The sequence below is a fragment of the Stenotrophomonas sp. PS02297 genome (assembly GCF_029959705.1).
Lineage (GTDB): Bacteria > Pseudomonadota > Gammaproteobacteria > Xanthomonadales > Xanthomonadaceae > Stenotrophomonas > Stenotrophomonas nitritireducens.
This window is the reverse complement of record NZ_JASCOS010000021.1, coordinates 1-44,484: the sequence shown is the minus strand read 5'-3', so window position 1 is coordinate 44,484 and position 44,484 is coordinate 1. Positions and strand designations below refer to the sequence as shown.

The 44,484-nt window shown below is 70.1% G+C and carries 40 protein-coding genes; 18 read left to right on the top strand and 22 right to left on the bottom strand.

Annotated features, from left to right (window positions below; translation table 11 throughout):
• Nucleotides 1-62: 62 nt before the first annotated feature.
• The 6 genes from QMX80_RS06995 to leuE form a co-directional block, all read right to left on the bottom strand.
• Nucleotides 63-1,538 carry an esterase-like activity of phytase family protein gene (locus QMX80_RS06995; protein ID WP_282276122.1) on the bottom strand — a complete coding sequence of 492 codons (1,476 nt, stop codon included), beginning with the start codon at nucleotides 1,536-1,538 and terminating at the stop codon, nucleotides 63-65.
• A gap of 16 nt (nucleotides 1,539-1,554) precedes the next feature.
• Nucleotides 1,555-3,864, bottom strand: a complete 2,310-nt coding sequence (locus QMX80_RS06990; RefSeq protein WP_273083704.1) for a TonB-dependent receptor — start codon at nucleotides 3,862-3,864, stop codon at nucleotides 1,555-1,557.
• Between the two features lie 221 nt (nucleotides 3,865-4,085).
• Nucleotides 4,086-4,490: an arsenate reductase ArsC gene (locus tag QMX80_RS06985; protein ID WP_282276120.1), complete on the bottom strand. Its 405-nt coding sequence runs from the start codon at nucleotides 4,488-4,490 to the stop codon at nucleotides 4,086-4,088.
• A gap of 22 nt (nucleotides 4,491-4,512) precedes the next feature.
• Entirely contained in the window at nucleotides 4,513-5,952 is a 1,440-nt protein-coding gene (locus QMX80_RS06980) for an amino acid permease (RefSeq protein WP_282276119.1), read from the bottom strand.
• A 365-nt stretch (nucleotides 5,953-6,317) separates the two neighbouring features.
• Entirely contained in the window at nucleotides 6,318-6,677 is a 360-nt protein-coding gene (locus QMX80_RS06975) for a DUF488 family protein (protein ID WP_282276118.1), read from the bottom strand.
• A 26-nt stretch (nucleotides 6,678-6,703) separates the two neighbouring features.
• Nucleotides 6,704-7,318: a leucine efflux protein LeuE gene (gene leuE / locus QMX80_RS06970; RefSeq protein WP_282276117.1), complete on the bottom strand. Its 615-nt coding sequence runs from the start codon at nucleotides 7,316-7,318 to the stop codon at nucleotides 6,704-6,706.
• Nucleotides 7,319-7,576: 258 nt separating this feature from the next.
• On the opposite strand from leuE, the gene rmuC reads away from it, so the two are divergent.
• From rmuC to QMX80_RS06955, 3 genes are all read left to right on the top strand, one after another.
• Nucleotides 7,577-9,124, top strand: a complete 1,548-nt coding sequence (gene rmuC, locus QMX80_RS06965) for a DNA recombination protein RmuC (RefSeq protein ID WP_282276116.1) — start codon at nucleotides 7,577-7,579, stop codon at nucleotides 9,122-9,124.
• 51 nt (nucleotides 9,125-9,175) lie between these two features.
• Entirely contained in the window at nucleotides 9,176-9,721 is a 546-nt protein-coding gene (locus QMX80_RS06960; protein ID WP_282276115.1) for a glutathione peroxidase, read from the top strand.
• A 103-nt stretch (nucleotides 9,722-9,824) separates the two neighbouring features.
• On the top strand, nucleotides 9,825-10,007 hold the full coding sequence (locus QMX80_RS06955; protein ID WP_282276114.1) for a hypothetical protein: 183 nt from the start codon (nucleotides 9,825-9,827) through the stop codon (nucleotides 10,005-10,007).
• A gap of 80 nt (nucleotides 10,008-10,087) precedes the next feature.
• Here QMX80_RS06955 and QMX80_RS06950 read toward each other — a convergent pair whose 3' ends face one another.
• The 6 genes from QMX80_RS06950 to QMX80_RS06925 form a co-directional block, all read right to left on the bottom strand.
• Nucleotides 10,088-11,101 (bottom strand): VacJ family lipoprotein, encoded by a 1,014-nt coding sequence (locus QMX80_RS06950; RefSeq protein WP_282276112.1) that lies wholly within the window; start codon nucleotides 11,099-11,101, stop codon nucleotides 10,088-10,090.
• Nucleotide 11,102: 1 nt separating this feature from the next.
• Nucleotides 11,103-11,411 (bottom strand): STAS domain-containing protein, encoded by a 309-nt coding sequence (locus QMX80_RS06945; protein WP_282276110.1) that lies wholly within the window; start codon nucleotides 11,409-11,411, stop codon nucleotides 11,103-11,105.
• The gene (locus QMX80_RS06940; RefSeq protein ID WP_282276108.1) at nucleotides 11,401-12,069 is read right to left on the bottom strand and encodes an ABC transporter substrate-binding protein; all 669 of its coding nucleotides are present in this window, start codon (nucleotides 12,067-12,069) and stop codon (nucleotides 11,401-11,403) included. Before QMX80_RS06940 ends, QMX80_RS06945 begins: the two co-directional genes overlap by 11 nt.
• 2 nt (nucleotides 12,070-12,071) lie before the next feature.
• Nucleotides 12,072-12,590: an outer membrane lipid asymmetry maintenance protein MlaD gene (gene mlaD, locus QMX80_RS06935; protein WP_055768744.1), complete on the bottom strand. Its 519-nt coding sequence runs from the start codon at nucleotides 12,588-12,590 to the stop codon at nucleotides 12,072-12,074.
• Between the two features lie 107 nt (nucleotides 12,591-12,697).
• Nucleotides 12,698-13,447, bottom strand: a complete 750-nt coding sequence (locus QMX80_RS06930) for an MlaE family lipid ABC transporter permease subunit (RefSeq protein ID WP_055768747.1) — start codon at nucleotides 13,445-13,447, stop codon at nucleotides 12,698-12,700.
• Nucleotides 13,447-14,235: an ABC transporter ATP-binding protein gene (locus tag QMX80_RS06925; protein WP_055768750.1), complete on the bottom strand. Its 789-nt coding sequence runs from the start codon at nucleotides 14,233-14,235 to the stop codon at nucleotides 13,447-13,449. The genes QMX80_RS06930 and QMX80_RS06925 overlap by 1 nt, the downstream gene beginning before the upstream one ends.
• Nucleotides 14,236-14,532: 297 nt before the next feature.
• Here QMX80_RS06925 and QMX80_RS06920 point away from each other — a divergent pair, with 297 nt between their 5' ends.
• From QMX80_RS06920 to QMX80_RS06895, 6 genes are all read left to right on the top strand, one after another.
• Nucleotides 14,533-15,726 carry an AAA family ATPase gene (locus QMX80_RS06920; protein ID WP_282276101.1) on the top strand — a complete coding sequence of 398 codons (1,194 nt, stop codon included), beginning with the start codon at nucleotides 14,533-14,535 and terminating at the stop codon, nucleotides 15,724-15,726.
• Nucleotides 15,723-16,298 carry a DUF4276 family protein gene (locus QMX80_RS06915; RefSeq protein WP_282276099.1) on the top strand — a complete coding sequence of 192 codons (576 nt, stop codon included), beginning with the start codon at nucleotides 15,723-15,725 and terminating at the stop codon, nucleotides 16,296-16,298. The genes QMX80_RS06920 and QMX80_RS06915 overlap by 4 nt, the downstream gene beginning before the upstream one ends.
• A 199-nt stretch (nucleotides 16,299-16,497) precedes the next feature.
• Complete coding sequence (recC, locus tag QMX80_RS06910) at nucleotides 16,498-19,854, top strand: exodeoxyribonuclease V subunit gamma (RefSeq protein WP_282276097.1); 3,357 nt, start codon at nucleotides 16,498-16,500, stop codon at nucleotides 19,852-19,854.
• Complete coding sequence (locus QMX80_RS06905; protein ID WP_282276096.1) at nucleotides 19,851-23,477, top strand: exodeoxyribonuclease V subunit beta; 3,627 nt, start codon at nucleotides 19,851-19,853, stop codon at nucleotides 23,475-23,477. The genes recC and QMX80_RS06905 overlap by 4 nt, the downstream gene beginning before the upstream one ends.
• Nucleotides 23,474-25,402, top strand: coding sequence for an exodeoxyribonuclease V subunit alpha (gene recD / locus QMX80_RS06900; protein WP_282276095.1), 1,929 nt, complete (start codon nucleotides 23,474-23,476; stop codon nucleotides 25,400-25,402). Before QMX80_RS06905 ends, recD begins: the two co-directional genes overlap by 4 nt.
• 51 nt (nucleotides 25,403-25,453) lie before the next feature.
• The gene (locus tag QMX80_RS06895) at nucleotides 25,454-25,780 is read left to right on the top strand and encodes a hypothetical protein (protein WP_282276094.1); all 327 of its coding nucleotides are present in this window, start codon (nucleotides 25,454-25,456) and stop codon (nucleotides 25,778-25,780) included.
• A gap of 22 nt (nucleotides 25,781-25,802) precedes the next feature.
• Here the strand turns inward: QMX80_RS06895 and QMX80_RS06890 are convergent, their stop codons facing one another.
• Together QMX80_RS06890 and QMX80_RS06885 are read right to left on the bottom strand one after the other, a co-directional pair.
• Nucleotides 25,803-26,453: a hypothetical protein gene (locus QMX80_RS06890; RefSeq protein WP_282276093.1), complete on the bottom strand. Its 651-nt coding sequence runs from the start codon at nucleotides 26,451-26,453 to the stop codon at nucleotides 25,803-25,805.
• Nucleotides 26,454-26,485: 32 nt separating this feature from the next.
• The gene (locus tag QMX80_RS06885; protein ID WP_282276092.1) at nucleotides 26,486-27,415 is read right to left on the bottom strand and encodes a LysR family transcriptional regulator; all 930 of its coding nucleotides are present in this window, start codon (nucleotides 27,413-27,415) and stop codon (nucleotides 26,486-26,488) included.
• Between the two features lie 132 nt (nucleotides 27,416-27,547).
• Here QMX80_RS06885 and QMX80_RS06880 point away from each other — a divergent pair, with 132 nt between their 5' ends.
• The 3 genes from QMX80_RS06880 (at nucleotide 27,548) to QMX80_RS06870 (ending at nucleotide 29,525) form a co-directional block, all read left to right on the top strand.
• On the top strand, nucleotides 27,548-28,252 hold the full coding sequence (locus QMX80_RS06880; RefSeq protein WP_273083729.1) for a pirin family protein: 705 nt from the start codon (nucleotides 27,548-27,550) through the stop codon (nucleotides 28,250-28,252).
• A 377-nt stretch (nucleotides 28,253-28,629) separates the two neighbouring features.
• Nucleotides 28,630-28,986, top strand: a complete 357-nt coding sequence (locus QMX80_RS06875) for a hypothetical protein (RefSeq protein ID WP_282276091.1) — start codon at nucleotides 28,630-28,632, stop codon at nucleotides 28,984-28,986.
• 143 nt (nucleotides 28,987-29,129) lie between these two features.
• Nucleotides 29,130-29,525 (top strand): DUF3224 domain-containing protein, encoded by a 396-nt coding sequence (locus tag QMX80_RS06870; RefSeq protein ID WP_282276090.1) that lies wholly within the window; start codon nucleotides 29,130-29,132, stop codon nucleotides 29,523-29,525.
• A 138-nt stretch (nucleotides 29,526-29,663) separates the two neighbouring features.
• Here QMX80_RS06870 and QMX80_RS06865 read toward each other — a convergent pair whose 3' ends face one another.
• The 5 genes from QMX80_RS06865 to QMX80_RS06845 form a co-directional block, all read right to left on the bottom strand.
• Nucleotides 29,664-31,157: a serine hydrolase domain-containing protein gene (locus QMX80_RS06865; RefSeq protein WP_282276089.1), complete on the bottom strand. Its 1,494-nt coding sequence runs from the start codon at nucleotides 31,155-31,157 to the stop codon at nucleotides 29,664-29,666.
• A gap of 107 nt (nucleotides 31,158-31,264) precedes the next feature.
• Nucleotides 31,265-31,927, bottom strand: a complete 663-nt coding sequence (locus tag QMX80_RS06860) for a DUF2894 domain-containing protein (protein ID WP_282276088.1) — start codon at nucleotides 31,925-31,927, stop codon at nucleotides 31,265-31,267.
• On the bottom strand, nucleotides 31,917-32,576 hold the full coding sequence (locus tag QMX80_RS06855) for an OmpA family protein (RefSeq protein ID WP_282276087.1): 660 nt from the start codon (nucleotides 32,574-32,576) through the stop codon (nucleotides 31,917-31,919). The genes QMX80_RS06860 and QMX80_RS06855 overlap by 11 nt, the downstream gene beginning before the upstream one ends.
• Complete coding sequence (locus tag QMX80_RS06850) at nucleotides 32,573-34,969, bottom strand: DUF802 domain-containing protein (RefSeq protein ID WP_282276086.1); 2,397 nt, start codon at nucleotides 34,967-34,969, stop codon at nucleotides 32,573-32,575. The genes QMX80_RS06855 and QMX80_RS06850 overlap by 4 nt, the downstream gene beginning before the upstream one ends.
• A gap of 10 nt (nucleotides 34,970-34,979) precedes the next feature.
• Entirely contained in the window at nucleotides 34,980-35,711 is a 732-nt protein-coding gene (locus tag QMX80_RS06845; RefSeq protein ID WP_282276085.1) for a DUF3348 domain-containing protein, read from the bottom strand.
• A 178-nt stretch (nucleotides 35,712-35,889) separates the two neighbouring features.
• On the opposite strand from QMX80_RS06845, the gene QMX80_RS06840 reads away from it, so the two are divergent.
• From QMX80_RS06840 to QMX80_RS06825, 4 genes are all read left to right on the top strand, one after another.
• Nucleotides 35,890-38,154, top strand: coding sequence for a TonB-dependent siderophore receptor (locus QMX80_RS06840; RefSeq protein ID WP_282276084.1), 2,265 nt, complete (start codon nucleotides 35,890-35,892; stop codon nucleotides 38,152-38,154).
• A 69-nt stretch (nucleotides 38,155-38,223) separates the two neighbouring features.
• Complete coding sequence (locus QMX80_RS06835; protein WP_055768791.1) at nucleotides 38,224-38,511, top strand: hypothetical protein; 288 nt, start codon at nucleotides 38,224-38,226, stop codon at nucleotides 38,509-38,511.
• Entirely contained in the window at nucleotides 38,508-38,807 is a 300-nt protein-coding gene (locus QMX80_RS06830; protein WP_055770239.1) for a hypothetical protein, read from the top strand. The genes QMX80_RS06835 and QMX80_RS06830 overlap by 4 nt, the downstream gene beginning before the upstream one ends.
• Before the next feature lie 7 nt (nucleotides 38,808-38,814).
• Nucleotides 38,815-40,401, top strand: coding sequence for a PepSY-associated TM helix domain-containing protein (locus tag QMX80_RS06825; protein ID WP_282276082.1), 1,587 nt, complete (start codon nucleotides 38,815-38,817; stop codon nucleotides 40,399-40,401).
• A gap of 48 nt (nucleotides 40,402-40,449) precedes the next feature.
• On the opposite strand, the gene QMX80_RS06820 is transcribed toward QMX80_RS06825, so the two are convergent.
• Nucleotides 40,450-40,722, bottom strand: a complete 273-nt coding sequence (locus QMX80_RS06820; RefSeq protein ID WP_282276081.1) for a metal/formaldehyde-sensitive transcriptional repressor — start codon at nucleotides 40,720-40,722, stop codon at nucleotides 40,450-40,452.
• Between the two features lie 46 nt (nucleotides 40,723-40,768).
• Between QMX80_RS06820 and dmeF the strand changes: the two genes are divergently transcribed.
• Nucleotides 40,769-41,716 carry a CDF family Co(II)/Ni(II) efflux transporter DmeF gene (gene dmeF, locus QMX80_RS06815; protein WP_282276080.1) on the top strand — a complete coding sequence of 316 codons (948 nt, stop codon included), beginning with the start codon at nucleotides 40,769-40,771 and terminating at the stop codon, nucleotides 41,714-41,716.
• Nucleotides 41,717-41,797: 81 nt separating this feature from the next.
• On the opposite strand, the gene QMX80_RS06810 is transcribed toward dmeF, so the two are convergent.
• Both QMX80_RS06810 and QMX80_RS06805 read right to left on the bottom strand, forming a co-directional pair.
• On the bottom strand, nucleotides 41,798-42,433 hold the full coding sequence (locus QMX80_RS06810) for a response regulator transcription factor (RefSeq protein ID WP_282276078.1): 636 nt from the start codon (nucleotides 42,431-42,433) through the stop codon (nucleotides 41,798-41,800).
• Entirely contained in the window at nucleotides 42,430-43,536 is a 1,107-nt protein-coding gene (locus tag QMX80_RS06805; protein WP_282276076.1) for a histidine kinase, read from the bottom strand. The genes QMX80_RS06810 and QMX80_RS06805 overlap by 4 nt, the downstream gene beginning before the upstream one ends.
• Before the next feature lie 163 nt (nucleotides 43,537-43,699).
• Between QMX80_RS06805 and QMX80_RS06800 the strand changes: the two genes are divergently transcribed.
• Nucleotides 43,700-44,413, top strand: coding sequence for a hypothetical protein (locus QMX80_RS06800; RefSeq protein WP_282276074.1), 714 nt, complete (start codon nucleotides 43,700-43,702; stop codon nucleotides 44,411-44,413).
• The last annotated feature ends 71 nt before the right edge of the window (nucleotides 44,414-44,484 follow it).

Genomic DNA, 44,484 nt, shown 5'->3' with positions numbered 1-44,484 from the left:
CGATGGGGCTTTACCAGGAACCAGGCTTTGCTGGTAAAGCCCCATCGCGGCTGAAGCCGCTCCTACGGGCGCGGCAGGGTCAGCCGGTAGACCAGCACCCGGTTGTCGTTGTCCAGCGGCGAATCGCAGGCCTCGCCCTGCATCACGCAGCGGCGGGCGATGAAATCGTTGTCGTTGCCGACCAGCAGCAGCCAGTCGTCCGGATGCGCCGGGTCGAGCGCAGGCAGCAGGTCCATCGCCTCCCACTTTTCCGACAGGCGCTGCGGATCGTCCGCGGCGACACCGTCCAGGCGCAGGCCCGCGCGTGCCAGCTGTGCCGGGTCCAGCAGGTTCAGCAGCTCGCTCCAGCGCGCCGGGACGATGCCCGGCTTGAGCGCGGTGGCGGCCGGGTCGGCCAGCACGCTCCCGGTACCGGTCTCGTAGCGGCTGCCGGCCAGGTTGCTGGCGCCAGTGGTGTCCACCAGCAGCACGCTCTTGAACACCGGTGCGGCCGCATTGCCGCCCAGGCCGTTGCCATCGCGCGCCAGCAGCAGAAAACGATGGTCGTCCAATGCGCGCAGCTCACTCTGCGCGGCGGTGCGGTCGGCCTTGCCGCCATCGCCGGCGAGGGCATAAGCCGGCAGCTGTACGACATGATGGCCGATGGGGTGCTTCGGCACCGGCTCGCGGGAGACGTCGTAGACCAGCACGCGGGTATTGATGCGGCCGCTGGCGTCGCCCCTGGCGCTGTCCTGCACCAGCGCGCTCTGCAGTGCGACGAACAGGCGCGTGCCGTCGGGCGAGAGCGCCATGCCTTCCACGCCCTGGTTGTTGCGGCGGCCGCTGTGCGGTGCCTTGAGCGAACTGAAGTACGGCCTGCCGTCGCGCATCGGCAGGATGGCCGGTGGGGGCACCAGCACGCCCTGCAGGCGGCCGCCGGCGTCGAAGTAGTAGATGTGCGCGGCGTACTCGTCGCCGACGTAGAAATGCCCATCGGCGGTGAACTGCAGCGATTCGGCATCCAGCGAGATCCTGCCGGCGCCGGTGGCGCCTTCGCGCGGTACCGGCAGGGCGATGCCGCCGCGGACCGCCACGCCATCGTCCGGGTCGGCGCCGGTGAACGGCTGGCCATCGGCATCGCGCAGTTCCAGCCCGCCATCCACGGTGAGCGTCACCTGCCCGATGGCTCCGGCAGTGGCCGGCGCGATGCTCATGCGCAACCGTTCCAGCCGCGCCGGGTAGTCGTAGAACAGCCCGGCCTCGGGATCGTTGCGGCCGCGGTCGGGCAGAGTCCACAGCACGCCCTCGTAGCCGCCGTCGGCGGTGCGCCGCCAGCTGCCCGGCGCCACCGCGAACGAGGAGAACGAGCCCAGCGTATCGCCGAGGAAATCGACGCTCGCCGCCGGCAGCATGCCCGCCGCGACCAGGCCCTGGTCGACGTAGCGCCGTCCTTCGATCTCGTGCACGCGCGGTGGCGCGTCGGTGACCCGATGCGGCGTGGTCCAGGCCACGCCGCCGCCCAGTGCGGCGGCGAGCAGTGCGGCGGCGAGCAGGTTCATCGCTGGCGCCCCGGGCTCAGAAACGCGCATCCAGCGACAGGAACACCTGCCGTGGTGCCGAGGCATGGAACACGTACAGCTTGCCGGCCGGGTCGGTCGGGGCGAACACGCTCGAGTCCAGGTTGCTGGCGTAGCGCTTGTTGGTCAGGTTGGTCACGTTGAAGGACAGCTTGAACTTCTGCAGCACGCCAAGCTGGCCGAAGTCGTAGCCGGCGCCGGCGTCGAACACGGTGAAGCCGCCGAAGCCCTGGTCGTTGGTGTAGGTGTAGTAGCGCTTGCCGGTGTACTTGCCGCGCAGGTCCAGCGACCACGGGCCGCTGTGCCATTTCAGTTCGCTGGCGAGCAGGGTCTTGGGCGTATCGGTCTGGGTCTTGCCCTTGGTCGGCACCAGCACGCCGTTCTGCATGTAGTCCGAGCCGTAGGTGGAATCGTTGAACGAGGCCGAGTTGTACCAGCTCAGGTGCGCGGTCGGGGTCCACAGCACGGTCAGTTCGGCGCCGCGGCTGTCCACGCTGCCGACGTTGTAGAAGCGGTTGCCGCACTCCGGGCCCACCGGCTGGCGCGAGTCGCAGGGGTTGTACTGCAGCAGGCGGTTGTCGAAGCGCACGTCGTAGCCGGCCAGCGACAGCTGCACGCTGTCGCCGATCCAGCGGTAGCCCAGTTCGAAGGTGCGCGACTGCTCGGGCTTGAGCGTGGCCTGGCTGTCCCAGGTGGCCTGGCTCACCGCCTGCGGGCCGAGCTTGAAGCCGCCCTGGAACATGGCGATGTTCTCCGCATAGCTGGCGAACAGTTCCTGGCGCGCGTCGAGCTGGAAGTACACGCCGGCGCTGGGCAGGAACGCATCGCGCGCGCGCAGGTTGCCGGTGGCGAACTGGTTGTTGGAGGTCGGCGCGATCGGGGTCTTGGCGATGCCGGGCAGGGCGCGTGCGCGCGACTGCGCGTTCACCGCCTTGAAGCCGCCTTCCAGGCGCAGCCGGTCGCCGAGCAGGTGCACGGTGTCCTGCAGGTGGAACTGGCGGGTCTTCCACTCGGTTTCCTGGGCGAACACGCCCACGTCCGGCTGGCCCTTGGCCAGCCCGCTGAAATCGCGCGGGCCGTCCACCGCGCTCTGGTAGCGCGAGGCGCTGCTGGTGTTCTCTTCGTACCAGCCGCCGGCCTGCAGGCGGTGCGCGCCCAGCTGCCATTCCGCGCCGAAGGTGCCGCCGCGGCGGTCGATGCTGTACAGCGTGTTGCGGAAGATGATCGGCAGTTCCTGCGCGGTGCCCTTGTTCGACCACGCGCCGCTGTTCCAGTTGTGGCCCTCGCCATCGTCCTGGTGGCGGTAGCCGAGCACGCGCAGGGTCAGCGTGTCGGTCGGGAAGAATTCGCCGGACAGGTAGTACAGGTCGTCGTTGCGCAGGATCTGGCCGGCGGTGAAGGCACCGTCGGCGTCGGTGTCCGGGCCGCTGGCGTCACAGCGTGCGGCCACGTAGGTGCCCTTGTTGCAGTAGGCCTTGGCCACGGCCTTGGCCCAGTCCGGCGCATAGCCGCCCCAGTCCCAGCCCAGCCCGCGCGCCATGCTGTCCTTGGACAGGTAGAAGTAGTTGGCCTGGGTGGTGCGCGAGGCGTCGGCGAAGCCGGTCAGGCGCATCCACTGATTCTCGTACATCGCCTTGGTGTTGAACTGGCGGGTGGACGAATCGTTGTAGGCGGCCTGGTCGTTCCACAGGTCCGAACCGGCGTTCATGCCCGACACGTACATCGAGAAGCCGTTGTACTCGCCGGTGTCGAAACGGGCGAAGCTGCGGCGGTTGGCGTCGCTGCCGAAGGTCTGCACCACGCGTCCGCCCATCTCCTTCAGCGGCGCGTTGGAGAAGTAGGCGATGGCGCCGCCCAGGTTGCTGGTGGACGGCGTGGACAGGTTGCCGATGCCCTGCGCCAGTTCGACCATGCCCAGGTTCTCGGAGAGCAGGGCGCGGTTGATGCTCAGGCCGTTGTAGTTGTTGTAGGCGCTGTCGCCCAGCGGCACGCCGTCCAGGGTGTGGCCGAGCTTGGTGCCGGTGAAGCCGCGCAGGCTCACGGTCATCGACTGCTCGTTGGTGCCCAGCGCATCGGTGGACTGCGCGTTCACGCCCGGCAGCAGGTTCAGCACCTTCTGCGGGCTGGTGCCCGGCGGCAGCACGGTCAGGTTCTCCGGGGTGATGCGCTGCACCTGGCGCAGTTCGCCGCTGCCGATCACCGATACCGCATCCAGTTCGGTGGCCGAGGCGGGGGCGGCGGTTTCGCCGGCGTATGCGGAGGAAGCCATCGCCATGGCGACGGCCAGGGCAAGCAGGGAATGATTCATCGGGATCGGAGCCTGTCGTGGGGGACAGGCCGCCCCCCAAGGTGTCGGCCCGTCCACGGATCGTGGGAGGAACGAGCCAGACGCAAGGGACCGGAACTACGGCGATGCGGCCCCGGCGTCATCGTCGCGGCCGGCAGTCTTCCAGCAGGTGATGACAGGCGTATTGCGGCGCGCATCCGTCGCCGCCGTTGCGGCGGCGATGGGTTCGATGGGGGCGCGGATCAGGACAGGAGCGGAACGCCCAGTGCGGCGAGCATCGCTGCGACCCGTGCGCGGATGTCGTCGCGCACGCCGCGGTACTGCTCCGGCGCCATGTCGCGCGGGTCGGGCAGGGCCCAGTCCGCGCGCTGGCGGGCAAGGATGAGAGGGCAGGCGTCGCCGCAGCCCATGGTCGCCACGAAGTCGAATTCGACGTCCGGCAACTCGTCCAGCGATCTGGAATGGTGGGCGGCGAGGTCGTAGCCCAGTTCGGCCATCGCCGCGATGGCCCTGGGATTGATGACGCCGGAAGGACGCGACCCGGCGCTGTAGGCTTCCACCGCCGCGCCGCCGAGCATGCGCGCGAAGGCCTCGGCCATCTGGCTGCGGTTGGAGTTCTCCACGCACACGAAGAGAACCCGCTTCACCGGCGCGGCCATGTCGCCTGGGTCAGGCCGTGCGCTTGCCCAGCACCGCGTTGCGGCGGCTGTACAGCACGTAGACCACCAGGCCGAAGACGTTCCACAGCGCGAACCACACCTGGGTGCGGGTGGGCAGGCTGAAGAACAGGTAGATGCAGCCCAGGATCGCGATCGGGCCGACCACCCAGGCCAGCGGCGTGCGGAAGGTGCGCGGGCGTCCCGGCTCGCGCTTGCGCAGCACCAGCAGGCACAGGCCGACCGCGGTGAACGCGGCCAGCGTGCCGGCATTGGCCAGCGCGGCGATCTCGTCCAGGCGCGCCACGCCGGCCAGCGCGGCCACCAGCACCGCGGTGAACAGGGTGATGGTCACCGGCGTGCCGGTGCGCTTGTTCACCAGCGACAACCCGCGCGGCAGCAGGCCGTCGCGCGACATCACGAAGAAGATGCGGCTCTGGCCGTAGAAGAAGGCCAGCAGCACGGTCGGCAGGGCGATGATGGCGACGATGCCGATCACCAGCGCGGCGGTGCCGTGGCCCAGCTCGCGCATGATCAGCGCCAGCGGCTCGGCGCTCTTGCCGAACACCGTGTAGCTCATAGCGCCGACCGCGGCCAGCGCCACCAGCAGGTAGATGATGGTGCAGCCGACCATCGAGCCGACGATGCCGATCGACAGGTCGCGCTTGGGGTTCTTGGTTTCCTCGGCGGCGGTGGAGATCGCGTCGAAGCCGTAGAAGGCGAAGAAGATGATCGCCGCGGCCGCCATCACCCCGCGTTCCACGCCATCGGCGCTGACCGACTTGGGGAAGCCATAGGGCATGAACGGCTGCAGGTTGGCCGGGTCGAACGCCGGCAGCGCCACCGCCACGAACACCGCCAGCGCGATCAGCTTGAACACCACCAGCACCGCGTTGACCGTGGCGCTCTCGCGGGTGCCGGCGATCAGCATGCCGGCGACCAGGAAGGTGATGACGATGGCCGGCACGTTGAGGAAGCCGCCTTCCACGTGCGGGCCGGCGGAAAGCGCATGCGGCAGCATCACGTTCCAGCCGAACGAGGTATGCAGCCACTCCAGGAAGCCGGTGAAATAGCCCGACCAGCCCACCGCCACGGTACTCACCACCAGCGAGTATTCGAGGATCAGGCTCCAGCCCACCACCCAGGCGATGGTCTCGCCCAGCGCGCTGTAACTGTAGGTGTAGGCGCTGCCGGCGGCCGGCATCATCGTCGACAGCTCGGCGTAGGCCAGCGCCGCGCAGGCGCAGACGATGCCGGCGACGATGAAGGAGATCAGCACCGCCGGGCCCGCCTTGTCCGCGCCCACGCCGATCAGGGTGTAGATGCCGGTGCCGACGATGGCGCCGATGCCCAGCGCGACCAGGTGGGGCCAGCTCAGCGAAGGAATCAGCCGGCGGCCTTCCTCGTGCTGGGTGAGCTGGTCGATGGATTTGCGCCGGAGCCAGGACTGCATGCGGACCTCGCGGTTCGTGGGTATTCGGGAAAGGGGCCGAGTTTCGCCGAACGCAGCGCAGCAAAGCCAGAAATTCCGCCTGCTTTCATGGGGTTTGGCGATGGGCGGTAGCCCGGATGACGGATCCGGCACAAAAAGCCGCCCGCAGCGGCGTTTGTGCGCACGCTGGCGGCCCGCAGCGGTTCCCGCCATCGAAGGCGGGACCGGAACATGCTGCCCCGCGGCCCCGCGGACGATGCCGCAGGTAGCGTGCCTAAGGGGTTCGCGGCGATGCACGCTGCAGACCAGCCTTGTATCCAGGCGGCAACGGAGGACGCAGGCGTGGGGCTTGCCCCACCCAGGGCCTTCCCGTTGAAGCGCCGTGCCTACGCGGCGCGGCGCGGATGCGCCAGCAGATAGTCGCGCAGGGCCACGGCCTGGTTGTGCCCGGTATCGCGGGCGCCATACACCAGCGTCACCGGCCCGGCCGCCAGCGCGTCGCGCAGCGGCGCCAGCAACTGCGGCTGGGCGGCCAGTTCCCGCCAGTAGCGTTGCCGGAATTCGTCCCAGCGCTCGGCGCGGTGGTCGAACCACTGCCGCAGTTCGTTGCTGGGCGCCACTTCCTTGAGCCATTGCGCCTGCAGGCGCTCGTGGCTGACCCCGCGCGGCCACAGTCGATCGACCAGGAAACGCTGGCCGTCGTCGGCCATGGCGGGTTCGTAAGCGCGTTTGCAGTGGATGAGCATGCCGACCTCCGCAGCGCCGGAGCGTTTCAGCTTTCCAGCCCCAGCCGTATCCCGAACGCGACCAAGCATACGCCCACCGCCCGCCGCAGCCACACGCCCACGCGCGGGTAGCCGGCCAGGCGCCGGGCGATGAACTGGCCGCCGAAGATCAGTACCGAGCACCAGCCCACGCTCAGCACGGCGATCAGGCCCGCCATCAGCGCCAGGGTCAGCGCGCCGCGCTGCGTGGCCGGGTCGATGAACAGCGGGAAGAAGGCCATGTAGAACAGGATCGCCTTGGGGTTGAGCACGCCCACCAGCAGGGCTTGCCGGAACCAGCGCCGGCCGTGCTGCAGCGGCGCCGCGGCGCCGGCGGCCGCGGGTTCGCGCAGCAGCTGCACGCCGACCCAGACCACGTAGGCCGCGCCGACATAGCGCAGCCCGGCGAACAGCAGCGGGTGCGCCTTCAGCAGTGCGGCCACGCCGGTGGCGGCGATGGCGATCAGGATCTGGTCGCCCAGCATCAGCCCGGCCAGCGTCGCGTAACCGGCGCGCACGCCGCCGCGCGCGGTGGCGGTGAGCAGGGTGAAGGTGCCCGGCCCGGGCAGCATCAGGAACAGGATGACGGCCACCACGAAGGTGCCCAGGTCGTTGATGCCCATCCACGGCATGGCGATCTTCCCGAGGGCTCAGTGCGCGCGCTGCGCGGCCGGATGCGCCAACGCCCCGCCGTCGCGGCGAGCGTCGGCAGCGTCGGCAGCGGCACCTGCGGCGAGGGTCCACGAAGTCGCCGCAGCGAACGGCGGCCGGGGCAGGAGACGGGAAGGCGAGGGCTTCATGGCGGAACGGAACACGCGTGGGGAGCACATGATCGCAGAAGCGGCGCAGCCGTTGAGACGCGCGGGGCTACACTTCGTTCCATGCAAACCGAAACCCTGATCCTGGCCGGCCTGCTGCTGGTCATCATCGCGCTGCAACTGGCGCTGCTGCTGCGTCGTTCCGGCAATGCCGCGCTGGAAAACGCGCTGCGCGAGGAGCAACGCAACGGCCGCGGCGAACTGCGCGAGCAGCTGGAAGGCATGTCGCGCCAGCAGGATGCGCGCATGGACGGCTTCAGCCGCAACCTCACCGACCTGTCCACCCGTACCGACCAGCGCCTGGACCTGCTGCGCGACAGCCTCACCGACGACGCGCGCAAGGGCCGCGAGGAAAACGCCCATGCCCGCCAGCAGATGGCGCAGCTGCTCGATGCGCGCCTGCAGGACGTGCGCGGGCAGCTCGACGCCTTCGGCCAGCAGCAGCAGGCGCGCATGGAACTTTTCGCCAAGCAGCTGGCGGCGCTGCAACAGGCGCTGCTGGAGGAAACGCGCAACGGCCGCCAGGAGAGCGGCGATGCGCAGCAGCGCTTCGGCGAGATGCTGGGCCAGCGCCTGGCCGAGCTTACCCAGCGGAACGAACAGCGTATCGCCGAGATGCGGCAGACGCTGGAAGCGCGGCTCAAGGACCTGCAGGACGGCAACGACGGCAAGCTCGAGCTGATGCGCCAGACCGTGGACGAAAAGCTGCAGAGCACGCTCAACACGCGCCTGGACTCGTCGTTCAAGCTGGTTTCCGAGCGGCTTGAACAGGTGCAGCGCGGGCTGGGCGAGATGCAGCAGCTGGCCACCGGCGTGGGCGACCTCAAGCGCGTGCTGAGCAACGTCAAGAACCGCGGCGGCTGGGGCGAGGTGCAGCTGGACAACATCCTCGAGCAGACCCTCACCGCCGAGCAGTACGCGCGCGGGGTGAAGCTGCGCCCGGACGGCAACGAGATGGTGGATTTCGCCGTGCGCCTGCCTGGCCGCGGTGGCGACGAGGCGCCGGTATGGCTGCCGATCGATTCCAAGTTCCCGCGCGAGGACTACGAGCGCCTGCTCGACGCGCAGGAAGCCGGCGACCAGGAAGCGGTGCGCGCCAACGGCAACCAGCTCGAGCGCGCGCTGCGCGTGCAGGCCCGGTCGATCTGCGACAAATACATCGTGCCGCCGCACACCACCGATTTCGCGGTGATGTTCCTGCCTACCGAAGGGCTGTACGCCGAGGCGATCCGCCGCCCGGGGCTGATGGACGTCCTGCAGCGCGAACACCGCGTGGTCATCGCCGGCCCCACCACGGTCACCGCCCTGCTCAACAGCCTGCAGATGGGATTCCGCACCCTGGCCATCGAACAGCGCTCGTCGGAAGTGTGGAGCCTGCTCGGCGCGGTGAAGGGCGAGTTCGGCAAGTTCGCCGGCATCCTCGAGAAGGCCGAGAAGCAGATCAACACCGTCGGCAAGAGCCTGGGCGATGCCAGCCGCAAGACGCGCACCATCGAACGCAAGCTGCGCGGCGTGGAATCGCTGTCCGCCGACGCTTCGCAGGCGCTGCTCGGCGAACTCGGCGGCGATGACGAGGGCGAGGAACAAGGGACCGGGTCCGGCGACGCCTGACCGGCGTGATACCGGTTTATGCTGGCGCTCCCTTCCCCCTCAGGAACCACCATGACTGCTTCCGTGCGCGACATCCCGCTGACCACCATCGACGGCGCCCCGGCCACGCTCGGCGACCATGCCGGCAAGGTGCTGCTGCTGGTCAACGTCGCTTCCAAGTGCGGCCTCACCCCGCAGTACGAGGGGCTGGAAAAGCTCTATCGCGAAAAGAAGGGCGCCGGGCTGGAGGTGCTTGGTTTCCCGGCCAACAACTTCAACGGCCAGGAGCCGGGCAGCGAGGACGAGATCAGGCAGTTCTGCTCGCTCACTTACGACGTGACCTTCCCGATGTTCGCCAAGATCAGCGTCGCCGGCGCCGACGTGCACCCGCTGTACCAGCAGCTGATCGCCGCGCAGCCGGCCGCCAGCGGCGAAGGCCCGATGCGCGAGAAGCTGGCCGGCTTCGGCATCGAACCCAACCCGGCGCCGGGCATCCTGTGGAACTTCGAGAAGTTCCTGGTCGGCAAGGACGGGCAGGTGATCGGCCGGTTCTCGCCGGATACCACGGCCGATGACGCCGGCCTGCGTGCGGCGATTGATGCCGCGCTGGCGGCCTGAGCCCGCTCCGGGCAAAGGCCGGGGATGGAAGCCGCTGCCGCCAGGCAGCAGCGGCCGGTTCCAGGGCGCCATAACGGGCAACAGGCAGAGAGGTGATTGAAGGATGGCAACAGGCAATTCCGGCGGATTCGCGGTTGGTTGGTTCACCCTGGCGCTCATCAATGCCGGCCTCGCCCAGGGCAAGGGACGCAGCGGCATGAACTGGGGGCTGCTGTCGCTGATCCTCGGGCCGATCGCCACGCTTCTGCTGGTGCTGCAGCAGCCCAGGCGCCAGGAAGGCGGCTGACCCGCCCCAGGCTCCGGCGCCGATCCAGAAAAAAGCCCGGGTTTCCCCGGGCTTTTTTCCATCCATCGCTGGCAGTGCGCTCAACGCCCCCAGTCGGGCATCGGCATCGCATCGACCGGGATGGTGGTCTGCTCGTCGTCCTCGTGACGGCGGCGGTCGCGGCGCAGATCCTTCTCGATCTGGTAGTTGCGGCGCTGCAGCCAGGCGTCGCGGGTCAACGCGTACTCGTCCACCGCGCTGTCGCGGATGTCGTCCAGCGACAGCAGCTGCACGCGGGTGTCCACCAGTTGCAGGCCCTGCAGGCCGATGCGCAGCTTGTCCATCTCGATGCGCCGCAGCGGCGACAGCGGCGTGTCGCCGGCCAGGCCGAACACGTCGCGCACGGTGCGCGGGCCGAAGAACGGCAGTTCCACGTAGCGCGACTGGCGCCAGCCCCAGGTACCCAGGGTCTGCCCGAAGTCCTCGCTGCGGCGCGGCACCATGGCCTTGCTGGCTGGATCGAACAGGCCGCCGATGCCGAGGGTGGAGTTCATCAGGAAGCGGCCGAGCGTGTCCCAGGCGTCGTCGGCATGGCCCTGCAGCAGCTGGTTGACCATGGTCAGCGGCGAGCGCAGGTTGCTGAAGAAGTTGCTCACCCCGGTACGCGCCACGCGCGGCACCACGTGCACGTAGGCGGTGGCCAGCGGGCGGGCGATGCCGCGGTCCACCGCCAGGTTGAAGCGGTGCATCTGCCGGTTGTACTTCTCCCACGGATCGTAGGCCGGCGCCGTGCCGTTGCCCGCGCCGGGCTCGGCGGTCGGGCCGCCGTACAACGCGGCGAAGTCGTCTTCGGCGTCGGTGGGCGCGGCGGTGTCTGCAGTGCCGGCATCGGTCGCCTGCACCGGCGCGGGCGTCGCGGTTGCCGCGTCCGTGTCGTCGGCGACCTGCGGCACTTCCGGTACGGGCGCGGCGGGAAACGGTTCCTGCGCGGTCGCGGGCTGTTCCGTGGCGACGTGGGTAGCGGCCGGCGGCGCGGTCCCGCGCACGGGTTTGCCGGCGCAGGCGCCGAGCAGGAGCGCGGCGGCCAGGAGGGGGAGGGTGCGGAGGAGGTTCATGTCAGCGTTCCGCCGGGGAGGCGTTGAAATCCAGGTCCGGCGACAGCCGGTAGGCCGCCCGCAGTTCGTCCAGCCCCGCAGGCGTGCCGACGATGGTAGCGCCGCCATTGCCGCGCAGGCGTGCAGCCAGTTCGGCCAGCAGCGCCACGCCGGCGCTGTCCACGCGTTCGACGGCCTGCAGGTCGAGCCGGCGCGACTGGCCCGCCTGGCGGACCAGCTGCGGCCACAGCGCCACTACCGCGGCGCGGTCGAGCGTGCCGGCCAGGTGCAGCGCGTCGCCTTCGACGCGCGCGGTGGCGTCACTTGCCACGGGGCGCCGGGCCAGCGCTGGCCTGCATGCTGCCGCTGCGCAGTTCGGCCGCCACGTCCTTGATCGACTTCTGGCGCAGCGGGGCGTCGAACTGGTTCTTGAAGGTCTGCACGTAGGAGATGCCTTCGATCATCACGTCGAAGATCTTCCACTGGCCGCCGACGTCGCGCATCAGGTACTCGACCGGGGTCGGCTCGCTGCCGGCGCGCACCAGTTCGGTGGACACCTTCACGCCGCGGTTGCCCGGCAGCGCGGCCTCGCCCTTGTAGCGGAAGCTCGGCTTGCCCTGGATGTCGAGCAGGGTCGAGCCGTAGCGCGCCATCAGGTTGTCGGCCATCGCGTCGGCGAACAGCTTCACGTCGGCGTCCGCGGCGCCGCGGCCGTGCACGCCCAGCACCAGGCGGGCGGCGTAGTCGCGGTCGAAGCCGCGGCTCAGCTCGCTGTCGATGAAGCCGCGCAGCGCGGCCGGATTGGCGCGGAACTCGGCGCGGCGGGTCTCCAGCGCGGACAGGATGCGCGAGCTGGCGTCGAGCACGGTGCGCGCGGCGGCCGAGGGCTGCGCGGCGGTGGCCGCCGGGCGCGCCTGCGCCATGGCCAGCGTCGGGGCCGCGGCCAGCAGGGCCGAGGCGAGCACGGTGGTGAGCAGTCGGGTCTTCATGATTACGGCTCTTCCTTGGAGGGCGTGTCGTGGGTGCCCGGGGCGGGCTCGGAGGCGTTGTTGCCGCCACCGCTGAACATGTACTTGCCGACAAGCTGGATCAGGTCCACCGCCGGCTGGGTGAACACGATTTCGTCGCCGGACTTGAGCACGTCCGGATCGCCGCCGGGCTGCAGGCCGATATAGCTCTCGCCCAGCAGGCCGCTGGTGAAGATGCCGGCCGAGGTGTCGGCGGGCAGGTCCTTGAACTTGCCGTCCAGCGACAGGGTGACGATGGAGTCGTATTTAACGGGGTCCAGCTGAATATCGGCCACTTGGCCGATGGTCACCCCGCCGACCTTCACTGGCGCCTGCTTGCGCAGCTGGCCGATCTGGCTGAAACGCGCCTTCAGCACGTAGTCGCCGCCGCCCATGCCGAAACGCTGGTTGGTGGAAGCCACCGCCAATACCAGCAGTGAGGCCAGCGCCAGCAGCAGGAAGGCGCCGACGGAGAATTCGAGTCGAGGTCCACGGATGGCCATGTTTTTGTCTCACTCCTGATCCAGCAGATGCTTCGTCGGTTCGGGCGAAGCGGGTTGTTCGTCAGATCCCCGCACAGGGATGTGCGGGCTCTTGCGAGGGACTCGCATCAATGAAACATCAGTGCGGAAAGCACGAAGTTGAACATCAGCACCAGCAGCGAGGCGTTCACCACCGCGCGGGTGGTCGCCACCGAGGTGCCTTCGATGGTGGGTTCGGCGTGGAAGCCGACGTAGGCGGCGACCAGCGCCGCGGTGCCGCCGAAGATCGCCGACTTGAGCAGGGCCACGGCGAAGTCGTCCCAGAAGTCGACGCTGCCGCGCAGTCCCGACCAGAACGTGCCGTTGTCCTGACCCAGCACCTGCACCGCCTCGAACCAGCCGCCGGTGATGGCCAGCGAGCAGAAGATGCCGGTCAGCAGCGGCACGGTCAGCACCGCAGCCCAGAAGCGCGGCGCCACTGCCTTGGCCACCGGGTCGATGGCCATCAGTTCCAGCGCCTTGATCTGGTCGGTGGCGCGCATCAGGCCCAGTTCGGCGGCGATGGAGCTGCCGGCGCGGCCGATGAACAGCAGCGCGGTCAGCACCGGCGCCAGTTCGCGGTACAGCGACAGGCCGAGCAGGGTGGACAGCGCGTCGGCCGCGCCGAACGTGGTCAGCGTGCGGTAACCCTGCAGGGTCAGCACCAGGCCGACGAAGGCACCGCCGACGGCGATGATCGGCAGCGAACGTGCGCCGATCTTGTAGATCTCGCGGGTCAGCTCGGCCAGGAAGTCGCGGGTCGGCAGCGAGCCGCGCAGCACCGTCAGCGAGAACAGGCCGGCGCGGCCCAGCGAGCGGATGGAAGAAGCGAACGGCATCAGGCAACCCTCGCGCGCGGGGCGGCATCGAACGGGATCGGGCCATCGGGCTGGCCGTGCAGGAACTGCCGCACCAGCGGGTCGGTGCTGGCCTGCAGCTGTTCCGGCGTGCCGGAGAAGACGATGCCTTCGTTGGCGATGACCAGCGCCTGGTCGCAGATCGGCAGGGTCTCGTGCACATGGTGGCTGACGATGATGCTGGTCAGGCCGAGGCTGTCGTTCAGGCGCTTGATCAGGCTCATGATCACGCCCGAGGCGATCGGGTCCAGCCCTGTCAGCGGCTCGTCGTAGATCATCAGCGGCGGGTCCAGAGCCAGCGCGCGGGCCAGCGCCACGCGCCGCGCCATGCCGCCGGACAGCTCGCGCGGCCACGCGTCGGCCGCGGCCAGCAGGCCCACCGCGTGCAGCTTCATCCGCACCAGCCGCTGCAGCACCGGTTCGGGCAGGCGGGTATGGGTGCGCAGCGGCAGCGCCACGTTCTCGGCGACGGTGAGGTCGGTCAGCAGGCCGTTGCCCTGCAGCAGCACGCCGACGTTGCGGCGCATCTCCAGCAGCGCGCGGCTGCCGTGCGGGATGTCCTGCCCGAACAGGCGCACGTGGCCGGCGACCGGGCGCAGCTCGCCGGTCAGCGCCGCCAGCAGCGTGGACTTGCCGGTGCCCGAGGGGCCGAGCACGGCGGTGATGCTGCCGCGCGGCACGTCCAGCGAAACGTCGCGCAGGATCGTGCGCCCGCCGCGGTCGATGCGGACGTCGGACAACTGCACCAGGGGCGTCCGGGGAGGGGACATGGCGGCCTTTAACGGAAAACCAACGTAGCAGGATTATCGGGTCCGCCTGAACAAAAGAGAACTGGACCGTGCAGTATTGTCTCCGGACCGACCCCCGGCGTCAGTGCCCATGGGCGGAACGCCTGGTTTTTCTAGCGGCAATTCTGTGGCGTGATGGAGGGCTACGGATTGGATGGAAGCCTTGCATGAAGGAAGCCGGGCGACCCTGAAGGGCCGCCGTGGGCTGGGTTGTCCGCATGATGTTGCCAATCCCCCGTATCCTTCTCCGTTGCCGTCCCGCTTCCTGGTAGCTGCGTCATGAAGATCGAATCCATTCGTCTGGCCAACTTCAAGGCTTTCAAGGACATCCACCTGACTGACATCCCACCATTTCTCGTGGTGGTGGGCGCCAATGGCTCGGGAAAATCGACCTTGTTCGATGTGTTCGGCTTTCTGCACGATTGCCTCAGGGGCAATGTCCGTCAGGCGCTGGACAAGCGCGGGCGCTTCCCTGAGGTGTTGAGTCGCGGCTGCGACCCGGCCACGGACAGCATCCAGATCGAACTGCAGTACCGCATGGAAATCACAGGCGTGGAGCGGCTGGTTACGTATGCGCTGCAGATCGGCCAGATCAATGGCTCACCAGTAGTGCAGCGGGAAATCCTGCGTTACAAACGCGGCCGCTATGGCAGCCCTTTCCATTTCCTGAACTTCACCAATGGTGAAGGCTATGCCATCACCAATGAAGAGGATTTCAGCAAGTCCGACGAAGAACTTGCCCGCGAGAGCCAGAAGGTTTCGCCCGATACCTTGGCCATCAAGGGGCTGGGCCAGTTCGAACGGTTCAAGGCTGCAAATGCCTTTCGCCAGCTGATCGAAAACTGGCATGTATCGGATTTCCACATCAATGCCGCGCGTGGTCGCAAGGAAGCCGCTGGCGATTCGGAACACCTCTCGCCGACCGGGGAGAACCTGCCGCTGGTCGCCCGCTACATGAGCGAGCAGCATCCGCAGGTGTTCCGGAAGATTCTCGACACGATGGCAAAACGCGTGCCTGGTGTATCAACGGTCGAATCCAAGTTGATGGAAGATGGTTATCTGGCCCTGCGCTTCCAGGATGGTGCATTCAAGACACCGTTTCTGGATCGCTATGTCTCCGACGGCACCATCAAGATGTTCGCCTATCTGGTGCTGCTTCACGATCCCAAGCCGCATCCGTTGTTGTGCGTGGAAGAGCCGGAAAACCAGCTTTACCCTCGCTTGATGGCGGAGTTGGCCGAGGAGTTTCGGCTATACGCCAATCGAGGTGGGCAGGTGCTGGTGTCGACCCATTCACCCGATTTCCTCAATGCGATCGAACTGGATGAGGTCTGCTGGTTGGTCAAGCGCAATGGCTACACCGAAATCCGCCGCGCCAGGGACGATGCGCAGATCACGGCTTACATGAGAGAGGGGGATCAACTCGGCTATCTGTGGAAGCAGGGCTTCTTCGAAGGGGTCGATCCGCAATGACCAGGGAGTTGGTTTTCCTTCTGGAAGAACGTTCGGCTGAGGCATTGCTCGAAAGCCTGCTTCCACGAATCTTGGACGCGCGGATAGTGCCGCGCCTGATTCCGTTTGAAGGCAAGCAGGATCTGGAAAAGAAGATCGTGCGTCGCATCCGCGGCTATCAGAACCCGGATGCTCGCTTCATCGTGGTTCGGGATCAGGACAGTCATCAGGATTGCATTGCCCTGAAACAGCGCCTGTTGGCCTTGTGCGCCCAGACTGGCAAACCGGCAGCATGCCTTGTCCGCATTGCCTGCACGGAACTGGAAACCTTCTACCTTGCGGATCTGGCAGCCGTGGAAACGGCCTTGTGTATCCCGGGAATCGCAAAACAGCAGGGGAGCAGGAAATTCCGCTCTCCTGATCATCTTGGCAGTCCCAGTCGCGAGTTGGGGACATTGACCCGGGGCCAGTACCAGAAGGTCGCCGGCTCCCGCGAAATCGGAAAGCACCTTGATCTGGGCAACACGCGCTCCCCAAGTTTCAGGAATCTCATTGGTGGCGTTCGGCGGATGGAAGCGGCCCTTCTGGCCTGAACGGTTCGATGAAACTCGGATATTCACTTTGGGAATAGCGGCCGCCTGCGGCAACGATGGCTGTCCGGATCGGCTGGTTCCACATCGGCCCTGAAGCGGGTGCATGGGAAGAATCAGACAGCCGCATTCCGAAAATTCGCGATTGAATATCTGCTTGTCCGCAGCAACCGCAACTGCTCTCCGGCACAATGGCGTGGCCATGTCTGATGCCGCCGCGGACTTCCGCCTCTACCACTCCAACGCACTGGACGTGCTCGCCTCGCTGCTGGCCCACGCGCTGCGCGAGCCTGCGCCCGGGCAGCCGCTGCTGGCCGCTGATAGGGTGCTGATCCCGCAGGTGGCGATGCGGCGATGGCTGCAGTCCACGCTCGCGGCCGAGTACGGCATCGCCGCCAACCTGGAGTTCCTCACCCCCGGCGAGTTCGTCGCGCGCGCGCTGAAGGAAAACGTGCCCGGCGAGCAGGACGACCTCGGCGCCGCCGGCCTGCACTGGCGGCTGTATGCGGCGCTGACCGACGAGGCGCTGATGCGGCTGCCGGCGATGGCGGGGCTGCGGTCGTATTTGCACGGGAACGGTCTCGATCGCGACGACCCGCTGCGCGCATGGTCGCTCGCCGCCGAACTGGGCGGCATGTTCGAGAAGTACCAGGCCTGGCGCCGCGACTGGCTGCTGCGCTGGGAGGCCGGCGCCGATCCCGACGACCCGCAGGCCATCCTCTGGCGCCGCATCGCCGGCGGCCACCAGCACCGCGCGCGCCGCATCAACGACTACCTGGCGCGCTTCGAGGGCGCCGGCCAGCCCTTGCCGCAGGGCCTGCCGCCGCGGCTGTTCGCCTTCGCCACGCTCAACGTCTCGCCCGACGTGCTGCGGGTGATCGCCACCCAGGCGCGGGTCGGCACCCTGCACTTCTACCTGCCCACGCCCACGCGCGCCTACTGGGGCGACCTGCAGACCCTGTCCGAGCGCCTGCGCGGCGGCGTGGACGATCCGTTCGGCAGCGCCGCCGGCGAAAACCCGCTGCTGCAGGCCTGGGGCGCGGCCGGGCGTGACTTCATGGCGGTGCTGGGCAGCTACGAGGTGGTGCACCCGTCCGGCGAGATCGCCGCCTACGCCGATCCGGAGCAGCGCACCGGCAGGTCGCTGGACGAAGGCGGGCTGCGCGACAGCCTGCTGCATCGCCTGCAGGCCGACCTGTTCCACCGCCGCGCACTGCCGCCGGCGCCGCTGCGCCCGGCGCTGCGGCTGGACGACCCCAGCGTGCAGATCCACGCCTGCCACACCCGCCTGCGCGAGATGCAGGTGCTGCACGACCAGCTGCGCGCGCTGCTGGATGACCCGCGCTTCGACCCGCCGTTGCAGCCGCGCGAGATCGCGGTGCTGGCGCCGGACATCGACCCCTACGTGCCGTACCTGGAATCGGTGTTCGGCGGCCGCGGCGCCGGCGAGGGCCACATCCCGTGGGCGCTGGCCGACGCCAGCCCGCTGCAGGGCGAGCCGCTGGCCGAGGTGTTCGTGCAGCTGCTGGGCCTGCCGGTGTCGCGCTTCGGCCTCAACGAGATCCTCGACCTGCTCGCCAGCCCGCCGCTGGCCGCGGCCGCCGGGCTGGACGCGGCCGCGTTCGAGCGCCTGCACGGCTGGCTGCAGGCCGCTGGCGCGCGCTGGGGGCTGGATGCCGCGCATCGCGGCCAGCACCAGGCGCCGGCCGACGACGCCTGCACCTGGCAGTTCGCGCTGGACCGGCTGCTGCTCGGCCATGCCAGCGGCAGCGACGACGACCTGGCCGGCGTCGCGCCGTGGCCGGAGCTGGAAGGCAGCGCGCTGGCCGCGCTCGATGCGCTGATCCGCCTGCTGCGGGTGCTCGCCCGCCACCAGAAGACGCTGGCCGAGGCGCTGGCGCCCGCGCAGTGGCGCGAACGCCTGCTCGGGCTGCTGGACGCGCTGCTGCCGGAAACCCCGGCCGAGCCCTCCACCCAGCGCGCGCTGGAGCGCCTGCGCAAGCTCGCCGACGAATTCGCCGAGGAAGCCGGCAAGGCCGGTTTCGACGCGCCGGTGCCGGCCGAGGTGGTGCGCGCGCATTTCGCGACGGTGCTGTCCGAAGCCGATACCCGCGCGCCGCTGCTCACCGGCGGCGTCAGCTTCGGCCGCATGGTGCCGATGCGGCTGCTGCCGTTCCGCGCGATCTGCGTGCTGGGCCTGGACGATGGCGACTTCCCGCGCCGCGACTCGGCCGCGGGGCTGAGCCGGCTCACCGCCGAACTCGGCACCGCGCGCCGCCGCCACGGCGACCGCTCGCTGCGCGAGGACGACCGCTTCCTGTTCCTGCAGCTGCTGGCCTCGGCGCAGGAGGTGTTCTACCTGAGCTATCTCGGCGCCGATGCGCGCGACGGCAGCGTGCGCGAGCCTTCGGTGCTGGTCAGCGAACTGATCGACGCGGTGGCCGCCTGCCACGCCGATCCGGCGGCCGCGCGCAGGGCCATCGTCGTGCGCCATCCGCTGCAGCCCTTCGCCCCGGCCGCGTTTGGCGGCGACGGCGAGCCGCGGCGTTTCAGCTATCGCCGCCAGTGGCATCCGGCGGCGGGCGCGGTTGGTGGGAAACGCCAGCCGCTGGCGCCGTGGTCGGCCGGCGAACTGGCCGCGCCGCTGCCGGACGTCCTGCAGGAACCGAGCCTGTCGCTGGATGCGCTGCGCCGTTTCCTGGCCGACCCGGCCGGGCAGTTCCTGGAACAGCGGCTGGGCCTGCGCCTGGGCGGCGGGATCGAGGCCAGCGACGACATCGAACCGCTGGTGCTGCCCGAACGCGGCCGCGAGCATTCCTCGCTGCAGCAGCAGGTGCTCGCCGCCCTGCTGGAAGGCCGCGGGCAGGGCCTGTACGAGCGCCTGCGCGCACGCGCCCTGCTGCCCTCCGGTGCGCTCGGCCGGCAGCAGTTCGAGCAGCTGCTCGGGCGCATCCGGCCGTGTGCGGAGACGTTCGCGCGCTGGTACGACGGCGCGCCGCTGCAGTCGCAGCGGCTGGAAGTGGCGATCGACGGCATCACCGTGCACGGCCGCATCGCACAGATTCATCCACAGGGCCTGGCGCGCCTGCAGGCTGGTGCGCCGGGCGTGGCCTGGGTGCTGCGCAGCGGGCTGGACTGGCTGCTGGCCAATGCCGCCGGCATGCAGCAGCCGTTGCTGCAGTTCATCGAGGATGGCGATGGCGGTTTCGGCCCGCATGCCCTGCCGGCGCCGCCCACCGCGCAGGCCAAGGACGCGCTGAAAGCCTTGCTGCAGCTGCGTTCGCAGGGGCTGCAGGCGCCGTTGCCATTCGCCCCCTATACCGGCTGGGCGATCTACAACGCCGATCCGGACAAGCGCGAAAAGGCCGCGCGCGAGAAGTGGTACGGCAGCGAACGCAGTTGGGGCGAGCGCGACGGCGAAGCCCTACAACTGGCCCTGCGCGGCGCCGATCCGTTCGCCGACGCGGCCACTACCAACAGATTTATCCACAACAGCCTGTCGATATTCACCGCGCTGCGCGAGGGCCGGGTACTGGCCGAGACGGAGGTGCAGGCATGAACGCCGCCGCGCCCGTGGCCGACCCGTATCTCGACCTGCCGCTGGACGGCCTGCGCCTGATCGAGGCCAGCGCCGGCACCGGCAAGACCTTCACCCTGGCCACGCTGTTCACCCGGCTGGTGGTCGAACAGGGCCTGCGCATGGGCCAGATCCTGGCGGTCACGTTCACCGACGCGGCGACGCAGGAACTGCGCAAGCGCATCCGCGAGCGCCTGGACCTGGCCGCGCGGCTGGCGGACACCGCGCCGGCCGAAGGCGACAGCCCGGAAGCCGTGCTCACCCGCGCCATCCTGCAACGCCACCTGCAGCAGGGCGCGGAAAGCGCCGCGCAGCTGGCCCGGCGCCTGCGCATCGCCGCCGAGGAAACCGACCTGGCGGCGATCTTCACCATCCACGGCTTCTGCACCCGCGTGCTGGGCGAACACGCGCTGGAGAGCGGCCACAGCTTCTCCGCGCCGGAACTGCTGACCAATACCCGCCAGCTGCATGCCGGACTGGCCGCCGACCTGTGGCGCCTGCATGCCGGTCGCGGCGAGTCGCTGGAAGCGCTGCTGGGCCTGTGGAAAGCCCCCGAGGCGCTGGCCGCCGACCTGCCGGTGCTGGTCGCCGACCTGCCGCTGCTGCCGGCATTGCCGCCGGCGCCGCTGGAAGAGGCCCGCCCGCTGCGCGACGCCGCCGCCCGGCGCCTGGCCGACGGGCTGGACACGCACGGCGAGGCCTACCTGCAGCAGCTGCGCGCCGCGCTGGAAGGCGGCGTGCTCAACAAGGCCAGCTACAAGGCCGACTGGATCGAGCCGCTGTTCCAGCAGCTGCTGCACTGGGCGCGCCATCCCGATCCGGCCGCCGCGCTGGACGAGCGGCTGGAGCGGCTCACCCTGGAAGCACTCACCGCCAAGACCCTCAAGGCCTGGGCCGGCAGTACCCCGGTCTCGCCGCTGCAGCCGTTGATCGCCGATTACGTGCAGGCATTGGCCCGCTTCCACGCCTGGCGCCGGCAGCAGTCCATCGTCCTGCTGCACCAACTGCGCGACGAAGCCCGCCAGCGCCTGGCGCGGCACAAGCTGCAGTACCGGGTGCAGACCTACGACGACCTGATCGACGGCGTGCACGCCGCGCTGGACGGCGAGGGCGGCGCCACGCTCGCCGCGAGGTTGCGTGCGCAGTACCGCTTCGCCCTGGTGGACGAATTCCAGGACACCGACCCGCGCCAGTGGGACATCTTCCGCCGCGTGTTCGCCGAGCCGGCCGGGGACGCCGCGCTGTTCCTGATCGGCGATCCCAAGCAGGCCATCTACGGTTTCCGTGGCGGCGACGTGCATACCTACCTGCAGGCCCGTGAGCGGGCCGCCGAGGCGCCGCGGCTGGCGCACAACTTCCGCTCGCGCCCGGCGCTGCTGCGCGCGATCGACGCGCTGTACGCCAACGCCGGCGAACAGGCCTTCCTCGACCCGCGCATCCGCTTCGAGCCGGTGCAACCGGGCAGCAAGCGCAGCGACGCCGACTACCTGCTCGATGGCGTCCCGGCCCCGGCGCTGACCCTGCACCTCATCGACGCCGACGACGAAGGCAAGCCGCTCAAGGCCGACGACTCGCGCCACGCTGCCACCCTGGCCTGCGTGGCCGACATCCACCGCGTGCTGTCCGCCGCGCGCGAGGGCAAGGCCTTGATCGGCGGCCGCCCGGTGCGCCCGGGCGACATCGCCGTGCTGGTGCGCTCGCACCGCGAAGCCACGCGCATCCAGCAGGCCCTGGCCGCGGTCGGCATCCCGGCGGTCGCGGCCGGCAAGCACAGCCTGTTCTCCACCGCCGAGGCGCACGAACTGCGCCTGCTGCTGCTGGCCCTGCTGCAGCCGGCCGACGAAGGCCGCCTGCGCGCGGCGCTGGCCACCGTGCTGCTGGGCGAAAGCGCCGCCGCCATCGCCGCGATGGAACACGAAGGCCAGCGCCAGCGCTGGCACCAGGAACGCCTGCTGCAATGGCGCGAACGCTGGCAGCGCGGCGGCGTGCTGGCGATGCTGTCGGACCTGTGCGCCGGACAGGCCGAACGCCTGCTGGCGCTGGTCGACGGCGAGCGCCGCCTGACCAACTACCTGCAGCTGGGCGAACTGCTGCAGGAGGCCGGCACCCGCAGCATCGGCCTGCATGGCCTGCTCGACTGGCTGCAGGCGCGCATCGCCCATGCCGACGACGGCGACGAGACCCAGCTGCTGCGCCTGGAATCGGACGCACACCGGGTCCAGGTCATCACCCTGCACAAGAGCAAGGGCCTGGAATACCCGCTGGTCTACCTGCCCTTCGTCGGCATCGACGGCCGCGCGCCGGACACCGACGCGCACCGGACCGTGCACGACGGCGCGCAGCGCGTGCTGCACTGGAAGATCGACAAGGACGCCGAGGACTGGAAGGCCGTCGGCCAGCAGGCCGCCGCCGAGGACGCCGCCGAGACCGCGCGCCTGCTCTACGTCGGCCTGACCCGCGCCGAGCACGCGCTGTGGATCGCCGGCGGCGCGCTGGCCGGGCTGCCCGGCTCGCGGCTGGGGCCGATGCTCGGCGACATGCCGCGCCTGGCCGCGCACGCCTATATCCGCATCGTCGAAGGCGGCGTGGACGCGCTGCCGGCGAGGTTGCCACCCGAGCGCGACGCGGTGCTGCCGCCGGTGCGCAGCGTGCGCCGCGCGCTGTCGCAGGACTGGTGGGTCTACAGCTTCACCCAGCTCGCCCATGCCGAGGCCGGCCACGACACCTCGGCCGCCGCCACCGAAGACAGCGGTGGCGCCGCCGACGAACCGGCGCAGACCGAAGCAGAAGCCGTGCAGGATCCGACCGCGGTGCAGGAAGCCTTCGATCCGCGCTTCGCCGGCAGCCGTTTCGGCAACGTGCTGCACGCCGCGCTGGAGAACACCGGTTTCGGCGCCTGGAGCGGCTGGCGGCCCGGCGACGGCGCGCCCGAAGGGCAGGCCGAGGTCATCGCCCGGGCGCTGCGCGCCGAAGGCTATGCCGGGGCCGACATCGACGATGGCGTGGCCGTACTCACCGCGCTGGTCGGCCAGACCCTGACCGTGGCCCTGCCCGAGGGCGGCGCGCTGCATTCGCTGGGCGCCGGCGAGTGCCGCGCCGAAATCGAGTTCCACTTTGCCATGCAGCCCACCGCGGTGCCGGCGCTGCTGCGCGTGCTGCACGCCCACGGCGTGGTGCGCGGCCGCCACGGCTTCGGCGCGCGCGGCCGCCTGGAAGGGCTGATGACCGGCAAGATCGACCTGACCTACGTGCGCGATGGCCGCTGGTACGTGCTCGACTACAAATCCAACCGCCTGCCCGGCTACGCCCCGGCGCAACTGGAGGCGGCCATGCGCCACAGCGAGTACGACCTGCAGGCGCTGATCTACACCGTGGCGCTGCACCGCTGGCTGCGCTTCCGCGTGGGCGACGGCTACGTCTATGCGCGCGATTTCGGCGGCATCCGCTACCTGTTCTGCCGTGGCCTGGACGCGACCCGCACGCCATCGCCCGGCCTGCACGCGCATCGCTTCGCGCCGGAACTGGTGCACGCGGTGGACGCGCTGTTCGCCGGCGGCGATGAAGCGCACGCCGCCCTGCTGGCGCGCGTGGGAGGCCGGGCATGAGCCTGCTGGCCGCCCTCACCAAGGCCGGCGCGCTGCGCGCGCTCGACCACGCGCTGGCGCAGAGCCTGCGCCGCCTCGATCCGGAAACGCCCGATGCCGTACTCGCTGCTGCCGCGCTGGCGTCACTGGCGGTGGCGCAGGGCCATGCCGGTTTCGACCCGACCCAACCTGCGCGGTTGATCGAAGCTCCGCTCCCGTGGCCCGAGCCGCAGGCGTGGATCGCGCAGCTGCAGGCCTCGCGCTGGGTCGCCATGCCCGACGACGGCAGCCTTGAGGCCGCGCAGGCGCCGCTGGCCTGGGAACACGGCCTGCTGTACCTGCGCCGCTACCGCGAATACGAGCGGCGGCTGGCGCTGGGCCTGCAGCGCATCGGCCGGGCGCCGCTGGAGGCGGGCGATCCGGCGGCGCAGGCGCCGTTGTTCGCGCAGCTGTTCCCCGGCCACGCGGACGCCGCGCCGCACATGCCGTCCGCGCAGGGCGACCTGTTCGCGCAGGCGCCTGCCGCTGCCGCCGCGGATGCTTCCGTCGCCGGCGACCAGCAGGCCCGCGCCGCCGCGCTGGCGCTGCGCCACGCGCTGCTGCTGGTCACCGGTGGGCCCGGTACCGGCAAGACCACCACCATCGCGCGCCTGCTGGTGCTGCTGGCCGCGCAGGCCCATGCCGCCGGCCGCGCGCCGCCGCGCGTGGCGCTGGCCGCACCCACCGGCCGCGCCGCCGAGCGCATGGCCGAAAGCCTGCGCAACGCCGTGCAGAAACTGCCGCAGCTGGGCGTGGACGCCGCGCTGTGCGCGCAGCTGCCGACCGCCGGCACCACCCTGCATCGCCTGCTCGGCGTGATCCCGGATTCGCCGCGCTTCCGCCACCACGCCGACAACCCGCTGCCGTACGACACGGTCGTGGTCGACGAGGCGTCGATGATCGACCTGCCGCTGATGGCCAAGCTGGTCGAGGCGGTGGCCAGCGGTACCCGGCTGGTGCTGCTCGGCGATCCGGACCAGTTGCCGTCGGTGGAAGCCGGCGATGTGCTCGGCGCCATCCTGCGCGCCACCGGCGACGGCACGCGCATCGCGCCGGACGACGCGCAGGCATTGCAGGCGCTGCTGGGCGGACTGCCGGCGGAGAGCATCGCCATGCCGTCGAGCGGTTTCGCCGGCACCCGCGTGCAGCTGCAGCGGGGTTACCGGCAGAGCGAGGCGCTGCAGCTGGCGCCGCTGGCCGCGGCGATGCGCGAGGGCGATGCCGCACGCGCGCTGTCGCTGCTGCGCGACGGGCACCTGCCCGGCGTGCATTTCCACGAGAACGAGGACGACCCGCTGCAGGCCTGGCGCGAACCGCTGCAACGCTACTGGGACGCGCTGGCCGCCGCGCCGAACCCGGCGCAGGCGCTCGCCCTGGCCGGGCGCCTGCGCCTGCTCACCGCCGTGCGCGAAGGCCCGCAGGGCGCGCGCGGGCTCAACGCGCGCATCGAGGACCTGCTCGGCGGCGCGACCCCGCGCGGCGGCGCCCCGGCCCATTTCCACGGCCGCCTGCTGCTGATCACCGAGAACAGCTACCGCCACCGGCTGTTCAACGGCGACGTCGGCATCTGCCTGCGCGAGGACGACGGCGCTGCGCGCGGCATCACCGCCTGGTTCCCCGGCGACGACCCCGATGATCCGCGCCCGTTCCATCCGGCGGCCCTGCCCGCGCACGAAAGCGCCTTCGCCATGACCGTGCACAAGGCGCAGGGCTCGGAGTTCGACGAGGTCTGGCTGCAGCTGCCGCGCCGCGACAACCGCGTGCTCAGCCGCGAGCTGCTCTACACCGGCATCACCCGCGCCCGCCACGCCCTGCATGTGGCCGGCGATGCGGCGGTGATCGAAGCGGCGCTGTCGCGCCACGCCAGCCGCCTTTCCGGCCTCGCCCAGCGGTTGGGCCATCTGTAGGAGCGCAGTTCACTGAGCGATGAAGCTGTCCCAGCGAAGCCACATCGCGCAATGAACCGCGCTCCTGCAAACGATCATTCGGATTCCGCCACGGTGAATGAAGCACTGCGTTTCGCTCCCCATGACGACCCGCGTTCATCTGCCTGCGAACTGCCGGCGGGCGGTGATTTCCCGGCCGAGGCCGGGCGGCGTCATGCCGGCATCTCTACGTCAGGGAAAACAATCCCCTGGGGTGAGATGCGTGGCTATCTGGAGCATCGGATGAAGGGGCATGCCCCCGCGTCCAGCGGTTCGCAAGCCAGCGAGGCAGCGCAACATGCTGAAGCCGCACTCGAACACGGCTCTCAGCTACCGGATCAACAGGAAGTGACGGGGTGAATCGAGCGATGCGCAGGCCGGTTCACCGTCCCAGATACTGCTCGGCATAGAAACCACGCAGGAAGCCGTCGATGTCCTCCGCGCTCATTCCGCCGCCCTCCCTGCGCACGTCGGCCACGGCCTTGCGGTACTGCCCGGTTTGCCGGAACGCCTGGAACTTGCGCTCGCGCCAGGCACGGAACTGTTCGGCATCCATCGACAGCGTCTCGACCACGCTGCCCTGGGCGATGCGGTAGACGCGGTAATGCGCGTAGGTGGAGCCGTAGCCCATGTGCACATAGTCGACCAGGCGCCCGTCGGGAATGATCAGCGCGCCGCTGTACCAGGTGGCGGCCACCGGGGCACCGCCGGGAAACAGTCTGGACAGCAGGTCGACGCTGCTCGACTGTTCGTTTTGACGGTCGTACAGGCGCACTTCGACCTTGCGCAGCAGCAGCCGGTCGCCGTCGATCGCCCAGTGCGCGACATAGCCGCGCCAGTTGGCGGTGCTGCGCGAGACGTTCCCGGGCAGGAAGTCGCGGCGGTCGCGCAGCTGGCTTTCCAGCGGATTGGTGTCGAGCGCGTACTCGCGGCCTTCGATGAGGATGCGGTCCGCTACCTGCGCGGTCGCACCGGCGATTCCGGCCAGCACCAGCAACAGGCCCACCAGCAGCATGCGCATCGCCAGGTTCATCGCTTTCTCCGTGGCCATCGTCACCGTCGAAGTTACCGGCCTGCGTCCGCACCTGTCGCCCATGGCGCGCGTCCGAGGCCTGCGGCCAGGTAGTCGATCAGCGCCTGCACGCGCGCCGGGCGGCGCAGGCCCGGCGGGGTGACGATGTGCAGCGCGATCGGCTCCACCTGCCAGTCGTCCATCGCCGTTTCCAGGCGGCCGTCACGCAGGTCCTCCCAGACCATGAATTCCGGCTGCAGCGCCAGCCCGAGGCCGTCGCGCAACGCGCCGGCGAACACTTCCGCGTTGTTGGCCTGCAGCTGGCGCGGTACGGTCTGCGCGAACTCGCCATGGCGATCATGGCGGAAGCGCCAGGCGTTGCCGCCGCGGGTGTAGCTGTACTGGAAGCCGCGATGGCGGGCGAGGTCGCGCGGATGCTCCGGCTTGCCGTGTTCGGCGAAATACGCCGGCGCGCCCACCAGCAGGATGCGCACCTGGCACAGGCGCCGCGCGCGCAGGCTGGAATCGGCCAGGGTGGAAATGCGCAGCGCCATGTCGAAGCGCCCGGCCACCAGGTCCGCCTGCGCGTCGCTGAGCTGGACGTCCAGTTCCACGTCCGGATGCTGGCGCATGAACGCCGGCAGCAGCGGCGCCAGCTGCGCCACCCCGAACGACATCGGCGCGGCCACCCGCACCAGTCCGCGCAGCGTGGTCGAGCGGTCGGCGACCTCGGCCTCCACCGCCTCGCCCTCGTCGAGGATGCGCGCGGCGCGCTCCAGCGCCGCCTCGCCCGCCCCGGTCAGCGACATGCGCCGCGAGGTGCGGTGGAACAGCGTGGTGCCGATGCGCGCTTCCAGCCGGGTGATGGCCTTGGACACGGTGGCCTGCGACAGCCCCAGCGCTTCGGCCGCCCGCGCGAAGGAACCGGCCTCGGCGACCTTGGCGAAGATGGCCCAGGCTTCCAGATCGGGCAGTTGGCTCATGGCGAGGGCCGCAGGAGGGAAGGGGAGATCATTGCATAAACGGAAAGAATGTATTTTCAATCCTTCCATTCCGGATGCAAAGGCGCACGCCTAGACTGGCCCCCATCGCAACCACCCACGCAGGAGAACGCCATGATCGAGCGTCGCCCGTTTGCAAGCCTTGGCGGAGCCAACCACGGTTGGCTGGATGCCAGGCACCACTTTTCCTTCGCCGAGTACCGCGACCCGGCGCGCGTCCACTGGGGTGCGCTGCGGGTCTGGAACGACGACACCATCCAGCCCGGCACCGGCTTCCCGCCGCACCCGCACGCCGACATGGAAATCGTCACCTACGTCCGCGAAGGCGCCATCAGCCACCAGGACGACCAGGGCAACAAGGGCCGTACCGAGGCCGGCGACGTGCAGGTGATGAGCGCCGGCACCGGCATCCGCCACGCCGAGTACAACATGGAGCCGGGCGTGACCCGCATCTTCCAGATCTGGATCATCCCGGATGCGCGCGGCGGCGCGCCGGCGTGGGGCACCAAGCCCTTCCCCAAGGGCGAACGTTCCGGTCGTTTCGTCACCCTGGCCAGCGGCATCCCGGGCGATGACGACGCCCTGCCGATCCGTGCCGATGCGCGCGTGCTGGGCGCGTCGCTGAAGGCTGGCGAGAGCGCGGAATACCACTTCAGCGACGCCACCCGCCATGGCTACCTGGTGCCCAACACCGGCAGGGTGGAGGTGAATGGCGTGCTGCTCGATGCCCGCGATGGCGCGGCCATCACCGGCGAAAGCAGCATCACCCTGCGCGCGCTGGAAGACACCGAACTGGTGCTGGTGGATACCGCCGCCTGAGCGGCAGGACTACCTGGGAGTGAATGACGCAAAGGCGCGGGCGACCGCGCCTTTGTGGTGTCCGCGGGCGTGGGCCGGGCACGGGAACGGCGCAAGCGTCGGTGGTGTTCCGGCAAAGACCGGACATGCCCCGCGTTGCCGCCGTGGATCTACGCCGGGATGCTTCCGGCGCCACGCGGGTGCTCCTTGGCATGATGTGCGGGCACAGATGGACCACCGCCCCCGTTGGCGATGACGGATCGGAAGCGATCAAGCTGCCCAGGGCATTGGCAACCGGAAGAAGCAGCGGGCGATCCCACGATCCGTGCGGGGCGCCACATGCGGCGGCTCCGGTTGCCGCCATACTGCGCGCTGGCCGGCCACGATACCGCGACGACATGCGCGACCTGCTCTACTACTCGCTGCTGCTCCTGCTGGGATTTGCCTGGTACAGATTCGGGCAGAAGCAGCTGCGGAAAGCGCCATTCGACGAGAACGGCGCACCCACCCAGGGGTTGGTCGGGCCGGTGGGTTTCCTGATGAGCGTCGGCGTGGCGGGCGCCTTCCTGTTCGCCATCGTGCGCGCGCTGGCGCGGGGCGAAATAGCCTGCGTCGGCAAGGGCTGCGCCGGGCAGGTATACACCCTGGCCGCCAATGCCAGCGCTTACTGGGCCAATGTCCTCTTCCTAGTGTGGCTGGTGCTGGCGCTGGCCTATGCGCTGTACGTGACGTTGAAGATCTGGTTCCGCAAATGATCCATTGCGTGCCTGCGTTGCAGGAACTCGAAGGCGCGCGGGCGCGGCCCCCGGAGCCAGCATCCGGGCACGCAGACACCCGAGTGGCGGCACCTGGCGATACGCGCCCGGATTGCCGCTCTTGCCAACCAGGAGCATCGGTCATGCAGGCCAAGGGCGAGTTCGACATCACCCGCGTTCCACAGGAATCACTGGACGTCGGCGGCGGCGCGGTCGTCGGCCATGTCCGTTTCGACAAACGCTTCCATGGCGCGCTGGACGCCACCAGCGTGGTGCACATGCTGGCGGCGATGTCGCCGGTGTCCGGCTCCGGCGCCTATGTCGCGCTCGAACGCATCGAGGGCACGCTCGATGGCCGCCGCGGCAGCTTCCACGCCCAGCACAACGGCATCATGGACCGCGGCATGCCCCGCCTCGACCTCACCGTGGTGCCCGACAGCGGCACCGGCGAGCTGGCCGGCCTGCACGGCCGCCTGGCCATCGACATCGTCGACGGCAGGCATGTCTACACCTTCGATTACGGCTTCCGCGAGACCTGAGGCCGCCGGAACACCAGGCCCGGCGCGACGCGTGAGGAAGGCGCGCCAGCCGATCCCGCGCTGGCTGGCCGGTGCGTCGCGGGGCCTTCCGTGCGGGCGTGCAGGTGGAAGACCGCGGCGACGGCAGACCTTTCCCCCTCAATGCGTCCTGTGCGCCGCATAGGTTCCCGCACCGCGGATCAGGTCGAATCCCGCGATCGTGCCGTCATCGTTCCGCCCGAAGCGGATGCTCATGTCCTGGGCGGTCATGAAAAAGGAATCCCCCGACTCGCGGAACAGCTCCATCCGTCCCGCGCCGAACAGATCGCTCTGGAAGTAGAGGCGTTGGCCCTCGGCGACGACGTGGGCGGGCTGGTCGAGCAGCCGATAGTCGCCGGCCAGCAGCCGGTTGGTCGCCGCGTCGGTGGGAATCGCGGTCTTCTCTACCACCTGGAACTCGGGCCAGCCGTACTCGGCCGCGATGCTGCACAGGATCTCGTCGATCAATGCGGCGCCGTTGATGCTGTTGGTCATGACCACGACGCCCTGCCCGGAGCGGGTATAGCCGTAGAGCTGGGAGCGGAACCCCTCGGTGCCCCCGCTGTGGCTGAAGCTGGTGCGGTCGCCCAGGTCCTCGACGAAAAAGCCCAGGCCGTACTCGCCCAGGCCGCGCGTCAGCATGGTCGACACCATGTCGCGCGACAGGATCCTGCCGGGTCCGCCCGCCTCGGCCCGCTGCACTTCCAGGATCACCTGCGCCAGGTCGCTGGGGGTGCTCCACAGGCCAGCGGCGGCGGATTCGGGGTACAGGCGCCAGCGGCCGGCGAGGGCCTGGCCGGCACCGTCATGGGCCGAGGCCGCCTGGCTGGCCGCTCCTTCCGGTAGTGGCACGGCATAGGTGCTGTGCGTCATGCCCAAGGGCTGCAGGACCGCGGTGTCCAGGTACCGCTCGAACGGTTGCCCGCTGGCCTCGGCCACCATCAACTGGACGATGCTGTAGCCGCCACCGGAATAGCGCCAGGCGCTTCCGGGCGCGATATCGACCCGGACCGGCTCCGAGTTCGCCGGTGCGATGCCATCGAGCACCTGCAGCAATGTGGGCAGCGGCTGGCCCGGTGCGTAGCCGTTGTAGCCGTGCACCGTCACCCCGGCGCTGTGGTTGAGCAGCCGGCGCAGGTTGATCGTGCCGGCGCGGGTGAACGCGTTCTGCGGAATCTTCCACGAAGCCAGCTGGTCGTTCGCGTCCGCGTCCAGCGAGAGCCGGCCCTGCTCGACCAGGCGCAGCGCGCCCAGGGCGCTGAGCGGCTTGCTGATGGAGCCGGCCTGGAAGAGCGTGGTGGGGGTGGCGGGCCGCTGGTTGGCGGCATCGGCCACGCCGTAGGCACGCGCCCACGCGATCCGGCCCTGGTCGATGAGCGCGATGCTGACCGCCGGCACCCGGTGGAAGGCCATGCGTTCTTCCAGCGCCATCTTCCGCTCCGGCGAACCCTTGACCACGATGCGCGTGGAGAGCCCCTGCTCGACCCTGGAAATGCGTGCCTGGAGCGCGGATGCCGGCGTCGCGGCGGACATGGACGCCGGTGCCGACTGCGCGGCAGCGCACAGGCTCCACAGCAGGAGTGCCGTGCAGGACAGCAACGCAGGGTTCTTCATGGACGTTCTCGCCATCGTGGCAGGCAGGTCGGGGACCGGAAGCAGTATGAAGAACATGCCTCGGGTGATGTGACAACCCGGGACATGGGGGTGGACTGGCAGCCGCCCTATTTCTTCCTGCGTCCGCCCGTGCGCGCGGGTCTGCGCGGACTGGCCGCGCCATCGGCGTCGCTGCCGGCGGCCGCGCCGCCGCCGAGCTGCTCCAGCCACGACAGCGCATCGGTATAGGCAACGAAGTGCTGCAGGTAGTCCGGGCAGACCTCGCGCATCAGCGCCATCGCGCGGTAGGTGAGCACGCTGGAATGCAGCGGGCCGGCGTCCTCGGGCAGGCCGTCCAGGCATTGGCGCAGCAGGCCGTCGATGCGGATGCGGGTCCACAGCTGCTGGAATTCGTCCAGCACCGGCATCGGCGCGGCGAGATCGGCGGCGGGCGTGGCGTCGCCGGCTTCGCGCGGCGGCAGCGTGGCGGCGACCTGCACGGGCGCATCCGATCGCGGTGCAGTGCCGAACTGGTCCAGCAACGGCTTCAGCAGGCTGTCGCCGGTGCCACGCGGGAGTTCCATCGCCTGCGGGCGCAGCGGCAGCGCGGCATAGGCATCGGCCAGTTCACGCAGGCGCGCTTCCAGGCGTTGCCGCACGGCGCCGTCGTGGCGCGCCGCGCGCTGCGCCAGCGCGGTCATCAGCGCGAAACGCAGCGGATCGATGCGGTTGGCGCCGTGCCGGCGCCAGTCCTCCAGCCGCGCGTGGATGTCGCCGGCTTCAGTGGGCATCGGCCTTGCCGCCGGGCTTTTCGTTGGACGTGTGGCGGGGGATCGGCGCGATCTCCACGCGGCGGTTCCTGGCGCGGCCGGCCTCGTCGTCGTTGGAACTCACCGGCTGCTCGGCACCGAAGGCGGCGGCGAACACCGACGACGACGGCACGCCGTCGGCGATCAGGGTGCGGGTGACGGTGAGCGCGCGCGCCGCCGACAGCTCCAGGTTGTCGGCGAAACGGGCGTTGGCCGTGCGCACCGGCTGGTTGTCGGTGAAGCCGCTGACCATCAGGATCTCGTCGCGCGCGGACAGGTAGTCGCGCAGTGGCCCGGCGATGCTCTGCAGCAGCTCGCGGCCCTCGGGCTGCAGCTGGTCGGAATTGAGCGCGAACAGCACGTTGCCGCTGATGCCGATGCGGCCGTCGATCACGGTCACGCGGCCGGCGGCCAGCGGCGCGGCCAGCGCCTGTTCCAGCGTCTTCAGCCGCGCGGCCTCGGCCTGGCGCTGCTTCACCTCCTCGTCCAGGCGGTTGTGCAGCAGCAGCTGGATGCCGATGACGCTGGCCAGGATCAGCACGAACGCGCCCAGCAGCACCGACATCAGGTCGCCGAACGCGGCCCAGGTGGTGGCGCTGGATTCGGCGTCGAACTCGATCTCGTCGCTCATGCGGCGCCGGCTCCGTCGCGCGCGCCGGCCAGCTGCTGCAGTTCGCCGATGATCTGCTTCTGCGACAGCATGCTCAGCTCGATCACCTCGCGCGCCTGCGCCACGTAGTAGGCGAGCTGCTCGTCGCTGCGCGCCAGCGATTTCTCCAGCGCCGATTCGATGCCCTGCAGGCGTTCGTTCAAGGTCTCGGTGGACTGGCCGAACGCCTGCACCGCGCCGCCGAACGCCTCGCCCAGGCTCGCCACTTCCAGCGCGCTGCCGGTGACGTGCGCGGCGGCGTCGTCGAGCTTGCCGGCCTCGCTTTCGACCTGCGCGGTGAAGCGGCTGCCGACGCGCTCCAGCAGTTCGGCCGAGGTGGAGACCAGCGCGTCGATGGCGCCGCGCTGCTCGGTCGATGCATGGTTGACCGCGTCGAGCAGGGTCTGCACGGTTTCCAGCAGGCGCCCGCGCTCTTCCAGGGTGGCGGTGTCGCGCACCATGCTGTCGGACAGTTTCTGGCGCAGCTCGGCGACCACTTCGGCCGCGGCGCGCGGCGCCTCGGACGCGGTGGCGACCAGCCGTTCGATCTCGGCCAGGGTGTCGCGGGCCTGCGCCTGTGCCTGCGCGTGGATCGCCTGCGTGGTCTGCGCCAGGGTGTCGCAGACCTGCTGCTGCTGCGCGGCGACCTGCGCGCTGCTGTGTTCCCAGCGCTGGCCGAACTCGCCGGTCAGCTGGGCGAAGGCATCGCGCCACTGCGCCAGGCGCCCGGCATCGCGCGCCTGCAGGGCGTCCTGCAGCTCGCCGTGCGTGCGGTGCAGCGCTTCGATCATCGCGTCGCTGCGCTGGGCGAAGGCCGCGGCCGCTTCGGTCAAGGCCTGCGCGTTGCCGGCGATGCCGTCCAGCGCGCCGCCGGCCGCGGCCTGGAGCTGCGCCGCGACGTCGCCCGCGGTGCGGGCCAGCGCGTCGCAGACCTGCTGCTGCTGCTGCGCGACCTGCGCGCCATTGCGCTGCCAGCTTTCGTCCAGCGTGGCGAGCATGGCCGCCAGCGACTGCGACCACTGCGCCAGCCGCTGCTCGTCGCGCGCGGCCAGCGCCGACTGCAGTTCGCCATGCGACTGCTGCAGGGTATCGACCAGGGTGCGTGCGTGCTGGTCGAAACGGGCGGAGGCGGCGTCTAGCGCCAGCTCGTTGCGCTGGGCCAGCGCCTCGTGCGCTTCGTGCTGGCGGACCAGCGCGCTGTTCCAGGTCTCGGCGGTGCGGGCGGTGCTGTCCTCCAGCCGCGCCGCCACGCCATCGACCAGCGCGGCCGAGCGCTGCTCGAAGGTGCCGGCGAACTGCTGCAGCGCCTGCTGCAGGCCATCGGCCAGCGCGGTATTGCCGCGCTGCTGTTCGGCGACGGCGGCATTCCAGCTGTCGCGGGCGGCGCTGGCCGCACCCTGCACGGCGCTGTCCAGGCCGTCGAGCTGCGTGCGTACCGCCTGCTCGATGGCGGCCTGCAGTTGCGCGGATTTCCCGGCCAGCCCGGCCATGGTGGTGTCCACCACCGGCTGCAGGGCGGCGCCGACGGCATTGGCCTGCTGGGCGATGCCCTCGCGCAGCGCCTGCTGCAGCGAGGCGGCCAGCTGCGTCCACGCGGCTTCGCTGCGCTGGTGGAATTCCTGCTGGCTGGATTGCAGGCGTTGGCCGGCATCGTGCTGCTGGCGTTCCAGCGTCCCGGCCAGGGCCTGCAGGCGATCGACCAGCGCCGGCATCAGCGCGTTCTGTTCCTGCAGCAGGCGGAAGGTTTCTCGCTGCTGCGCCAACGGCGACAGATGCCCCAGCTGCGCGGCGATGCCCGCGTCCAGCTGCTGCACGGCCTGCGCGCGTTCGCGGCGCAGCAGTGCCGACAGCAGGCCCAGCGCCGCCGAGGTGGCGACGCCGGCGATCGAAGTGCCGAAGGCAAAGCTCAAGCCCTTGACCGGCGCGGCCAGCGAGCTGCGGATGGCGTCCAGGTCGCTGGCGCTTTCCAGCGCCAGGCCGGTACCGCGCAGGGTCGCCATCATGCCGAGCAGGGTGCCGAGCATGCCCAGCAGCACCAGCAGGCCGACCAGGTACGGCGTCAGCGCGGGCGCGGGCAGGCCGACGCGCTCACCGATGATGCGCAGGCGCACGCCGTTGCGCAGGCCCGGCTGCAGCCGCGACAGCCAGCCGTCGAGGTCGCTGGCGGCTTCGCCCAGCGACGGCAGCGCCTGCACCAGTGTGGCGGTGGCCTGCCGGTAGCGCAGCAGTTCGACGGCGCCGACCAGGTAGCAGGTGGCGATCAGCGCGGCGACGGCGGCGGCCAGCGGGTGGCTGCCGAGGTAGCCGATGCCGATCCAGCACACGGCCAGCAGGCCGGCAAGGAACACGACGGGAGCGATGAAGGTTCTGGACATGGAGGTGCGGTTACCGGGTGCGCAGCGCTGCGAGCAGGCCGTCGATGGGGTGGAAGCGGACGTCCAGTTCGGCCAGCAGCGCGATGCGCATGTCCTGGCGGAACCGTGCCAGCCAGGGACCGGTGGCGGGAGCCGCGGAGGTGTCGTCCGGCGCTTCGGCGCCGGTGGGATCGTTGGTGTTCGGGGCGCCGGCATCGCGCAGGCGCTGGTAGTGCAGGCCGAGCAGGCCGGGGACCACGGCCAGCAGCGCCTGTTCGCGCGGGCTGAGCGTGGCTTCCATCACCGCATCGACCTCGGCCAGCCGCGCCTTGGTGGGCGACTGCAGCGCCAGCATGTCGCGCAGGCGGCCGCGCAGCAGGCCGGTGGTCGCCTGCATCGCGCGCTGCGCGGCCAGGCAGTGCTGGCGGTAGGGCAGGTAGCCGGGGTCGATGCCGGCGGCGCTGGCATCCTTGCGCCTGGGCGCGGACAGATCGATGTCGGCCTCGATGGTGTCCAGCAGCGCCTGCCGCAGGCGCGCGCATTCGGCGTCCTGGGCGTCGTCGAAACCGGCGCCCGCTTCGGTCCCGGGCAGGCGGTTGTCCAGCGCGCGCGACAGGGTGATGGCGCGGTTCCAGTCGAACCACTGCGCCAGCCGCTCGGTCAGCACCGGCGGCGTGCGCGGGAGGTCGGCGGCGCTGAAGCGGGCCAGCAGGCGAATGAACGCCGGGCCCAGGACGGGCGCCCGTGTTGAAGCTTTCGCCATGGGTCCTGACTGGGAAAAACCGCGGATTTTACACGGCAACGGATGCCGGGGCCGGCACGCGATGGCATGCGGCATGTTGTCGCAGTATTGTTAATCATTCGCATTTGTTACAATTCGGCGCGTCAGCCGCTGCGACAGCAGTCAGCCAACTCCTTCTCCCACGATCCAGGTTGGCTGCATGTCCTCTCATCTCCCCCGTTCCGTCTGGCGGCCGGCTTCGCTGCCGCTGGCCATCGTTCTGTCCCTGGCCTCGTCCGCCGCGCTCGCCGAGGAGGCGCCCGCCGCCGATGACGCGCGCACGCTGGATGCGGTGCAGGTCAATGCCTACCGCGTCACCACGCATACCTCGGGCGCCACCAAGACCGATACGCCCATCGCCGAAACCGCCAAGTCGGTATCGGTGATCGCCCGCGAGGAGCTGGATGCGCGTGGCGTGGTCAACCTCAACGAAGCGATGCGCTATGTCGCCGGCGTGGTGCTGGAAAGCTCCGGCTCCGACAACCGCTACGACGACTTCCGTATCCGCGGCTTCAACGCCGGCAGCGAAAGCGGGCAGATGACCGTGGACGGCCTGCGCGCTCCGCCGCCGGGCAGCGCATGGAACCGCGGCAAGATCGACACCTGGAACATCGAGCGCGTCGAAGTGCTGAAGGGCCCGTCGGCGGTGATGTACGGCCAGGTCGCTCCCGGCGGCATGGTCAACCAGGTCAGCAAGACCCCGGAGCCGGGCCAGCGCCAGGTGCTGCAGCTGGGCGTGGACGGCCACGGTACCTGGAGCAGCGCGTTCGACGTGGGCGCGGGCACGGAGGACGGCCGCCACCTGGCCCGCCTGGTCGGCCGCTACGCCGACGGCGACACCCAGATCGACACGGTCAAGCAGAAGCACTGGTTCCTGGCGCCCAGCTACACCTTCCAGGTCGCCGACAAGACCCGCCTGACCCTGCTGGGCTACTACCAGAAGGACGAGGGCGGCAGCACCTACCAGTTCCTGCCGATGGACGGCACCCTGATCCCGACCCGGTACGGCTACATGAAGAACACCACCTTCATCGGCGAGCCGGAGTTCGACACCTGGAATGCCACCGTCTGGCACGCCGGCTGGCTGTTCGAGCATGCCTTCAACGAGCACTGGACCTTCAACCAGAGCGCGCGCCACATGCACGTGGACTCGCTGTACCGCGGCATCGTCACCAATGGTGCGCTCAATGCCGATGGCCGCACCCAGGCGCGCCGCCAGGCCTCCGGCCTGGGCGATGCCGACACCGACGGCATCGACAACCGCCTCGTCGGCAAGTTCAGCACCGGTGCGGCCGAGCACACCCTGCTGCTCGGTGCCGACTGGCGCCACGGCGACCAGACCGGCAGCCGCCTGCAGGGGCCGCGCGCGACGCCCACCGACCCGCGCAACCCCAAACCGATCGACATCTTCAACCCGGTCCATACCGGCCTGCCGGCGGGCTTCCCCGACAGCATCGGCCTGAGCGGCGGCAAGACCTCCCAGACCGGCGTGTATGTGCAGGACCAGATCGCGCTGGACAAGTGGCGCCTGGCCTTCGGTGGCCGCTATGACTGGTTCAAGGACGAGTCCTGGAGCCAGTCCTGCACCGGTGCCGGCACCTGCCAGCCGCGTTCGGCCACGACCAGGCTGAAGAACGAAGCGTTCAGCGGCAACGCCGGCGTGCTGTATGCCTTCGACAGCGGTTTCTCGCCGTACCTGAGCTATGCGGAGTCGTTCGAGCCTTCGACCCGCACCGCGCTGGACAGCTTCGACGGCAAGGCCTTCGACCCGACCCGCGGCAAGCAATGGGAAGTGGGCGTGAAGTACCAGCCGGCCAGCTTCGACGGCCTGTTCACCCTGGCCGCCTACGACCTGCGCAAGAAGGACGACACCATCCCCGATACCGACCACGGCAACGTCTGCGGTGCCGGCGGCATCACCGCCTGCTACATCAGCGCCGGCGAAACCAGGGTGCGCGGCGTCGAACTGGAAGCACGCATCACGCCGCTGGAAGGCTTCAGCGTGATCGGCGCGCTGTCGCGGATGGATTCGGAGTTGGTCAAGAGCGGCACCGTGTGGGAAGGCAAGGACCTGGCGATGGTGCCGGACTGGATGGGTTCGCTGTGGGGTGACTACACCTTCCAGTCGGGCGCCCTGGAGGGCTTCAGCCTCGCCACCGGTCTGCGCTATTACGGCCCGACCCTGATCGTCGGCAGCAGCCTGGGCACCATCACCTCCGGCTATCCGGAAAACATCCCCTCCTACACCCTGTGGGATGCGGCGATCCGCTTCGACCTGTCGCGGGTGACCGACGCCAACGTGATGCTTTCGCTGAACATCGGCAACATCGCCGACAAGCGCTACGTCACCACCTGTACCGGCACCTCGTCGTGCTGGTACGGCACCGGCCGCACCATCACCGCCAACGCCCGCTGGTACTGGTAAGGCAATGCCGGTGCCACGCGTGCCATCACGGCACCGCTGGCACCGGCGCGCCATGACGGAGATCGCGCCATGACCCTCCTGCTCGCCATTCTGGCGGCTGCTTCCGGCACCGCCGCGGCGCTGCTGGCCTATCTCGCCTCGCCGCAGCAGCAGTGGCGCGCGGCGGGGCCATGGCCGTCGCGCCGCCGCGGGTGGCCCGGTGCGGCCTGCGCGCTGGCGTCGCTGCTGGCGATGCTGCGCGTGCTGGCGCCGATGGAGGCCGTCTTCGCCTGGGCGGTGCTGCTGATGTTCGTCTGGTCGCTGGCGCCCTTCCTGGGCGCGTGGCGGGCGCGCACGCGCGCACGGGGGCCTGCATGAGCGGAACGCGGACGCGGCTGCAGAGCCGGCACTGGTTCGGCAAGACCACGGCGGGCGTGGTGCTGGGCTATGCGCTGTCGGTCGCGCTGAGCGGGGTGATCGCCCTGCTCACGCCGGGCGGCCTCGCCGGCGAGGGCAAGCTGCAGTTCAACATGTGGATGATCGCGCCGCTGTGGGCCACGGTGCTCGGTTTCGTATTCCTGTTCCGCGACGGCCGGCGCGCCTGGTCGTGGCTGGGTGCGGCGACGCTGGCGGCCTCCGGCCTGCTGGCGCTGCTGAAGGCGTGGTTGGGGTGAGGTGGGCATGAAGATCGGCAGCGACATCATCAAGGTCTACAAGGATGTGCACATCTGGATCGGCATCGTCTGCGGGCTGATGCTGTTCATCGCGTTCTACGCCGGCGCGATCACCATGTTCGAGAAGCCGCTGGAGCGCTGGGCCACGCCGCCCTCGGGCCTGGCCGCCGCACCGCCGCTGCGCGATGCCGAGACGCTGCTGGCCGCGGTGCTGGCCGTACATCCGCAGGCCGCCCGGCGCCATTCGATCATCATCGAGCCCTCACCGGACCAGCCGGCGCGGGTGATCTGGGCCGAGCGCGGGAAGCGGCCGCGCGAGCTGATCGAGTACGGGGCCAGCTTCGCTCCCGACGGCAGCCTGCAGACGGAGAAGCTGCGCAAGGCGAGCGCGGCCGGCCTGGTCGACCGCATGCACCAGTTCGTCGGCCTGCCGCTGCCCGATGGCGTGGCCCGCATCGTCATGGGCGCGGTGGCGCTGGCCTATGCGGTGGCGCTGCTGTCCGGGCTGGTCGTACTGCTGCCGACACTGGCCAAGGACGTGTTCGCGTTGCGCATCGGCAAGAACATCAAGCGCATGTGGCTGGACGCGCACAATGCCCTGGGCATCTTCAGCCTGCCGTTCCACCTGGTGATCGCGCTCACCAGCGTCGGCTTCGCCCTGCATACGCCGTTCTACGCCACCCAGGCCAAGGTGCTGTATGGCGGCCAGCTCGACTGGGGCGAGCATGCGCCGCCGCCGCCGGCCGGCGATGCGCCGCTGCCCGCGCAGGAGTTGCTGGCCCGCGTCCAGGCGCAGCTGCCGGGCTTCGACGTGCATGCCTTCACCTTCCAGGAAAACCGCCAGGGCCAGGCCGAGGCCAGCGTCGTCGGCCTGGACGTGCGCCGCGGCGCGCGCGGGCGCACCTGGATGCAGGCCGGGCTGGACCCGTACAGCGGCATCGTGGACACCCACGACCTGCCCGGCCACATGGACGGATGGAGCGAGGCGGTCAACGCCTTCTTCGCCCTGCACTTCGGCAGCTACGGCGGCAACGCGGTGCGCTGGCTGTACGTGCTGATGGGGCTGGCGGGCGCGGCGCTGTTCCATACCGGCAACGTGCTGTGGATCGAATCGCGGCGCCGGAAGCAACGCGGCGTGGAAACGGTGCCGCAGAAGCGTTCGGCATGGGCGCTGGGCTGCCTGACCAGCGGCGTGACCCTGGGAAGCGTGGCTGGCATCTCGGCCACGCTCGCCGCGGCCAAATGGTTGCCGGCGCAGGTGCAGGACCTGGCCGGGTGGCACCAGGCCATCTACTACGCGGTGTTCTCCGCCTCGGTGGCCTGGGCCTTCCTGCGCGGACCGTCGCGCGCCGCGGTGGAACTGCTGTGGGCGGGCGCGGCCTTCACCCTGGCCATTCCGCTGTCGAGCCTGGCGGGCTTGTGGGGCATCGGCGGTACGTGGAGCCACCCGGGCAGCTGGCCCGTGGACGCGACCGCGCTCGCTGCCGTGCCGGTGATGCTGCATATCGCCCATCGCACCCGGCTGCGGATGGAGCGGGGCCACACCGACAGCGTGTGGGCGCGGGCGGCAATGGAGCCGGCACGCACGGCTTGAACGGAACGGCATGGCCGCGCGGACCGGCGCCGGTCCCGCGGCGTTCCGTCATCGCGCGTGGCGCTTGAGCAGTTCCAGCAGCACCGCTGCCTCGCCCGCCCGCCTGGCCGGATCCTTCTCGGCGACGACGTGGTCGCTGAGGTGGCCGGCCATCACCTCCAGCATCAGTCCGTGCATGGCGCCCTTGGCGGCGGCGATCTGCACCAGCACCGCGTCGCAGTCGTCGCCGGCCTCCAGTGCCTGCTCCAGCGCCGCCACCTGGCCGGCGATGCGGCGGACGCGGGTGAGCAGCTTCTTCCTGTCGCGCTGGATATGTCCCATGCCATGGATCGTATACCCTATGGGGGTATGCGAAAAGGTCGCAGCGATGAACCTTGAAGCCCTTGCCCGTTCCCGCCGGCATCGCCACGCTTTCAGCGAAGGCAATCCGATGGCGGAGAAGAACACCCGCCGCGCCATGACCCTGACCGTGCTGATGATGGGGGTGGAGATCGCCGGCGGCTGGTGGTTCAACTCGATGGCGGTGCTGGCCGACGGCTGGCACATGAGCTCGCATGCGCTGGCGCTGGGGCTGGCCGCCTTCGCCTACGCCTGCGCGCGGCGCTACCGCGACGACCCGCGCTTCGCCTTCGGCACCTGGAAGATCGAGATCCTGGCCGGCTACACCAGCGCGATCCTGCTGCTGGGCGTGGCCGCTATCATGGCCTTCGAATCGATCGCGCGCGTGTTGAAGCCCAGCCCCATCCACTACCCGCAGGCCATCGCCATCGCCGTGGTGGGGTTGGCGGTGAACCTGTTGTGCGCGTGGTGGCTGCGCGACCAGCACGATCACCACCATGGCCACGACCACGACCATCATCACGGCCATCACCACCACGACCTCAACCAGCGCTCGGCCTACCTGCACGTGCTGGCCGATGCAGCCACTTCGGTGCTGGCGATCGTCGCCCTGCTCGGTGGCCTGTATTTCAACGCGTCCTGGATGGACCCGGTGATGGGCATCGTCGGCGCGGTGCTGGTGTCGGTGTGGGCCTGGGGCCTGATCCGCCAGACCGGCCGCGTGCTGCTGGATGCGGAGATGGACGCGCCGGTGGTGGCGGAGATCCGCGAAGCGGTCGAGCAGGGAGAGGTGCCGGCGCGCATCAGCGACCTGCACGTCTGGCAGGTCGGCCGCGGCCGCTTCGCCTGTTCGATGGAGGTGGCGACCGTGCCGGGCGTGGGCGCCGAGGTATTCCACCGCGCGCTGTCGATCCACGAGGAGATCGTGCACGTCACCGTGGAAGTGCGCAGTACCGCCCTTCCAGCCGTCCCGTAGGAACGGATCCAGTCGCGACCGGCCGCCGCTGGCAAGGCCGGTGCCGGCCGAAGGCGCCCCTGCGACGGTCGGTCAAGGTGTTCAGATGATGCGCAGGGTGATCGCCTTGAGTACCGCGCGGGTGCGGTCGCGGGTGTCCAGCTTGTCGAGGATGGCCGAGACGTAGTTCTTCACCGTGCCCTCGGCCAGGAACAGGCTGCCGGCAATCTCGCGGTTGCTGTAGCCGCCGGCCATCAAGCGCAGCACGGCCACTTCCTTCTGGCTGAACAGCTCCCTGGGCGCATCGTCGGCGTGGTAGCGATAGCGCTGCCGCACCGCGTCGGTACTGACCGGCTGCAGCAGGGTGTGGCCGGCGACGATGCGCACGATGGCATCGCGCAGGTCCTCCGGCGCGGCGTCCTTGAGCAGGAAGCCCTGCGCGCCGGCTTCAGTGGCGCGCAGCAGCAGGTCGCTCTCGTCGAAGGTGGTCAGGAACAGGCAGGGCGTGGTGTCGCCGCGTCCGCGCAGCGCCTGCAATGCCTGGATGCCGTCCATGCCCGGCATGCGGATGTCGGAGACGATCAGCTGCACCGGCTGCTGCTGCAGCTGCGCCAGCAGGGCCTCGCCGCTGTCGGCCTCGAATGCGATCTCGATGCCCTGCTGCTGCAGCAGGGCGCGCAGGCCGGCGCGGATCAGGGCCTGGTCGTCGACCAGGGCGATGCGCGGGGCACCGCTCATGCCGCGAACTCCGCCTGGATGTGCAGCGCGCCGGACGCGCCGCGCCGCAGCTGCAGCCTGCCGCCGTGCTCGGCGACGCGTTCGCGCATGCCGGTCAGGCCGTTGCCTTCGCGCAGTTCGCCGCGCAGCCGGCCATCGTCGTGCATGTCCAGCAGCAGGCGGCCATCGTGCTGGCGCAGGGCCACGTGCAGTACCTGCGCATCGCCGTGGCGCGCGCTGTTGGTCAGGGCTTCCTGCACGCAGCGCAGCAGCGCCTCGGCCAGGCCGGTGTCGCGCAGCTGCACGTTGTCGTCCAGCCGCAGCTGCAGCCGTGGTCGCGGCAGGGGCGCGGCCAGCGCGTGCAGGGCGGTGGCGATGTCGAGCTCGCCGCTGTCGCGCAGCGACTGCACCACCGCGCGGATGTCGCCGAGCAGCTCGGCGGAAAGCTGTTCGCACAACGCCAGCCCGGTCGGCGTGTCGGCGCGTCCTGCCAGCGCGCGCAGCTGCAGGCGCAGCGCGGTGAGTTTGTGCCCGGCGACATCGTGCAGGTCGCGTGCGAGCCGCAGGCGCTCGGCATCGCGCGAGCTTTCCGCCAGCAGCGCGCGGGTGGCGAGCAGGTCGGCATTGACCAGCGCCAGCCGGTCGCGCGCCTGCTCGGCGCTGCGCGCATAGTGCGTGGTGAGCATGGCGAAGGCCTGGAAGCCGGCGAAGATCAGCACCACCACGCCGGCATGCGCGTTGACCCCGCGCAGCACGAAGTACATGCCCAGGTTCAAGGCGGCGACGGCGAGCAGGGCGACGCGCAGCGGCCAGGTGGCGGCGACCTGCGCGGCCAGCATCACCAGCAGCGCGGGCGCCACGCCGCTGTAGTGGGCCAGCCGCACCAGCGCCAGCGCGGCGACGGCTTCGACCAGCAGCAGCGTCGCCCGTTGCCAGGACGCCTGCGGCAGCGCCGTGGCCACCAGGAAGGCGGCCAGGAACAGCAGGGCGCAGGCCCAGCGCCACGGCTGCAACGCGGCGTCGCCATAGGACAGGGTGAAGGCCACGGCGCACCAGGTGAGCAGGCCGGCCAGGTTGAGAGGATGAAGTAGTCCGCGCCAGCGCGACTGCGAGCCGATTTCCATGCGCGCATGCTGGTGGGCGCGGCCGCCGCCGGCAAGGGGGGCGGTGCAGAAAGTGACTTCCGGCAGGGTCCGGTGATGACCGTGGCGACTGCCGTGACTGGCACCGCTCCGCGAACCTGTGCATGGCCGCCGCATTCCGCCGGCCGTCACCGGAGGAACCGTCATGCCTGGATATTCGTTGTTCGTCGCGCTGCACGTACTGGCCGGCGTGGTCGCGCTGGTGGGCTTCTGGTCCGCGGCGCTGATGAAGAAAGGTTCGCCGCGGCATCGCGCGCTGGGCACGGTGTACCTGGTGGCGATGGCGGTAATCGTGGCCACCGCGCTGCCGATCACCGTGCAGTACGCCTTCTTCCGCCAGCAGCCGCTGTCGGCGCTGTTCCTGGCCTACCTGATGGCCATCACCGGCAATGCCGCCTGGCTGGCGTGGCGCGCGGTCACCGACAAGCGCGACTGGAAGCGGCTGGTAGGGCGGATCGGCTGGAAACTGGCGCTGTGGCCGATGCTGCTGCTGGCGCTGGCCACGCTGCTGGTGGGCATCGGCCAGGGCCAGATGCTGTTCCTGGGGTTCTCGATGATCGGCCTGTGGGCGGGCTGGCGCATGCGGACATTCGCCCGCCGCGGCCCCTCGCGCCCGGACTGGGCGCTGCGCCAGCACTACCAGTCCATGCTGGGCGCGGGCATCGCCACCCACGTCGCCTTCCTCGGCATCGGCATGCACCCGCTGTGGCAGTGGCTGCAGGCGCACGCCACGGTGCCGCCGCTGCTGGTCGAGCTGTTCCCGTGGACGGCGCCGGTGGTGGTCGCGGTGATCGTCGGCATCCGCCTGGACCGCAGGTACGGTGGCCGGCGGGCCGCGATGGCGCAGGCGCCAAGGTGAGGCTTTAGGGGTAGGAGCGGCTTCAGCCGCGAAAGGGCTTTACCGACAAAAGCCCCCTCGCGGCTGAAGCC

What these genes read in the sequence shown, in the direction of transcription:
- QMX80_RS06930 (WP_055768747.1), bottom strand. Translation starts at nt 13,447, where the DNA reads ATGCCGTTCGCTTCTTCCATCCGCTCGCTGGGCCGCGCCGGCCTGTTC.
- QMX80_RS06835 (WP_055768791.1), top strand. Translation starts at nt 38,224, where the DNA reads ATGACCCTCCTGCTCGCCATTCTGGCGGCTGCTTCCGGCACCGCCGCG.
- QMX80_RS06915 (WP_282276099.1), top strand. Translation starts at nt 15,723, where the DNA reads ATGACCAGGGAGTTGGTTTTCCTTCTGGAAGAACGTTCGGCTGAGGCA.
- QMX80_RS06940 (WP_282276108.1), bottom strand. Translation starts at nt 12,069, where the DNA reads ATGAAGACCCGACTGCTCACCACCGTGCTCGCCTCGGCCCTGCTGGCC.
- QMX80_RS06830 (WP_055770239.1), top strand. Translation starts at nt 38,508, where the DNA reads ATGAGCGGAACGCGGACGCGGCTGCAGAGCCGGCACTGGTTCGGCAAG.
- QMX80_RS06850 (WP_282276086.1), bottom strand. Translation starts at nt 34,969, where the DNA reads ATGTCCAGAACCTTCATCGCTCCCGTCGTGTTCCTTGCCGGCCTGCTG.
- QMX80_RS06820 (WP_282276081.1), bottom strand. Translation starts at nt 40,722, where the DNA reads ATGGGACATATCCAGCGCGACAGGAAGAAGCTGCTCACCCGCGTCCGC.
- QMX80_RS06890 (WP_282276093.1), bottom strand. Translation starts at nt 26,453, where the DNA reads ATGAACCTGGCGATGCGCATGCTGCTGGTGGGCCTGTTGCTGGTGCTG.
- QMX80_RS06810 (WP_282276078.1), bottom strand. Translation starts at nt 42,433, where the DNA reads ATGAGCGGTGCCCCGCGCATCGCCCTGGTCGACGACCAGGCCCTGATC.
- QMX80_RS06875 (WP_282276091.1), top strand. Translation starts at nt 28,630, where the DNA reads ATGCGCGACCTGCTCTACTACTCGCTGCTGCTCCTGCTGGGATTTGCC.
- QMX80_RS06950 (WP_282276112.1), bottom strand. Translation starts at nt 11,101, where the DNA reads ATGAACCTCCTCCGCACCCTCCCCCTCCTGGCCGCCGCGCTCCTGCTC.
- QMX80_RS06845 (WP_282276085.1), bottom strand. Translation starts at nt 35,711, where the DNA reads ATGGCGAAAGCTTCAACACGGGCGCCCGTCCTGGGCCCGGCGTTCATT.
- QMX80_RS06895 (WP_282276094.1), top strand. Translation starts at nt 25,454, where the DNA reads ATGAACCGCGCTCCTGCAAACGATCATTCGGATTCCGCCACGGTGAAT.
- QMX80_RS06870 (WP_282276090.1), top strand. Translation starts at nt 29,130, where the DNA reads ATGCAGGCCAAGGGCGAGTTCGACATCACCCGCGTTCCACAGGAATCA.
- QMX80_RS06840 (WP_282276084.1), top strand. Translation starts at nt 35,890, where the DNA reads ATGTCCTCTCATCTCCCCCGTTCCGTCTGGCGGCCGGCTTCGCTGCCG.
- QMX80_RS06920 (WP_282276101.1), top strand. Translation starts at nt 14,533, where the DNA reads ATGAAGATCGAATCCATTCGTCTGGCCAACTTCAAGGCTTTCAAGGAC.
- leuE (WP_282276117.1), bottom strand. Translation starts at nt 7,318, where the DNA reads ATGGGCATCAACGACCTGGGCACCTTCGTGGTGGCCGTCATCCTGTTC.
- QMX80_RS06955 (WP_282276114.1), top strand. Translation starts at nt 9,825, where the DNA reads ATGGCAACAGGCAATTCCGGCGGATTCGCGGTTGGTTGGTTCACCCTG.
- QMX80_RS06905 (WP_282276096.1), top strand. Translation starts at nt 19,851, where the DNA reads ATGAACGCCGCCGCGCCCGTGGCCGACCCGTATCTCGACCTGCCGCTG.
- QMX80_RS06855 (WP_282276087.1), bottom strand. Translation starts at nt 32,576, where the DNA reads ATGAGCGACGAGATCGAGTTCGACGCCGAATCCAGCGCCACCACCTGG.
- QMX80_RS06865 (WP_282276089.1), bottom strand. Translation starts at nt 31,157, where the DNA reads ATGAAGAACCCTGCGTTGCTGTCCTGCACGGCACTCCTGCTGTGGAGC.
- QMX80_RS06990 (WP_273083704.1), bottom strand. Translation starts at nt 3,864, where the DNA reads ATGAATCATTCCCTGCTTGCCCTGGCCGTCGCCATGGCGATGGCTTCC.
- QMX80_RS06825 (WP_282276082.1), top strand. Translation starts at nt 38,815, where the DNA reads ATGAAGATCGGCAGCGACATCATCAAGGTCTACAAGGATGTGCACATC.
- QMX80_RS06960 (WP_282276115.1), top strand. Translation starts at nt 9,176, where the DNA reads ATGACTGCTTCCGTGCGCGACATCCCGCTGACCACCATCGACGGCGCC.
- QMX80_RS06805 (WP_282276076.1), bottom strand. Translation starts at nt 43,536, where the DNA reads ATGGAAATCGGCTCGCAGTCGCGCTGGCGCGGACTACTTCATCCTCTC.
- mlaD (WP_055768744.1), bottom strand. Translation starts at nt 12,590, where the DNA reads ATGGCCATCCGTGGACCTCGACTCGAATTCTCCGTCGGCGCCTTCCTG.
- QMX80_RS06980 (WP_282276119.1), bottom strand. Translation starts at nt 5,952, where the DNA reads ATGCAGTCCTGGCTCCGGCGCAAATCCATCGACCAGCTCACCCAGCAC.
- QMX80_RS06800 (WP_282276074.1), top strand. Translation starts at nt 43,700, where the DNA reads ATGCCTGGATATTCGTTGTTCGTCGCGCTGCACGTACTGGCCGGCGTG.
- QMX80_RS06860 (WP_282276088.1), bottom strand. Translation starts at nt 31,927, where the DNA reads ATGCCCACTGAAGCCGGCGACATCCACGCGCGGCTGGAGGACTGGCGC.
- QMX80_RS06880 (WP_273083729.1), top strand. Translation starts at nt 27,548, where the DNA reads ATGATCGAGCGTCGCCCGTTTGCAAGCCTTGGCGGAGCCAACCACGGT.
- QMX80_RS06925 (WP_055768750.1), bottom strand. Translation starts at nt 14,235, where the DNA reads ATGTCCCCTCCCCGGACGCCCCTGGTGCAGTTGTCCGACGTCCGCATC.
- recD (WP_282276095.1), top strand. Translation starts at nt 23,474, where the DNA reads ATGAGCCTGCTGGCCGCCCTCACCAAGGCCGGCGCGCTGCGCGCGCTC.
- dmeF (WP_282276080.1), top strand. Translation starts at nt 40,769, where the DNA reads ATGAACCTTGAAGCCCTTGCCCGTTCCCGCCGGCATCGCCACGCTTTC.
- QMX80_RS06885 (WP_282276092.1), bottom strand. Translation starts at nt 27,415, where the DNA reads ATGAGCCAACTGCCCGATCTGGAAGCCTGGGCCATCTTCGCCAAGGTC.
- QMX80_RS06995 (WP_282276122.1), bottom strand. Translation starts at nt 1,538, where the DNA reads ATGAACCTGCTCGCCGCCGCACTGCTCGCCGCCGCACTGGGCGGCGGC.
- QMX80_RS06975 (WP_282276118.1), bottom strand. Translation starts at nt 6,677, where the DNA reads ATGCTCATCCACTGCAAACGCGCTTACGAACCCGCCATGGCCGACGAC.
- recC (WP_282276097.1), top strand. Translation starts at nt 16,498, where the DNA reads ATGTCTGATGCCGCCGCGGACTTCCGCCTCTACCACTCCAACGCACTG.
- rmuC (WP_282276116.1), top strand. Translation starts at nt 7,577, where the DNA reads ATGCAAACCGAAACCCTGATCCTGGCCGGCCTGCTGCTGGTCATCATC.